Consider the following 57,671-nt stretch of genomic DNA (forward strand, 5'->3'; position numbering starts at 1 on the left):
CATCGACCGGTTCTCGCCTGATGTCGACGTGTTCGAGTACTTCGACTTCAAGAAGGAGATCCTCGCCCTGGAGAAGGCGGAGTTGCTGCGCGAGGTCGTCACGTCCTTCAAGGCCGTCGACCTGCATCCGGACGTCGTCTCCAACGCCGATATGGGCGATGCGTTTGAGTACATCATCCGCAGGTTCAACGAGGCCGCGAACGAGACCTCCGGCGACCATTACACCCCGCGGGACGCGATCCGGCTGCTGGTCGACCTGCTCTTCGCCGAGAAGGACGCCGACCTGACCGAGGCCGACATTGTCCGCACGCTGTATGACCCCACGGCGGGCACCGGCGGCATGCTCGCCCTGGCCGAGGAGCATCTGCTCGCACAGAACCCCGACGCGAAGCTGAGCCTGTACGGCCAGGAGTACAACCCGCAGTCGTACGCGATCTGCAAGTCCGACCTGCTGGCCAAGGGCCACGACGCGACCAACATCGCCTTCGGCAACACGCTCACCGATGACGGGTTCAAGGGCCGCCAGTTCGACTTCTGCATGTCCAACCCGCCGTACGGCGTCGACTGGAAGCAGTACGCCAAGGCGGTCACGAAAGAGCGCGACGAAGCGGGCCCCTACGGCCGGTTCGCCCCCGGCCTCCCGGCGACTTCGGATGGGCAGATGCTCTTCCTGCTCCACCTGGTTCACAAGATGCGGGCGCCGGAGGACGGCGGCGGCCGGGTCGGGATCGTGATGAACGGCTCGCCGCTCTTCAACGGCGCCGCCGAGTCCGGCCCCTCCAATATTCGCAGGTGGCTGCTGGAGAAAGACCTGGTCGAGGCCATCGTCGCGCTGCCAACCAATATGTTCTTCAACACCGGCATCCCGACCTACATCTGGATCCTCGACAACACCAAACACCCCGACCGCAAGGGCCTGGTCCAGCTCATCGACGGCACCTCGTTCTGGACCAAGATGCGCAAGAGCCTCGGCGCCAAAAACCGTGAGCTCAGAAGGGATGACCGCGCCAAGGTGGTGCGTCTGTACGCCGACTTCACCAACTCCGACCCGGACTACTCCAAGGTGCTGCGCAACGACGAGTTCGGCTACTGGACCATCACCGTCGAGCGCCCCCTCCTCAACGAGTCCGGCAACCCCGTCGTCGACCGCAAGGGCAAGCCCAGACCGGACCCGAAGAAGCGCGACACCGAGAACGTCCCGTTCACCTACGGCGGCTCGACCGCCGGTGTGGCTGGCAAGGTCGAGGTCATCCAGGCGTACTTCGACGCCGAGGTGAAGCCGCACGTTCCCGAGGCCTGGATTGACTGGGCCAAGGTCAAAACCGGCTACGAGATCCCCTTTACCCGCCACTTCTACAAGTACGTCCCTCCGCGTTCCCTCGCCGAGATCGACGCCGACCTGGAGAAGCAGGTCGCCAAGATCCTCGACCTGTTGCGGGAGGTCGAGCAGTGAAGTCAGACCGTTGGCAGAGTCTTCCCCTCAAACGGATCGTCGAATCCGTTCAGAGCGGGACTAGCGTCAACGGCGCACCCTGGCCTGCCAACGGCAATCAGCCAGGGGTGCTCAAGACAAGCTCCGTGTACGGCGGGGTTTTCAACCCGACGGAGAACAAGGAGATCGACAGCTACGACTTGGACCGCGTCTCATGTCCGGTGCTCGCAGGCTCGCTGATCGTGAGCAGGATGAATACGAAGCAGCATTTGGGCGTCGCTGCCGCGGTTCGCCAGGACTTCGCCAACCTCTATCTCCCAGACCGCCTTTGGGCTGTGACGTTCCGCGGCGCCGAGCCGCGGTTCATAGATTGGTGGACGAAGACCCCCGCGTACCGGTCCCAGGTGGAGGCAGTAAGCGTCGGGACCAGTTCATCGATGCAGAACATTAGTCAGGGTGACTTCCTGGACCTCCGTATCGAGCTCCCGGATCTCGAAGCCCAACGTGCCATCGCAGATTACCTCGACCGCGAGACCGATCGCATCGACGCGCTCATCGAGGAGCAGCAGCGCCTGATCGAGATGCTCCGCGAGCGGCGTGAGGCAACGATCCGCTCGGCGCTGCTGTCCGGACTCGATGATGCAGAGACCGCGCCGTCTGGGGTGGAGTTGCTGGGCGCCGTGCCGAAGCACTGGCGGATGGTTCCTACCCGGTATCTGTGCACAATCACAACAGGGTCCGAAGACTCCGGGAACGCCACTGATGGCGGTGAATATCCGTTCTACGTTCGCGGTCGTGAGGTTCTGCGGATCGACCACTACTCGTTTGAGGGAGAAGCGGTCATGACGCCTGGTGACGGTCAGGGCGGCACCGGCAAAGTCTTCCACTACTTCGATGGGAAGTTCGAAGCGCACCAGCGGGTCTACGTGTTCACAGACTTTACAGACGTCACGGGTTGGTACTTCTACTACTTCCTGTCGACGTTCCTCCGTCCGGTCGCACTCGCAGGTAGCAACACGGTCACCATGGAGTCTCTACGGCGTCCGCTGCTCGCTGACTTCAAGGTCGCCGTGCCGCCTATCTATGAACAGCAGCGGATCACGGCGTACCTCGATGATCAGACAGCGAAGATCGACACGCTCATAGCCGAAGCTGAGCACTTCATCGACCTTGCGCGGGAGCGGCGGTCCGCGCTGATCACGGCAGCGGTGACGGGCCAGATCGACGTACGTGCGATGGCGTGATGGCCGATCACAACGAGGTCGTCTTCGAGTCCGAGATCTGTGAGTACCTGGCCGACCACGGGTGGCTGTACTCGACGGACGACAACGGCTATGACCGGGAGCGGGCGTTGTTCCCGGAGGACCTGTTCGCCTGGCTGGAGGAGACCCAGCAGGCGGCGTACGAGAAATCGTTGAAGGCGGCGGGGTCGAAGGCGAAGTTCCTCGACGTGCTGGTCGCGGCGCTCGACAAGCCTCTCGAACACGGCGGTGGGATGCTGAACATCCTGCGCAACGGGGTGCAGTACATCGGCGGTGGTCGGTTGAAGATGGCGCAGTTCCGCCCCGAGACCAGTCTGAACGTGACCACCAACGAGCAGTACGCGGCGATGCGGGTGCGGGTGATGCGGCAGGTGCACTTCTCCACCGCCGACCAGCGCAGCATCGACCTGGTCTTCTTCGTCAACGGGCTCCCGGTCGCGACCGTCGAGTTGAAGACCGACTTCACCCAGTCTCTCGATGAGGCGATCAACCAGTACCGCAAGAAACGGCATCCGCTGACCAACGGGCGGCCGGAGCCGCTGCTGTCGTTCGGGCACCGGGCGCTGGTTCACTTCGCGGTCTCCAACGACCTGGCCGCGATGACCACCCGGCTCGAAGGCGAGAAGACGCATTTCCTGCCGTTCAACATGGGTCACGACGGTGGCGCGGGCAACCCGCCTGGTGCTGAGGGAAAGTCGGCGACGGCGTACCTGTGGGAGCGGATCTGGGCGAAGCATGCCTGGCTCAACATCATCGGCCGACTGATGATCGTGGAGACCAAGGAGGAGTGGGATGTCACGACCGGAACGTCGGTGCGGCGTATCAGCATGCTCTTCCCTCGGTTCCACCAGTGGGAGGCCGTGACGAACATCGTGGCCGCGGTGAGCGAGGAGGGGGTGGGACAGCGCTACCTGATCGAGCACTCGGCAGGGTCGGGGAAGACGAACACCATCGCCTGGACCGCGCACCGGCTGGCGCGGCTGCACGTGAACGACGAGAAGGTGTTCGACTCGGTGATCGTGGTCGTGGACCGCACTGTGCTCGACGGGCAGCTCCAGGAGGCGATCCGGCAGATCGACGGGTCGGGGAAGATCGTGGCCACGATCAGCCCGCAGGACGTCCGCAAGGCGGGAGCGAAGTCGAAATCCGGGCTGCTGGCGACCGCTTTGAAGAACGGGGAACTGATCATCGCGGTGACGGTGCAGACCTTCCCGTTCGCCCTCGACGAGATCCGGGCAGACTCGTCGCTGAAGGGGCGGCGGTTCGCGGTGATCGCCGACGAGGCGCACTCCTCGCAGTCCGGCCAGATCTCCTCCAAGCTCAAGGCCGTGCTGACCGCGGAGGAGGTCAAGGAGATCGAGGAGGGCGGTCAGGTTGACGTCGAGTCGATCCTGGCCCTGGAGATGACCGAGCGGGCCGAGTCAGAGAACATCTCCTACTTGGCGTTCACCGCGACGCCGAAGAACAAAACCCTGGAGCTGTTCGGCCGCAAGGGGCCTGACGGGAAGCCGGTCGAGTTCCACCTCTACTCGATGCGGCAGGCGATCGAGGAGGGTTACATCCTCGACGTGCTCAAGGGCTACCAGACCTACGACACCGCACTGAAGATCGCTGGCAAGGCCGAGAGCGGCGACGGTGGCGAGGTGGAGGAGGCCGCGGCGCGTAAGGGGCTGATGCGGTGGGTGAAACTGCACCCGACCAACATCAGCCAGAAGGTGCAGATCATCGTCGAGCACTTCCACGCCAACGTCGCCCACCTGCTGGAGGGCAAGGCGAAGGCGATGGTCGTCACCGACTCGCGCAAGGCCGCGGTGAAGTACAAGAAGGCGATCGACGCCTACATCGCCAAGCGGGCTGCCCTGGACGCCTCCTACAACTACCGCACCCTGGTCGCCTTCTCCGGCTCGGTGACCATCGCCGAGGACGAGGAGTGGGCTTCGGACTGGGGGCCGCAGCCGAGCAAGGACGACGAGTTCACCGAGGCCAACCTGAACCCCGGCGCCGGCTCGGATCTGGCCGCCGCCTTCAAGGGCGCGACGTACAAGATCATGCTGGTCGCCAATAAGTTCCAGACAGGGTTCGACCAGCCACTGCTCTCGGCGATGTACGTCGACAAGAAGCTCTCCGGGGTCACTGCCGTGCAGACGCTGTCGCGGCTCAACCGCACCCATCGTACTGTGGGCGGGGAGCAGAAGCGCAAGACGTTCGTCATCGACTTCGTGAACAAGCCCGAGGACATCCGGACTGCGTTCGAGCCGTACTTCACCAACGCCACCCTGGAGACCGAGACCGACCCGTACGTCGTCGTCCACCTCGCCACCAAGCTCGCCCAGGCCGGGATCTACACCCCAGAGCAGGTGCGCGAGGTCGCCGAACTCTGGGTCACCCGCAAGGGCAACAACGCGCTCTCGGCCGCGATCAGCCCGGCCAAAGATAGTTTCGCCCGCCGCTACGCGGCGGCGATCGAGGCCGACGACGAAGTTACCCTCAACACTCTCGACCTGTTCCGCAAAGACGTCTCCACCTACGTCCGGCTCTACGACTTCATGAGCCAAATCGTCGACTACGGCGACCCGTACATGGAGATGTTGTCGATCTTCCTGCGCCTGTTGGAGAAGCTCATCGCGGACTCCTCCTGGGCTGCGGAGGTCGACCTCTCCGACGTGGTCCTGGTCGGGGTCAAGCACACCAAGGGCACTGCGGTCGACATCTCGCTGACCGGTGACGGCGAGCTCAAGGGCATCGGTGCCGCAGGCACTGGCACCCGGAAGGAGCCCAAGTACGTCGCACTACAGGTCGTCATCGATAAGATGAACGACCTCTTCGGCGCCGAGTCGTTCTCCGCGTCTCAGGTCCGCGAGTTCGTGCAGGGACTCGTGCAGCAGCTGCTCACCTACCCGGACCTGATCAACCAGACCAAGGTGAACTCGAAGAAGCAGTTCATGGAATCGCAAGACTTCCAAGCCGCGGTCACCGAGGCGGTGATCGACAACCAAGAGGCCCACAACACCATGGCCGACTACTTCTTCAGCGACGGCCCTGGCATCAGCGCTGTCATCATGGCGCTCGCGGACGCCTTCTACGAAGCAGCGATCGATCAGCAGACGGACGTGTGAGCAAGCCTGGCCCCGGAAGGGGACCGTGCGGTACAGGTTGAGCAGCTACAACGACCGCAACACCACCGTCCTCGGCGAATGAGGTTCGACGGCTCTTCGCCACGGAGAAGGCGTTGATCTAAAACCGTCCGGCATCGAACCCTGCAATTCGGCGTCGACGAGTCCGCGCGTCCACTCGGTCAGGAGATCACGACGAGATAGTGCGCGGACACGCAGGGCCGAACACATTCCGACCGACACAACCACAGTGGCGGCAGTAGCCGACCGTATAGCCGACACAGTCGGGCTGACTCTGGTACCCAACACTGACGGTCGACTCGTGCAGGCTACGCCGCATGGCCGTCAAAGTCCGCCATATTCGGCTAATGAGCGCTGGTCCCGGTTGATCCAAACGACCCATGCGCGCGGGCCAGGCCCGAGAGGGGTGTCTCCCTGCTTTGTGCTCCTAACGTGGCTGTGTGTCGGCTGCGAATCCCCAAGCAGCCCGGATTCATTGGCTCAACAGCAATTCGTAGACGGCCCGGCTGCGTCCAGGCCCTTTGTAGTCGGTGATGACTGAGACACCGTCGATCTGGTGGTCGCCGGGAACGTTGACGAATCCGAGGGTGGTCCATGTGGCGTGTGCCGCGTGGTTTTCCGGCTCGGAGGTCAGGTACAGCCGTTTGCAGTCCCATTTTTCGGCTTGGGTGCGGATGCTTGCGAGGAGTGCTCGGGCGATTCCGCGTTGCCGGTGGTCGGGATGGATCATGACGTCTTGAATGTAGACGTCTGCCGGGTTGTCTTGGCTGCGGAACGCGATCACGGCGCCGGTGATGTTGTTGTCCGGGTCGGTCATGACGGGGCAGGTGGAGGAGAACAGCTCGGCGTAGAGCCAGTAGTCGGACAGGCCGCGGGCGCGGATGTAGGGTTCGCCGAGTTCCATGAGGTGGTGGATGTCGGTGATGTGCTGGACCTGCAGAGGGGTGATGATCATGGGCGCTCCTGTGCATGGATTTTTCGGACGATGCTGGTCAACTGATATGTAAGGTCGGCGGGGGCGACGGCGTCGGCGATGGTGCGGCCGATGATGGCGATGTCCCAGTGGGTGCTGTCGGTGAGTTCGTCGTCGGCTGTGCTGAATCCGCCGGACACTGCGACGGGGAGCTGGCTGCAGTTGCGGATCGTTCTGGCTGTCGCGAGCGGGTGGTCACTGCCGATGCCGAGGTCGATGTTGGTGGTGACGACGAAGCCGTCGATTCCGGTGCGTTCCATGTCGCGCAGCCACGCGGCGTTGACGTGGGCGCGCGGTGTGTCGAGGACGAGTGCGACGCCGAGACGGCGTGCGGCCGTCACTGCGGCGGAGACGCTGGCGGTGGATGCTGGGCCGATGAGGAGCACGACGTCCGCGCCGGCTTCGGCGGCGAGTTCGACTTGGTCGCGGCCCCAGTCGGCGGACATCATTTCGGCCACGACCGTCGTATCGGGTGCGGCGCGTTTAATCGCGGCGATCGCTGCGACGCCAGATCGTTTGATCAGAGGATCGCCGACCTCGATGAAATCGGTTCCGGCGTCGACAGCGGCTCGGGCGATCGTGATAGCACGGTCGAGCGAATGCACGTCGAGAGCGACCTGGAGGGACCTGCGGCCGCGCCGCCGCCGGTACTGTTCGCGGACGCTTTCTATGTCCGACTGTGCGGCGTACCGTCGTCGAGTTGCGCGGGCCTCACCAGTGGTGAGCCAGTGCGTGGATGATTCGCCTCGAGCGATGAGGGATTGTTCGAGGTCAGGCGGAAGCGTGATCCAGCCGGTCCGCATTTCTCTGAGCAACCCGAAGAGTGCGTCGTCCACCGCTGCCGACGGCTCGAGGCTGCTGTCGGTGCCCAGTAGACGAATTCGTGTCAGGAGTTTCATTGCCGACGCTGGCGGCGTAGCCCAGTCCGTCCTGCTGGCAGCAGTGGCGATAACGGTGCTGGTGAGCGTGGGATCCGGTAGCGGCGTTCGTGTTCCGGACAGGACTCCCTGCAGGGCACGTTCGCGGACGTGCCAGTTGCGGTCGGTGAGAAGAGTTCGAAGGCAAGTCAGCGCTGAGGTGGTGTCGAACGTTCCGACTACACGGGCGACGGCTGCTCGGACTTTGTAGTCGTCGTCCCGAACGAGACGGTCGACGATTCGGCCGATGTGCACTCGGGCGATTGTGCGGTGTCCAAGTAGCGCTTCGGCGAGCGCGGCGCGTACCCGCCAATCCAGATGCATCAGAAGCTGTTCGAGAAGGTCTCCGCCGTCGTGGCCGGCAGTGGTGAACAGATCGAAGTGGCGGGCGACAAACGCGGCTTCCCCTACATGGTCGAGATCGATGCCGTTGAGTATGCGGCTGCTGATCCGAATATCGAGGACATGTTCGATATGGCGGGCGATGTCTTCCCACATCTGCGAGCCATGGATCTGCAATTGCTTGATCACCCAAGGCGCGTGCTGATCGGCAAGCCCTGCAGGAAGATTCGGTGTGGCAAGAAGTGCAAGGGCGAGCTGGCGTGCCGGGGCCTGGGTGCAGCGGTGCGCACAGGCGCGCAGAACATCATCGGAGACGGATATGCCCTGTGCCGCTGCTGATTCGATCAACATAGGCAGCGCGGCATCCAAAGCGGTCGATGGTGCTAGAGCGATCATGTCAACGAGGTTCGGCGCAGATGTGCTCAGGGCGCAGACGACGAAATCGAATACGCCTTGCACCACTGCGGACCGGGTGGCGTGAACGGCGAGTTCGTTGAAGGCGGTGACTGTCGCCGCGGATCTGCCGCGCGCGGTCATCTCCTCGACGATCCGGGTCGCCAGGAAATACTCGCGGAATACGTCATGGCTGAACCGAATTCCTCCGCCGGGCGCCTGCTCGACGACCGGCACTGCCGCTCGTCGGAGATCTATGCGAGAGGGGTCGCTCGGGACCAGTACCGCATCGGTCAGCGACTCGGGGATGACCTCGGGCATGAGTTCGCACGCGATCTGCGTCAGATGGTTGATGACAACCTCGACAGGGTGTCCGCCGCGGGCGAGAAGTGTTCGTAGGCAATGATCGACCAGCTGAAACGCCCCGTTGACTTCGGGGCGTACCTCGACGGAATCTCCTGCACTACACAGCATTTGCATGTACAGGGGGATTCTCGCGAGCGATTGCACCGACTCCGGCAGAGCCGTGAACGGCACGTGATCATCGTGGCGCTGCCGTTCCCACACCTGCCGGGCCTCGGCCGGGGTCCACGCAGTCAGTGCGTACGAGGTCGCGCCTGCGGCAGCCGGGGGGCCAAAGGTAGCTGCTGCCAGCACCGGGTAGGGCGAAAGATCGAGTTCCGGCGGGGTGCGGGCGACGATGACGAAGCGCAGATTCTTCGAATTCGCCTGTCGCAGAATGCTGTCAACCTGGCGGCCGACCATGACGAGCTGATTGTGGTCATCGACTCCGTCGATGACCACAACACATGGATGGTCGAGCGAGCCAGACGCCCGTTCCAGACTCAGCAGGGCGTCGTCTCCGCTGCGTAAAGAGGCGTATCGGAGTATCTCGGTGGCGAGGTCGGTGCTGGCCGGAGTCCACGTTGAGCAGGTGTGGAATTGGAAATCGGCCTGGGCCGACATTGTGTGTGCCACGTGCTGGGTGAATCGGGTCTTCCCGCTCCCGGCGCGTCCGGCTAGTACGAAGGCCCTAGCCGGGGAATCAAGGAACTGTGCGAAACGCTCGACGCCGACTCCATCCGGCAGATAGCTCGCTTGTGCGAGGTCCGGCCCGACAGCATCAAGAAGGACTGCTGTCCGCTGCCCGGAGCGATCACCGAGATACGCTCGCGCTGGTGGCCCCTCAGCCTGTCCCGCAACAGGCGTCGACGGCTCGTCGGCCGTCTCGGTTCGCAGGATGAGTTCGAACCGATCGCCCACTTCGGGTCCGGACCGGGTGAGGTCCATGTCGAGGATCTGCTGGGTCTCATACCGCAGCCTTGCATCGGCGCCCCGGCGCTCCCAGTTCGACACAGCGGCGTCGTTGACTCCGAGGTGGGCTGCGAATTCCCGGACGCTCATCCGTTTGGCCTCGCGCAGGGCACGTGCCTCCCGCCCCGTCCACCGCGCCACCACCGAACCCATACGCCGAATCATCCCCCATCCGTATCCGTCGTCCTCGCGCACCTACGGTAGCCGTTCGACCACAGAACTAGGGCAGAACTAGGACGACGGCTCATGGTCGCGGCGCTTCGCCCATGACACCGTGAATGTGTTCGCTCCGAACAGCTGTCACGTCCAGTCCGTGAAGAGCGCAGACCCCTGGATGGTGTGAATAGCGCAGGGGCGCAACCTGGATCGAAAGGAGTTCCGCCCGTGGTGTACGCGATGGCTCGTCCGCCAGAGGCGGCAGTGATCGTCTCTGGCCCGATCTTTCGAGCGGATGGCCGGGCGGTTCGACCCCGGATCCCCGCAGCAGCAAGAGGTTGCCTGCGCTGCACTCCTCATACCGCTCGAATGCCCGAAAGGTGCCCGAACGCAATGCCTATGCTGCCGATGCATCACAACCCGCTTGTCGTTGCGGCGCTGCGAATGGCGCGCACCAGGTATGCAGGCCACTACAACCAGGTGACCGGGACCACCGCCCTGGCGCACGCGGTCGCTGTGGCCAATACGATCGGTGATCACGCCCCTGGGGCGGAGCCGGAGTGGATCGCCGCTGCCCTGCTGCACCGAGCCGGTGAGATCGATCCGCCTGCTGATGGCGGCGACCTCGACGAGTTGGCAATCGGATGCTCTGCCCACGATCTCGCATGCCTGATGACCATGCTGGGCACGGCCGGGTCGATGACCAACGTGATTACGGCCGCCGAGAAGTCGGTGACACTGACTGCGGTTCTCGATCGAGCGGCCACCAGCGGTGATGAGGCAGCGTACTGGGCCAACCGTCCGGAGTTGTCCGCGCTGATCAGCGAGTGTCGTCGCTTCCATTCCAGTGCCGCACCCACAGTGCCCGACAGCCTCGCGGATCTGCTGGACGCTCTGATCACTCGCGCCGAGGCAGGCAGTAGACCGCAAGACACCGATCCATTAGTTGCGCAATCGCGAAAACGTTTGGAACACAGTCTATTTGACGACGGAACCGGCAGCGTGGCGCCACGGTGAATACATGGGATCCGCTACTAGACTGCTTGGCTGGAGACGGCCGCACGTGTCGTCGCAGGGCTGGGCTCGGTCTGGCAGCTCGTTCATTCCGCACCACCTTGATTCCATGATTCGCAGGAAGGATTGCGCCTGATGCCCGAGAAGGTCGTCAAGGAGAAGGTAATGGTCTACGTCGTTCGCGACGGCAAGCTGCTGGTGTTCCGCCACACCGACTACTCGTGGGAGGAAGTCGGGATCCAGGTGCCCGCCGGCAGCATTCGCGCCGGGGAAACGCCCGAGGATGCGGCGCTGCGCGAAGCGCGGGAGGAGACCGGGCTGTCGGAGTTCAAGATCGTACGCAAGCTCGGAGAAGCCGAGTACGACATCAGCCCCTACCGGTTCGAGATCCAGCACCGGCACTTCTTCGAACTGGAGTTGTGCCAGGACGCGACGGACCGGTGGGCAAGCCAGGAAGACCACGACGGCGAGGCAGAGCCGACACGGTTCGAATGCTTCTGGATTCCGCTGCAAGCCGCCCACGTCCTGCAATCAGGACAGGGCGCTCTGCTCGGCCGCCTCGTCGACTGAGCCAGACCAAGCCACCGATTCCGGTTGGGAGTGAGCCCTATGAACGGGGACAACGACAGCCCGTACTTGACGATGACGCAAACCGGAACCGAGACAGCGGTGTCGGTCATCTGCAAGCTGCGCGGAGAGACTTGCGACATCGACTGTCTCTACTGCTATGAGAAACGCAAGGAATCCCCGGGCGGCGCCCGCATCGGTGTGCAGGACATAGCGCGGTTGCCGCAGCTGTTCGGCGGTCGTCGGTTGGTGGTGGAGTTGCACGGCGGGGAACCCCTGACCGCCGGGCAGCCCTACCTGCGTGAGGTGCTCGCCGCCTTGGCCGAACAGCCGCTGGTGCAACGCGTGACGTTGCAAACCAACGGAATCCGCCTCGACGATTCGTGGTTGGACCTGTTCGACGAGGTGTATCCCGACCTGCGGATCGGGATCTCCCTCGACGGCGACCGCCGCGGAAACATCTGGCGCGTCGGCTACGACGGCGAGGAAATCTACCCCGCCATCGTCGCCGCACTGGACCGATGCGGTGCGCGCGGCCGAAAGGTCGGCATCATCACCGCGGTGACCCCCGCCGTACTCGGTCGGGCGGCGGCCGTTCTGGATCATCTGACGAGCTTCCCCGCAGTGGACGCGATCAGTTTCGTCCCCTGTTTCGACTCATCGATCACGAAACAGACCGCCACCACTGGTTACCGGGAATCACCCAGTCGGATTTCGCAGCGCGCCAACATATCCGATGCAGGACCGGCATGGGCGATCACCCCCGACGAGTACGCCGATTTCGTCCTCGCCGCCGCGGTTCGGTGGGTGCACGGCGGCGCGCATCGCAGAGTGAAACTGGAGCCGATCGTCTCGGCGATTCGGCGGCTGCGAGGCGCTGACACCGGGTTCTGCCACTTCTCCAACCTCAAGTGCGACCATGTGTTCACCCTCTATCCCGACGGCAGGTTCGGCAGCTGCGACGAATTGCCTTGGCCCGAAGCGCAATTAGGCCAGCTGCCCGATTTCTCCGCAGCACACGAGATCGCCGCAGCGCAGCGGCAACTACCGCTGTTGGTGAAGGGCCGGTCCCTGACCAGCAAATGCACCACCTGCCGCTACCGAAACAGCTGTGGCGGCGGCTGTTTGGCCACGCGACTGCGCGCAGTCGCCTCCGCCGGCAGTGACGAAGACTACTGCCGATACCGGATGCGGCTGATCGACGGCGTCGCGGCCCTGATCGCCACCCCCGCAACTCCTTCGGCCATATTCTGCCGACGGGTGCATGCGCGTCCTCGACAGATCAACGCAATGGCAGATGTCGCAGGGTTCCTCAGCCGCTGGCGTGACCCACAGGTGCCTCACCAGCCAGTGCGGTTGGAGGTCAGCGACTACGGCAACGTCAACACCGTCGGCGCCCCGGGCACGCACGAAGCCGATGATCTGGATCCGCTGCATCCGCTGTGGCGTGAGGCTATCGAACCCGGCGTCTGGTCGCTGGTCGACGCGATCACCACCGGGTGGGGGTTGGTGACCTACGACAGCTGCCAGGGCCATCCCTACACCGGACTGTCGCTCACCCCGGCCGAACGTCGCTTCGGGATCCTTCCCCGTAGCGCCGACGAATACGCCACCGTCGCCACCGCGCTGTGCCGCGCCCTCGCCTCGATCGAATCCCGTGTACCCGAATCGATTCAGGTCGTCATCGGCCGCGCGGACCTGTCGTGCACCACGACTAGTGCCCGGTTTCCGGTGCTGGATGTGCGGTTCGAACGCACCGAGGGCTATGACTGGTCTACCTACTTCGCCGACCTCGATTCCGCGACCTCCGTGATGGTGGATGCGCTTACCACCACTTTCCTGGATGCCGTCATCGAATGTGGTTGCAGCACAGCGTCTCACGCCGACAGCGGCGCGGCATGAACGTCGATGAGATGATCACCGTGCACCAACTCCTCGGCCGGATCGCCTATTTCCACATCGCATTCATCGAACCCGCCCTAGCCAACAAACCGCGGGCAGCGCCCCTAACGCCGGTCCAGCTCTGCTGTCGCCACCGGCTCGACAAGGGGGAACACACCGCGCCCTTGTCGCTAGACCTGGCCGAAACGGCGTGGGCGATTCCGATTGATATCGCCACCACGCTCGGGGTACGCATGTGTCGGCCCGAACTGATCTCCTGCTGCGCGCACTGCCTGATTCAGCACAGCGCCGCGGCGATCGCCGATGCCTGGCTCGAGGTCGAGACCACCACTTACGCCGGTCTCGTACCGCCCCCGCAGCAACGTGCCCGATGGTGCGCGAGGATCGGCGCCCAGCTCGCTGTGGTCTTCGACGAGGAGTCCGGCGGCGCCTGCGCCCTCGAACATCCGGATGTCCGCCGCGGCGATGATCCACCGAGAGACCGGTTTCCCCTGGTCTGCGAACTAATGACGCTCTGGCATCGGCCGATCGGGCATGAGCCGGTGACCAGCTGGCTCAACCATTGCGCCGACCTCGGCGACATCACCGCAGTACTACACACCCGGAGGGGACATGAACGAGCCATCGTTGATCGGACTCGGTGAAACTCTGGCTATCGGCAGCATCGAAAAATTCCTGACCGCCGCCGACGACCGCCAGCTCATCGCCATCATGGACGACTACTTGGCGAGCGCCGACCGGGCCGAACTCGAACACAACCGGACCGTGTCGATCCACGAAATCCCCGGCCACAGCACCCAGGAGGCGATGTCGGTCTACGAGCCCGCCGGGCGGCTCGAGATTCCCGAAATCCCCGCGGCAGCCGAGAAGACCCTGCAGGACGCCTTTGAACGAGCCCAACCAACCCTGGCACGAATCCTGCCGTCGGTGACCTCGTGCCGACCGTGGACATACGTGGAATACAGTGCCGGACAACACATCACACCGCACCTGGACGGAATCGCCCCCGACCCGCGGTGCTGGCCCCGCCAGATCGCGGGCATCGGCGTCAGCATCGGTGCACGATGCGAGGGCGGGCACTTCTACGCCGAGACCACCTCCGATCCCCGGTTGTGGAACCGCGCTCTGCTCTCGGCCTGCCCCGGATACGCGCCGGGGATGATGTTCGCCCACGACGGCGCGGACAACTCTTCGCCCTGGTTCCGTGACATGGCACGCACCCGCTGGAGCGTCGATCCCGATCCCGGCACCGCCCTGCTGTACGGATCACAGCTCACCCACGGCACAACCCCGGTAATCACCGGCCGCGCCCGCAAATTCATCAGCTGGCTATTCGCCGATACCAGCTGAGGTACCGCTTTGGAGAAACCATCATGCTGATCGCCCTCGAAGGTGCCGCCGGCACAGGCAAATCCACGCTGCGTGATCGAATACTCACCCGCGCGTCCGACCGCAGCATCGCAATCACCCACCTCGGCCAGTTCTCCTGGCTGTCACTGCCAGCCACACGAACCTTGGTCGCACTGCGCGCCGGTCGCGCCCTCGTCGATGAAAACACCGCCACCACAGCAGTTCTCGACGATCTGATCCTGCACGCCCGGCACAATATCGGCCCCGCCACCCGAGCACAGCATGTCATCACAGACCGGCTCATCCTCTCCTCGGCATGCCTGCTCGCCGCCACCCACACACGCCCCGTCGAGCACTACCTCAGCACCCTAGCGGCAGCATCCCGAATCCAACCGGATCTCACCGTCGTATTGACCACCCCACCCGAGATCTGCCGCCGCAGACTCGCCACCAGACCCACCGCTGCCCGCCCCGGCGATGCCCCCGACGTTGCCCTCGAACAGCACCGCCTCTATAAGCAGGCCGCAAATGCATGGCAGCACACGGTCAACCGCCCGCTCTGGCGCCGACGACTCCTCACTCCCCGCGACACCGACCGCGTCTGCGACGAAATCCTCGACCACCTGCACCCGCCTATCCCAGGAGAAACGTTGTGATGGAGCTGCACCCTCTACATCCGGCGCGATGGGTCCTGGACCAACTTCGGCGGCATGGCTGGCACATACAAGACCTCCTCGCATTCACCCGCTCGAGCACCCTGGCCCTCGCGCACCGCGACGGAGAGGAATCGGTCGTGGTGAAGGCCGGATTCGGCAGCAACCACGTGCTCGCCGCGATGCCCGAAGGCGACCGGCCCGCCGCGTACGGCTTCTACTGGTACCAGCAGATGAGCCCCGCCGAACGAACCATGGCTCGCAGCGACTTCCGCCACGAACGCGACCTCGTCCGCGAATGCACCGGAGTAGCCCACGTCGTCCCGCTGCTCGCCGAAGGGCACTGTGAGGACTTCGACTGGTACACCATGCCGCACTATCCCGACGGCAACTTCGCCACCCTGATGGCCACTACCGGAACCGAACCATCGGCACTCGCCGGGCAACTATCCATCCTGGCCGACATCGCCGAAGGACTTGCTGAACTCCACCGCCGCGGAGTCGTACACCGCGACGTCTACCAAGAGAACATCCTGATCGACCACGGACGCGGCCTCATCACCGATCTCGGCGCCGCCCGCCGCCTCCACGCCCCACACGGTCCCCGTCACCGCGGCCCCGAAGTCCACTGGCCACCCGAATACCTCACCGAGTACGAGAGGGCCGGACCGCCCGCCGACGTATTCAGCCTGGCGGTACTCACCCATCGAGTGCTACTCGGCGACATCCCCCGCCTCGCAATACCCCCATCCTTCGCGAGCATTCCCAACCCCTTGAGCACTGCGCTCCGATCCTCACTCGCACACACCCCGGCAGACCGACCAAGCATGACGGAATTCCGAAATGCGCTGCAGCGGGCCGCCATCCGCGCCACCACGGCGAAAACGCCGTGACCGAACCAGGACAGGAGGACGCCAGTCTCACAACACCAGAGACAACGCTGAAACCGTATTAGATTGCAACAGAATGGATTTCGTAACCATGGCCAACATGACCGATGAAATGACCGACTTCCTGCAGGCGGTCGAGGAATTGCGTGCGGACGACTCCCGGATCCGCACCACCGCTCACACCTCCAGCATCATCTCCGACGGCTGGACCGCCGCCGAGCGGTAAACGACGGCGCAGAGAACAGGGCGGTGACTGCGGCGGCGCACGGCCACCGCAGTCACCGCGCTGACCACATTCAGAACGGAAAGGGGTGCCCGAGTGAACGAGTTGGATGCGATCTTCGAACTTCCCCGCATCACCATGTTTCATCGTTCCCGAACCGAGACCATTCAAAGGCTCATCGGAGCTTCCGGCGCCGGTGTCAGCCCAGATCCTCATCTCGAGATGAACTACGCCCTCGCCCACCACTGCCTCGAAGGCACAGAACAGGCCGCACGCACCGGGGACCGAGACCGTTTCGCGTGGTACCGCGCCGCGGTCATCGACCCACCGGCAGCGTGGTTCGAATCCACTTCTCGCGGACCGAAAATCATCCAGGCTCCAAGCCGCACCGGTATGCACGTCTCGCCAATCGCCGAGACGCCCTACTACCTGCTTGGCCCCGAAACCCAGGCGGCACCCCCAGGGCTGGTCGAACTCAGCGACCAGGCACTCGGCATAGCGGCAGAGCATGGCTTCGGCCAACTCGTTGACAACCATGCGCCCATCGTGTGCTTGCTGGAAACCAAAAGCCCCGACGCCACTCTCAACAGCTGGACCATCAGCCGGCTACCGGGCACCGTGTTTCTCGATCACACCGCGGACCCGTCCATCCTGGCCAGAGACATCATCCACGAAGCCGGCCACAACTGGCTCAACGACGCACTCGCGGCCACCGGCACCACGATCAGCGACGAGGTCAGTTTCTACTCACCATGGAAGAAGGCTCAACGTCCCGCGTTCGGCCTGCTCCACGCCTGCTGGGCGTTTCCGCTCACCATGCTCTTCGCGACGCGCGCGGCAGCCACCGCTGCGCAGCCGAGCAGGCGGATTCTCGCCGCTTACCTGGCGCAGCAGTGCGACACATTGGCCACGGTCAACGAAATCCACGAACAAGCGCTGCGTCTGGTCACCGACGCCGAACTGCGAGAACGGCTCGCTGCCATCTATGCCGCCGCAGCGACGATCGGAATGGCCAGAAAGACAGCCTGAACCGCCGTTATGGCCAAACCGCCTGCATCATCGGCGTTGCGCGCCACGGGCGTTGGTCATGAACACCCGAAAGACAACGACTCCGGCTGCTGTAGCGAGCGGCAGGTGTCGTGCGAGGCCATCGAAGGCGGAACGGTACACAGGTCGGCGGCGATGTAAACACCACGACCTCCCCTCGGATAGATACTGGAAATTACTGGATAAGAGTGGAAGTAGTGTTATAGCATGTCGGTCATGACCACCCCCTTGGAGGAGCTCGAACGACGGATCGAGAACCTGCGCATCGACCTACGTCGAGCCACGATCGCAGGCGATTCGGCGCGAGCTCGCGAACTGAGGGCGGAGCTACGTCGAACGGACAAGGCCTGGGAAGACGCTCTGGCGGCCCTGGCGCCGTCCGTGGATGAACCCGAGCTGGCCGATCACCCCGGATCGTTGCTGTCGATTCGGGATCAGGTTCATCAGGCATTGACGCTCGTGGGCGGGGCATCCGCGCCGAAGTTGATTGCGGCGGTGCAGGATGCGTTCTTCGGTGGCGGACTGAGTGGATCCAAGCTGACTCACCTGCGCCGAGATGAGGAACGTTCGTTCCGGTCATCCCCTCACGCTCGCCCCTACTACCTGTGCAGCGCACTGACTGCGGACCGCCTGACTGCGGCCCGCGGTCTGCTGGCCGTGTCGACCTGGCCGCTGAGCCGCCGAATGATCGGCCCACTCAGCCCACGCGTGGACTTCCTCACTGCTGCCATCCACGTGGCGGAACAGGTGGGACGGATGGGGGAGCCGACCTTGCCTGCGATGCGTCTGCTGTGGCGGTTCGCCACCACCATCCCCGGTGCGGGCGAGAACTTCGACGTGCTGGAGTGGAAGACCGTCGCTGAGGCCGCACGTGCGGAACTGGCAATACATTCCGACGCCGACCAAGCCGATCGTGAAGCGGCAGCAACCCGGGCCGGGGCTCAACTCGATGAGGTCCAGCTGTTGTTCGGTGCCGTGCTCGAGGTTGTTTCGCGCTCTACAACTGAACACTGATCGCGCATCATCGAATTACTCTTCTCATCCACGCTTGCTTCCCTTGTGAAGGAAGATCATTGAACGACAACGACTTTCGTCTGGGTTTCATCCGCGGGTCGGTCGCCCCGAAGAAACACAACGCCAGGACGATCGCCGCTCTGACCAGCAACCCCGGTTGCGCGCGACGTAGTGTTCTGGATGCCGCCGCGGTCGACAAACAGGAACTGGCAGAGCATCTGGGATACCGCCCCCAGTTCGGGCAGTCGCCCTTCGACCTGACACGCGGCAAGGCCTTCGAGACCTTTGTCAAGGACCACGGCTGCACCGAGCTGCTCAAGCTGCTGCGAGAACATCTGGAGCTGCCGCTACCACAGGTTGCCTACGCTGATCTCAACAACGTGGCCGGTCACGACACCCTCGAAACGCGCTACACGAACTCGCGCCAGCAGCTGACACGAGCCGGTCGGTCCGGGCCCGGCGCGGGCACGCTGTTCGATCATCCTCTGCTGCGGATGAACATCGCTGGCCACAACGCCTATCTCGAACCGGACCTGATCGCGTTCAAACTGTCCGAACAGTTCCACGTCGTCGAGGTCAAGTCGTTCCCGATCATCGACGGCAGCGCCGACCCGGCGAAAGTCGCTCTCGCGGCGACACAATCGGCGGTGTACGTGCTGGCCCTGCGGCAACTGCTTCAGGAGCTCAGGCTGGATCCGTCACTGGTGTCGGACGAGGTGTTCCTCGTCTGCCCAGAGAACTTCTCCAATCGGCCGACCGCGGTACGAGTGGATGTCCGCAAACAACTGACCGTCCTGCGCCGCCAACTCGCCCGGATCGCTGACATCGGCACCCTGCTGGGCGCGCTGCCGTCGACCCTGACACTGGACCTGTACCGCGACCCGGAGGGCAAGGCCACCCGCTCGGTGGCCGACCTGTGCGCTGCTCTGGACGCTATTGAAGCGCGATACGCACCCGAATGCCTGACTACCTGCGAGATGGCACTGTTTTGCCGAAACGAGGCGCACGATCGCACCTCGCGATTGGGTCGATCGGTCCAGGAAGACCTGGGCGGTATCGAATCGATCACCAGGACCCTTCACCTGGCGGAAGGAACCCGCACCCCCGGCGAGCACGAGTACGAGGCGACACAAGTGCTGAGGATGGCCGCACAGCTGCGAATGGACTGCCTGGGCGGTGTCGCATGAGCACGCTCACCGCTCTGGCTCGCGCATACGCCGTGAAAGCCCTTCGTGCACAGCCGATCACGACTGTGCGGCACATCCATATCGAGGACCATCCGATGGTCTGCGTTCCCTTGAGCTTGGCCGGTGAAGTGATCGCGCCCTTGGCTACGCTGGTCGGCACTGATCGTGACCACCCGGAACTGCTCATCGTGCCGCAACCACGCGACCGGGTCCTGCGGCTCGAGTTCGCCCACGAACTGGCAATGCGGGTCCTGCACTACATCGCGACGTGCCGACACGCCACCACCGGGCCGGCCATAGGGACAGCAGCACAACTCTGGGTGCCCAATCGCGGTGGCGTCGAATTCCTCCGACTGCTCGGTCGCTCGACGCGATTCCGCTCCACCACCGGCGAATACCCGGCTCCGATTCCGGTACCGGATCTGGGTCGATGGTTGACCTTCTATGCCGAGCGAGCCGACCACCCTGGATCCTCGCTGCTCGTCGCCGCCACCGACGCCTTGGCCCGGCATTGGGCGAGCGGGCAGAGCGACCTCGAAGACGCCAACCTCGCCGCTTTGCTCGGCTGGATAGAACCACCACCGGATTCCGATGGCGCACGAGCCGCACTCGATGCCGCCGATCCGTTGATCTGGCCCCCGGCCGGACCGGCCACCGACCCGACATTCGACCGGGAAGTGCTGGTACCGAGTATCGCCGAGTATGATCGCGCCACCACACGACGGGAACGTCTTGTCGCCACCACGCGTCTCGAGTCAGCACTGCGCGAGCAGCTGTTGCCGACTTGGCAGCTGGTGTGGCGCGGGATCGACTGCTTGCGAACCCTGGCCCCGGGAGCGCACGTCCCCGCGCGCTGGGGCCGGGATGTCAAGGAGTTCAACAAGTTCGGCGATCGAGTCGCCAAACGCGAGCGTCCACAACCCAAACGAGACAGCGCGGTGGCCGCCGCCCGGAGATTGAACGAGCTCGAGCGGGCGCAGGCAGAGTACGACGCGCAACGGGCCTTCGACGACCTGCTTGTGATGGCCGAGTACCGCCTGTCCGGCGAGGCATTCGCCGGAACCGTCAGCACCGTCGACCTTCAGAAGCCTGCCGGGACAGGACGCCGATCCCCGAAGCCTGTGATCACCATCCACACCACCGATCCGGTCAGGTTGACCGCCGACGAGGCCACGGAGCTGGTGGACCAGCAGCGACCACAGCAGAAGGCCTCCATCACCGCCATCCGCAGCCGGGCCGACGGTAGTGAGATATCCCTCGAACTATCGCGGGGTATGGGTCGCGGCAAGACCCCGCTACCCGGCAGCGTCCCTGCCATCGGCGAGCTGGTCTGCTATAGCCGACTCTCGGACCGATACACACCGACGGGCAAGTTCCCCGATCGCAGCGACACCCCGTGGCCCCACGGCGGGCCCCCGGATGAACTGCTGCCAGCAGCGCAGGACGCGAACGAGGAATGGTCATGAACAGCGTTGTCGCACACCAGGTCGACCATGTGATCGCGAGCGTGCTGGCGGAATTCCAGCACGGCAGCCACCGCGGGGTGGTCGTGGATTCGCCACCTGGTGCCGGGAAATCCACACTGGTGGTGCGCGTGGCGGTCGAGATAGCGCAGTCCGGCGAGCCGGTGATGGTCATCGCTCAGACCAACGAGCAGGTCGATGATCTTGTCAATCGGCTGGCAACGGACGCGCCGACTGTGCGGATCGGGCGCCTGTGTTCGCACGACTATGTGCCCACCGCCCAGGTGGCACACCCGAATGTTGTTGTCGGCCAGCAGCTGTCGAACCTCGGCGACGTTCAGATCACCATCGCTACCGCCGCCAAATGGGTATATGTCACTGAAGGCCCCTGGCCGTGGGCCATTGTCGACGAGGCGTACCAGATGCGATCGGACATGCTGTTGCGCGTGGCACTGCGGTTCGATCGCGCGCTGTTCGTCGGCGACCCTGGCCAGTTGGATCCTTTCTCCACCATCGACATCGATCGCTGGACCGGCCTGAAGTGGGATCCGATGCAAAGCGCCGTCGCGGCGATGCTGCGGAGCAACCCAGACCTGCCGGTTTACCAACTCCCGGTGTCATGGCGGCTACCGCCGTCGGCAGCCGAGCCGGTGTCCTCCGCGTTCTACCCATTCACCGGATTCCGTGCCGCAACCGACCCTCATCAGCGTCATTTCTCCTATAAGACAAGCGGATTCGGGACCGCATCCGATAACACGCTCGACCTGGCGGCGCAAACGGGATGGGCTCTGCACGAACTACCAGCACGCCACACCGTGCGCACCGATACACAAGCCATCGAGACGGTCGCCGACCTGGCGCACCGCGTCCTGCTTCGAGGCCCTGTTGCCCGATCCGAACGCGGCACCGGCGAGACCGAGGTCGGCGCAGACCGGATCGCGATCGGCGCCGCCCACCGCGATCAGGTGGCGGCGATCCGGCAGGCCCTAACCGCCCGCGGCATCGCCGATATCTGTGTGAACACAGCAAATCGGTTGCAGGGCAGCGAGTACGACCTGGTCCTGGTGTTGCACCCGCTGTCCGGACGCCGTGATGCCACCGCATTCCACCTCGAATCGGGGCGGCTGTGCGTGCTGACCTCCCGTCACCGGCACGCCTGCATCGTCGTCGCCCGCGCCGGCATTCAACGACTGCTCGATGCCCATCCGCCCACCGAACCGATGCACTTGGGGGTCCCCGCGAAATTCCCGGACGGCTGGGAAGCGAACCAATCCATGCTCACCCATCTACAGAACCATCGAATATCGGCCACATAACACCGAATTCATCTACATATCAATATTTCGATCAGGCGTACCGAAAGGCACGCTTCCTCTCCTGCGCCCGGAAGAAGATCATGAGAATCCTCCACACCTCCGATTGGCATCTCGGCAAGATGCTGTATCAGCGATCCCGCGCCGAAGACCACATTGCTGTCCTCCACGAAATAATCGATATCGCCCGAACACACAAGCCTCACCTGATAATTCATTCCGGCGACCTGTTCGATCATCGCCGGCCGTCCTACCACGACGAAGGCATCGCGATAGACGTCCTGCAGGAACTCGCTGCGATCGCCCCCATCGTAGTGCTTCGTGGCAACCACGACTCGCCTCACTGGTTCCGCCATTTCGCCCGAGCGTTCGGGCCTCGCAGCGGAATTCACCTTATCGACAGTCGGCGTGACCCGAACGACGGTGGAATACTCCGCTTCGACGGCCCCGGCGACACGACCCTGCGACTTGGAGTGCTCCCGTTCGTCGATATCGCTACCCAGACCAACGTATACGACAATCCCGACCAGTGGTATTCGTCCTACGCCCGGGCTGTGGGCGAATTCGAACGAGAACTCGCCGCGGAACTGGTGCGCGATCTGGACACCAGCCGGGAGATCGCCGTGTTCACCGCACACGAATACGTGCGAGGCGCTGAACTCAGCGGGACCGAACGAGCAATGCACGTCGATGACAAGTACGCCACCGATCCCGCGGACCTGCCCGCGGTCTCCTACGCCGCGCTCGGACACATCCACAAACCCCAACAGCTCCGCATCAGCGGCGTCACCGCCTGTTACGCCGGATCCCCACTGCAGCTGGACTTCGGCGAAGCGGGCGAGCAGAAGAGCGTCGTCATCGCCGATCTGCACCCAGGCCAACCCGCCGAGATCACCACCGTGGCGCTCCGAAGCGCGCGGCAGCTGCGGATCTTCGAAGGCACCCTCGACAAACTACGGGCAAACGCATCGACCTTCGGGCGGGACCTGTGCCTGTTCAAAATCCACACCCCGACAAACGATCCCACGCTCGCCGAGCAGGTCAGCGCGATCGTCCCCGACGCGGAGATCGTAGGAGTACGACCGATATTCGGGGATGAACCGGAAATCATCACCGCTGACATCGTTGGTGCTGAGGCCGACTCGGATCTGCGGACACTGTTCGCCGAATTCCTGTCCACCCAGACCGGGCCCAAGGCGGACCCACAGATTCTGCACAAACAGTTCGACCGCATCCTCACCTGCTTCGAAGACGAGGTCGCCTTCACCTTGCCGGACATCGAAGCGCTACTGGCCGAACCCGACGACACCACTGACCTCGAGGAGAACCAGCGATGAGACCGCTGCATCTGAAATTCAAAGGCTTGCGCTCATATCAGCGCGATCAGGAAATCGACTTCACCAATATCAACCTGGCCGCCATCATCGGCAATACCGGCGCGGGGAAATCATCGATCCTGGAAGCGATGTGTTTCGCTCTCTACGGCTACCCCACATGGGCCAAACAAAACAGCAGCTGGCTGGCAGCCCACGGAGGCGACGGCGCCGTGCGCGCCGAGCTGACCTTCCGGGCAGGCGACAAAACCTGGTGTGTGCGGCGAGCGACAACCATCGACAACTACAAACGGACCGATGCCCTCACCTGCCGGGACACCGGCACCACCATCACCGGGTTCAACGAGGTCACCGCCGAGATCACCCGAATCATCGGCTTCGACCACGACGGCTTCCTCAAAGCGATCGTCCTTCCCCAAGGCCGATTCCAGGAACTCCTGCATGCCAAGACGAAACAACGCGCCGACATCCTGGAGACAGCACTCGGACTCGACAAGATCACCGACATGCGCGAATGCGCACGGGCCAAACGCGACCAACTGCTCCCAGCCCGGGACAAACTGCGAAACAGGCTCCGCGACTTCCGCGATGATGACCCCGAGAAAGTCATCACCGAAACCACCCAGCGCCTAGCGGAGCTGACCGCGGAGCAGACCACGCTTTCCGCAGAAGCGAACACCTGCAGCCAGGCCAGTGCTGAGCTCTCTCGCGCGACCCACTGCGCCGACGAACTCCGCACCGCTGCCGACCGTCTGCACCAGCGAACCCGGAACCTGAAGCCCGCCGAAACCGAGGATCGCTACCGCACGCTGACCGAGTTGAACGCGCACCTCAAACAGCGGCTCACCGAGACAGACCACGAACTCACCGCCGCAACCGACGAAGATGAGCGACTGCAAGCCCAGCTCGATGCTGCCGAGCACGCAGGAACCGGAGTATCAGGCACCGCCGCAGCGGCGAACACCCTGCAATCACTGCAGAAGGATCTGCCCGAGATCCAAGACGAACTGGCCCGGCTCGCCGAACGCAATACCCTCATCCAGCGCGACCGAGAGCAGCTCGAGCAACGCAAGAACGAACTGCCGACGCTCACCGAGGCTATTACACGGCGCGAATCCGACGTCGCAACAACCGCATCCGCACTCTCCGTAGCCCAGAACACTCTCGAGCTGCACCGCTCTATGTTGCGCACAGCGCGGCAAGCCCACGAGAAATCGGCCGAGGCCACCGCCGCGGTCCAGACGGCGGAAACGGCCGTCGGATCGACGACCGAGGCTCTCGTCGCGGCGCAGCGCGTGTCCGATGACGCCGACAAGCACGTCGAAGACACCGAGACATTGCTGGAAGAGACCCGCCGCCACAACTCCGCAGCCCACGCTGCTGAACACCACGGGCCCGGGGATCCGTGTCCGCTGTGTGTGCGCCCCCTGCCAGCGGACTTCCAGCCGCCGACGCGCACAGACCTCGGCGAAGCGACCACTGCATGGAAGAAGGCCACACAAGACGCCAAACGCGCGGGAGCCGAGCTGTCGCACGCGCGCGCAGCGCGCAACCAAGCCGAACTGACCTGGAAGAGCGCCACCACTGCCGCAGAGCAGGCCGCCTCCGAGGCCGCCACGGCCCTGGACTCACTCGCCGCCGCACTCGGTGACGGTGATCTGGCGCGAACCGACGACTCGCTGCTGGCCGACACGATCGCTGCGGTCCAGCACGCCGATACCATGAACAAACAGGCCCAGGCCGGCCTACAGGAGGCGCAGAACACGCACCGTGACCACTCGGCCGAATTACGGAGGGATGAAAAGGATCTCGCGCGCCGACAGAAGGACACCTCCACCGCGCTTGAGTCCTGCACCAACCGTCGAAACCGCGCAATTCACGACTATCGCTGCATACCAACCGAATTTCGCGACAATGACGCACCGGACCCCGACGCGATCGCCCGCGCCCTCGAACACATCGAGCAACGACGGCACGAACTTACAGCCGTCAGCGACAAAGCAGCGACGATACGCAAGAGGGTGAAAGATCTCACCAAGGAACAGGCCGCCCTGCGTGAGCAGAAATACGCGGACGTCGAGCGACCTGTCCAGCAGCTTGCCGAAGACCTGCGCGTACTCGCGGAGAATGCGACGGCGGTGCCGCTGGGGATCCCCGTCGAGATACCGACCCGCCCGCAACCGTGCTCGATCTCAACAGATGCGGCGTGGTCGCGCGCGCTGCTCGAGGCCACCCAGCGCATCATCGAGACCTGCCGACGAGAAGTCGACGGCTACGACCAGGCGTCGCATCGGGCCCGAGGCACCATCACCTCCGTCCTGACCGAGTTCGGCATGACCACGCCAGAGGCGTTACGAACCAGGATCGGGGCCGTCCAGGAACTCATCGATCAGAGCGAATCCAGGCTCGCGCAGGCCAGGATCGACAAACCGCTTCGGGAGGAGGTGGTACGACGGCTCGCGCTCGTCGAACCCGAACTCGACGCATTGCGTGAACTCGGCAGCCTGCTCTCGGCAGGTACGTTCATCGGATTCGTCCTCAAACGACGGCAACAAGACCTGCTGGGAATCGCGACCAGCGTACTGATGGACATGACACGGGGGCGCTTGGCGTTCCTGCCCGACTTCATGATCATGGACCGGCAGACCTGCCAGCCCCGTGATGTCAAGACGCTGTCGGGGGGAGAGACTTTCATGGCGAGCTTGGCGCTCGCGCTTGCGCTGGTGCAGCTGACCTCCCGCGGCGGCGCAAACATCGACGCGTTGTTCCTCGACGAGGGATTCGGGTCCCTGGACAGCAACACCCTCAGCGAAGCGATGGACACGCTGACCCGCCAAGCCGCCACCGGTCGACTGGTCGCAGTGATTACCCATATGCGCAACGTGGCCGAGAACTTCGACAACATCCTGATGGTCACCAAGGACCGGAACGGCAATAGCGAAGCCCATTGGGCCACACCGGAAGAACGCGATCGAATGATCACCGATGACCTCGGCGGCGGCCTGCTCGAATAGGCATCGCGCGTCTGCGAGAGAAGCGACCGCCATCGTGATATCGACATCCACCCCTCACGGAACAAACCGGAGGTTTCGTCGGGACGTCGGCCGGCCACGGCTCGGCTCGGCGTATCCGGCCGGCGGTCGGAGACGACAGGGTGAGAGCGCCCCCGCCCCGAACCGGCGTATCCATCGGTGTTCGTCCAGGCCGTTGCCCGCGGACTGTCAGCGGTTCGTGTCGGACTATCGAGCTACTGTCTCGAGGTGTGATGGGGGACAATGAGATTGGTGTTATCGGCCCTGACGGGAACCCTGTGGCCGACGTGAGCCCGTCAGCATTGAGCGCGACGCTGGCCGGATTCATGGATAGCTGGCAGCCCCGGCAACGCCGGACCGCCGGGTACCAGTCGCTGCTGTTCAGCAGGCTCGACACCCTGGCGCGCGCACACCCAGAATGGGCGAACTATGACCTGCTGACCCACACGCTGGCGGCATTGCATCTGATCATCGAAGGCGACCGGCTCACCGGAGGGCAATCCCGCCAGCAGATCGTCGACGAGCTGATGCTGCTCGTGCGGCTGGAAAATCCCTCCGACCCTGTGGACCGGCATCGCGACCTGGCGGACTCGATCATCGATCTTCTGCTGAATACCCGTGAGCGGCAGGCGCGGTTCCGCCATCGGTATATGCGGCTCAGATCCGACGGTGTCGTCGAACATCCTGTTCTGTCACTCGCTTTCGTCCGGGCCACCGGAGACGACGACACCTCCTCGCCGGTCCTTCGCCCCACACCCGAGGCGATCAACATCTTCCAGAACTTCTTCCAGTTCGATCCGTCCGATCGCGCGAGCGCCGAACGCTACCGTTCCGAACGGATGCTCCACCGTCGCGACTACGAGGAAGTGAGCTCCTCGATCGGCCGGCGATCGACCACTGTGTACGAGCTACGCACCGGACTCGAGCAGTTGCTCAAACGGATCCACTACAACATTCGCGACGTCGATTACTCCGCGGACGTCGTACCGCATCTCGACACGACGGTGCAGCTGATCGAGGAACAAGTCGCCGCCGAGGAACGGTTCGCGGCGGTGGTCGCCGAGCACCAACACCAGCACGCACCGGATTTCCTTCGACTGCAACGGATCACCGAGCAATTACAGGAACTGATCGGGTCACTGGCCGAGCTGTTCACCGTAGCCACCGCGACGCGACAGGCATATGAGGAAGAACAGGACCGTCAGCTGTTCACCCACCGCCGCACGACGATCAACCCCAAACCGCAACTGCTGGAACCACTGTTCGACCTGCCGTCCAGACAAGTGATCGAACTGCTGGAACATCAGCTACGAGTATGGCTGGGACCGGTCGCACCCCGGGTGACCAACCTGCAGGCCCTCATCGACAAAGGCAGCCCCGCCAAACGGTCCCCGAGATCCGGACCGGTTCCCGATCCCTTCGACGTCGGCGAACTCGGCGACCACACGAGCGAACTGGACCCAGCACTGGTGGCCGCCGTCAATGAACTTTTGGCCACAGTGACACAACCGACCAGCCTCGCAGAACTACTCGCCTCCGCATCAACGCACGCCAGCCGATCTCCGGACTTGTCACCGGCGCAACGGATCCTGCTGCCCTGGGCGGTCGCGGTGACTGTCGGCACCGCCTACACAGGCGGAGCCGAGGCACCCGCAGACGGCGAAGCGGACGTCGACCGTACGCGCGTCGTGGTCGTGCGCACCGGCGCCACGATCGACGCCGGCGCGGTAACCGGGGACGACCTGCTCATACTGCCTGCCGAACCCGAACCCGAACCACACCAGACAAGCCACCGATCGTCAGGAGAACCATGATGGACGGAATCGACACGGGCCGGTTGATCTCCTTCGCCACCAAAATGTCGGTAACCCCGGGACGATCCGGTGAGGCAGCCGAATACGAACGCCTGATCAGGCGATATCAGAGTGACGCGGAATTCCAGCAACTCGTCGACGACTTCCTCGAGGGCGCCCAGTGCGCTGTCAGTAGTGTGCGCACAGAGAGCGGATTGATCCTGCGATCTGACCCCGACGGGCCGTGGTGCTGGCCGGAAGCAGCCAGTGAACTGCCCTGGAACAAGAATTCACCGCGACCGGCAGAGCGGGCCTGCAGAATGCTCGTCATCCCCGCTCTGCTCGCCTTCATTGCCCCATCAGCTGCCGACCTCGAAGACTTGCTGGCGGACCCTACGCTGCGGCCCCCGGCAGTTCCGGTCCGTGAACTCGAAGAATTCATCAGAACCTACGCAGAATATTGTGACCAACAGAACCCGGACCCGGACTCCGACGACCCACCCGTATGGTGGCAGTGGCTGCAACTGACCGCCGTGGGCGACACCCCGACACAGCAACGCGCCAGCCGCGTCGACACCACTCATCTCGTGTACGACGTCCTGCTGTTCTTGAGTAAGAGGGGACTGCTGAGCAAGTCCGGCGACACGCCTGCGCGCGATACCGTCTTCCGTCCGAAACGACGAATCCTGGCCCACTACGAGGATATGTTCTGCGATGAAGTATTCGTGGGGCTACAGAAATTCAGTGCGGTGAACCGGCCTGACGGCGCAACAGGATCGGAAATCCGGGGGGATGCATAATGGGCCCGATCACAGGATTCCGTATCGTCAACCTGCGCGTCAGAGACAACCAGTCCGGCCCGGAAAGCCGCGACAAGGTGGCGTATCCGGATCTCACCCTCGACCTGGACACCGGCGGCCACGTCGTCATCGGCCTGGAGAACGGTGGCGGCAAAGGCACCCTGCTGGGTTTCCTGTTCCACGTCTTCGCGCCCGCGGACCGGCAGTTCCTTCCACGTCTTGCCCAGCGCCGACAACGAAAACAAGGAGATGAGCGGCGGATCGAGCAATACGTCCCTGGGGGATCCCCCACCCATGTCGTGGTCGAGGTCGCCATCCCCGCACGCGGTCCCGCAGGAGCGCGTGGCCCGTCCAAGGTGCTGCTTGGCGCCTGCCTGTCTAAACCTGCCGGTGCCGGCCCGGCCGAATCGGCCGAGGAATTCTTCTGGTCCGCACGGTGCGTCGCCGACAGCCTGGACCTGCGAAGCCTGGCGATACGATCCGGCGACCGGCTGCTGGACCACAAAGAATGGGAATTGTGGCTCAACCGCATGAAAACCGCCCATCCGGACGCCGAAATCTTCACCGAAACAAGGCACCGGAACTGGGAACGCCACCTCAGTGACACCCTGATGATCGACATTGAGTTCGTCACGTCCTGGCTACTGCTCATGAACCAGGATGAAGGGGCCGCCGACCGGGTATTCACTTACGGCTCGTCACGCGAATTCCTCAACACCCTGGTGACGGCCCTCGCGAATCCGGAAAGAATCAACGAGTTCCACACAGCTCTCACCAAACTGTCCGAGGACGCCGATCAAGTAGAGGTGAAACGCGGACGGAAACGCCTGCTGGACAACCTGCTCATCAGCAGTGGAAAGACAGCGCAGCACGTTCAGGAGCTACACCGCCTCGACGCCGGTCGCCGAGGACTCTTCGATGCCCTTCTCGCCACGAGAATCACCATGGAAACACTCACGAGGAGCCTGGCTCTGCGATACGAGTCGGCACGCGAGGACGTCCTCGCAGCTTCGGAGGCGCTGACCGCGGCGCAGGAGTCCTGCACCGTTGTCCAGCTGCACGAGACGCAGGCACGAAGCCAGCTCGCTGGTCTGCAACTAGCCGACTGCACCCGAATTCTCGACAGCCGCAAGGGCGATCGCGAAGCCATCAAGCGCCGCGTCCGGATCGCCGAAGCCGCTGAACGTCTCGCGGACCTGCGCACCGACCAGGCCGAAGCGCAAAGCATCAAGGACGTGTTCGCCGCCAAACTCGAAAAAATGGAACCGGTTCGGCTCGTCGCGTCATCCGCCGCGCAGATGTGGAAACAGCGGGTCCAGGACGAACTCCGAGACCTCGACACCGAACGACAGCAGCAGCAACACCGCGCCGTGTCCGCCCGGGACCTGGAAGACGCAGCCCACGCTCGCAAGGGAACAGCCGAAAGCACGCTGGGCGGATGCAACACACGGATGCGGCGCATCCGGCAGGATCTGGATCTGATCACGCAACGGATCGCCGAGGCAACCACGTGCGGTGATCTGGCCGAAGGACAGGACATCACAGAAGCGCTCGCCGCCACGAGCGCGGTCGCTGAGGAACTGCACCGTCGCTGGCAACAGGCATCCGAACGCAGTCGAGAGCACCAGCAGGCCCTGGACGCACTCAGCGAGGAACAACACGAACTCGATACCCGCGCGACGCGATACCGATCCCGTCTCGACTCAGCAACCGGACACTACCAATCGCTGGTACAACGCGGCGAGGCACTCGCAGAGACGCTACGCGCCAGCAACCTCCTGGAACTCGACGACATCGATCTCCTCAAGCACGCGACGATCATCGCCGAACTACTCGGTCACATCAAACACTCGGCCCGCACCCGACACCTCAAAGCCGAGCTCGACATGGCATCGGTCGCTCGAACCGTAGCGGCCCTGGAGACCGGGCAAGGGCTGCTCCCGCCCCGCCCCGACGTCGAAACGCTGTGCGAGCAAGCCACATCGGCCAAATTCGGCGCTCGCAGCGGATGGTCCTACCTGGCACGCCTGCCCGGCGATATCGCTGAACGCTACGCTCACCAGCATCCCGACCTCGCCGCCGGAATTGTCGTCAATATCCCCGAAGACCTTGAGGGAGTCACCGAGCTGGTCGAGTCCAGCCGGACACATCTGACCGGACCGGTGGTGATCGGTCCGCCCGAAGCGTTCGACAATCCCATCGAATTATCCGCTATCCGGGTAGTTCTCCCCGACAGCGGCTTCTGGTCCGTCTCCGCCGCGCAGAGCCAGCTTCCGCGCAAACAGCGTGAATATGAGCAGCATCGTCAATTGTCCCAGGCCGAAAGCGACCGCTACGACCTCGCGGTCAGCTTGCAGGCGAACCTCACCCAATGGTCCCAGGAAGCGGGGCCGGCCACGTTGGGCGAGGCAGAACGTGCCCTGACCGAGCTGACCGCCACCGTCAACGACCTCGCCCAGGAAGAAGCCGAATTCACCGCACGCCGCGAGCAGTTGCTGACCGACCGCGACCACGCCGAGACGCACGCACGAGAACTGCACGATCAACACTCAGTGGTGAAAGAAAAAGAACGGCGCCTGGCGGCTCTTTGGCAAATCTGCTCCACAGAACCTGACCTGGTCGCGCAAACCACCTCCATCGACCAGGAGATCCGGGAGGCCCAAGAGGCGAGCCAGGACGCCGACACCGATATCGACATTGCTCGCAGACAGCAGCGCGACGCCGACGAGAGACTGGCAGCAGTGAAAGCCAGAACCGCCGAGTTGAACCGCGACCTCATCGACGTGTCGGACATTCACGACAGCTTCGTCAAACCAGGAGACGAGATCACGCCGTCGGACGAGAATGCAGACCTTGCCTCCTTGGAAAAGCGCGCGAAGACCGCCGCCGCGACATGGAACGGATCCGTTTCCGACGAGCAATTGAAAATCAAACTCGACCTCATCCAGGAAAAGGTGCGCCACGGTCGCGAGTCACTGGCGCCCGCCTTCTCCGATGTCCTGCCCGATAGCGAGCAATTCATCGCCGACAATCCAGCCCTCACAGCGCGTGACATCGCCGCCCGCCGGACCGAACTGAATTCTGAACTGGAACAAGCCAACCAAGACGTGGGCAAAATGGAGCAGGCCAGACTCGAGAAGAAGCACACAGTCGACGCGACCGCGGACGAACTGAAAATGATCGGAGACAGTCACGATACCCCCAGTGAATATGTAGCCCACGACACCGCGCGAGCGTTCGAAATTGCGTACGAACTCAAAGAGCTGCGTGGCGACGCGGTCGAAGAGAGAGAACGCGCACAGATTCGCCGGAATTCCGCCGAGGCGCAACAACGGCAGATCGAGGCGAGAAAAGGACTGATAGACAAGTACGACAGCCATTTCAGCTCGATGCTGATGCAGCTATCGGCGGCCGTCCCGCCTCTGGAGGCGATCGATGTGGACGATCGGCAATTCGACCTCGACGCCGACACTGCACTGGGCGAGGGACCGGACGAGTTGCGCGAGATCCTGTCCATTCTCGACGATTCGACAGAACATGCCATTCCTGAAGATCGGGTCGACCACATCCTGGATTCGATTTCGCAAGAACTGAACAACCAGAGAAGGCTCCTTACCCGCGCCGCCAAAAACACGTCCAATGCCGTGAACGTCACGGACGCCGAACTGCGAAACGCCGACGAATCCGTCGTCGTCGGCGACATCCTGCTTCATACACTGCGGGCACTCCCACGCGATGAATTGATCGCGCACGCTGGACACCATCACCACAATATCGAGGCCAAGCTGACAGTCGTGGCCGATGAGGTCGCTCGTTTCGACAAGAACTTGAACGCGCTGTCGAAGATAGCCTTCGCGACGGTGCAGAACCTGTTGCGATCGGTTCACCAAGCGATCAAGGACTCCGAACTACCGACTACCCCCGCGATGGGACGGTGGAGTGGGTTGCCACTGCTGCGAATCGCAGGCCTGGACAGCCTCACCAAGGATCAGAAGGAAGCGGCGATCCTGTCGAAGCTGCAGGACTGGTTCGCGCCCGACCACCGCGGTCGACGACCCGCATTCGACGCCACGGCGACGGTGAACGCTCTCATCGAAGCAGTGACGCCCCGCGTGAAAGCCGCGGTGCTGATCCCCTCGGATCCTCTCGATGCCCAGCACAAGCCGGTCGAACAACTGTCCATGACCTCCGGTGGCGAAGGCGTGACCGTCGCACTGATTCTGGCCTCCCTGCTCGCCTCACGCCGCTCCCTCAATCACGGGCACAGATACACCACGATGTTCCTGGATAATCCGTTCTCCAAAGTCACCAAACCGATGTTCCTTCGCTTGGCCCGCGACGTCGCCAGCTCACTGGGCGTGCGACTTGTTCTGCTGACCGGAATCCGGGATCTCGCAGCACTGACAGTCTTTCCCGCCCTGATCCAACTGCGTGTTTCCCATCGCGCCAACGCCAACGTTGTCCTGCCGGCCGACATCGCCGACGATCGACTCCGCGACCTGCTGCACGAGGGCACACTGTACGTGTCGGCCATCGAAAAACACGCCGCCACAGCAAACAGCGATGCGCAGTGGCCCACCATGTCGAGCGCCGAGGTCCACTGGCACGACCAACTTGAGATAGATCTGACTACCGCCGCCGACCTCGACGGTGCACGTGAGGCCGAGCATGAGTGACGGGCGAAGCCGAACGGACTCCCCGGCGCCGGACGACGTCCTGGAGCGGTTCGTGGAGGAATTGTTCGGTGTCGGAAATCCGCGGATCGGTCGCAGGCAATTGCTGGCGCTGTGGTCCAGCTCCGACGCCGCATGGTCGAACACCAGCCATGCCAGGTTGCGCCTAGCGGATGCACTGAATCGTCTTCAGGCCCAGGGAGTCATTGAGCTACCAGCGCGGGGTGGTCAGTTGTGGGACAGCTCACTCACCCCGTTGCCGTACAGAATCACAGTTCCTGCCAACAGATCCGAGATCGTACGTGCACTGGATCCGGCATCGGAACCATGGGTTCCGGAACTCAAGTGGGCCGCAGGATGGATACGCGCTGCACGGCCACCTCAACGCCTTCGATGGGCGGCTGCACGAATCAACCAGTGGCTCTTGACAACGCATGGAAAACTCCGGCATCGGGTAGCGCGTGAGGAACGGTCACTGCACATCTTCGACGACGAGAAGCAACTGGCGATCCTGGCCGCCACCGCCCTGTTCGCGGACGACCGGCTGTCGCTCGACGACCTGGCCTGCGATCGACCGATCGGAGGGCTGCGAATAGCCCGGTTCGCAGACTTCGGAAGAGTTCTGGTTGTAGAAAACAAATCAACCTTCGACTCGGTCTGGCGTGCGCTATCGGCCAGCTCCATCGAACACAACTACGCCGCAGTTGTATTCGGTGCAGGAGACGCAGTGGCCGCGCTGGCTCCGGAACTCGCCCAATTGCCCCAATTGTGTTCTGTAACACCGACAATTCTGGAGTATGCAGGAGACGTCGACACCGCGGGAGTTCAAGCGGCATATGCTTTCGCCGACAGCGTCTCCAAGGTCGGCTTGACCTCCACGATGGCGTTACCACTGTGGAACGCAGTTGCTTGTGCCCGACCGACCGGCGAGGACCTGACATCTATCGCGACGGATCCAGCAGAGGCAATCGGGTTCGCCCGTATTTTGGGGCTGCCTCAGACGGTCATCGACCGGCTGCGGGAGGGCACACGGGTGCCCCAAGAACGCATCGACCGGACGGCCCTTGCAGACATCAGATGGTGGGCGATCCGATAACCGCCTTTCCGCGCGATAGCAACGCGGCCGACGACCACTCGCGTCATTCGACACAAACAGTCATGAGCGTGTTGGGACAAGAGCTTCAGTGCGGATGTTCTCCAGGAAGACTCTGGAGGGGAATTGCTCGGTCAGGGCAGCACGAAGGTCGCGTTCGATCACCTATCCGCGTGGTTGTCGAGGGACCTCCAGATCGTATGGGCCAGAACAACTCGGCGAAGGAGACGGATGAGGAGGAGCGTCAACACGCAGCAACAAGCTCGGAGAGGTGGCGGTATGGATTGGGTGCGGTTGGGTGCCGAATTGGATGCGGTGTCACGGCGATACGCGCAGCGGCACGGGTTTTCTCGGACCGGCGAATGGCTGATGCTGAAGGTCGCCGAGGAAGCGGGCGAGTTGGTGCAGTGGTTTCTGGCCGCGTCCGGGCAAGGCCGCCCCCGCGGCAAATCACCTGCCGAGCTTGAGGACGCGGTAGATGACGAGATCGCGGACGTAATCTGTCATGCCCTGCTGTTGGCGCACCACCGCGGCACCGATGTCCAGGCGGTCATCGACCGAAAATGGCTGCATCGCACGGACAATCATCCACAAGCACCGGCAGTGACGATGCTGGGCGAGGATCCCGACCTCCCACGCGCCGAGGTGGGGGAGTCAGTGCGGATCGTTGAACGCGTGCCGACGGTGGTCGAGTACCGAGCACTGCGGGCCTCGGTCGGCTGGAAGGCCCCGGCAGCCTCCGACTGCGAGTCCGCGTTGACCGCTTCGCTGTATAGCGTGGTAGCTGAGATCGGCGGGACGGCGGTCGGGATGGCCCGGGTAATCGGCGATGGCGTGTATGCGGTCGTGGTGGATGTCGTCGTTAGCGATGGCTACCAGCGGTGCGGCATCGGCGGATCGATGATGGATTCGATTGTCGGCTGGGCGACTCGGAGCAGGATCGCGCACATTGGTCTGGTCGTAGACGGTGCGGTGGCCGGGTTCTACGGTCGATGGCCGATGCGTGTCACCGGGCAGTTCTTGCGGCTCGATGACGTTAAGGGGAACTGAACGCGCCTGGCCTCGATCAGCAGCCGAACACGAGTGTTCTCGCGCCAGCGGCGAGAACCGCTCGACAGCAGCGCGCGGCACCTCGACGGACACGGGGTGGTGTTGCTATCTGGATTCCCAGCGTCGGAGAAGAGCACGACAGTCAGTGACAGCCCAGCGCAGGATGTCGGTTGTACTTCGCCTCACCGATTGTCGGCTGGCCGACCTCGCTGCTGAGGGCTGCTACGACCGAGACCGGATGCACCACGCTGTGGTCGAGCATCCGGCGATGGCTCGCCCGACGATCAACCCACCAAGGAAGGACACCATGGATAGTGACGCCACCAACCAGTTCCAGATCCAGGTCACCGCCCGCGCTCTGGTCACCAGGGGTGAGGATCTGTTGTTGGTCTCCAACGACGGCCGGGTCTGGTACACCCCCGGCGGTCGCCTGCAACCCGGTGAATCGTTGCACGACTGCATCCGCCGCGAAGTCCACGAGGAAACCGGACTCCATGTCACCGCTGGTGAGTTGGTGCACGTCTTCGAGTACTGGGAGGCCGAACACCACCGCCACAAAGTGGAGTGTTATTTTCTCGCGCGCCTGGAATCCGGTGAGCTGGACCAGGATTGGGCCGACCTCGACGGCCCGGTCGAACACATGCGGTTCTTCACCCCGGCCGAAGTGCGGGCCGCCGAACACATCTACCCGCAATTCCTGAAGAAGGGCCAGTGGCGTACCGGCAAGGACATCTACATGGGCTTCGAGAAGTGAATACCGCGGGAGGAACGAGGGCGCGATCGCGGCACCGAATGGGCACGTGGATGAGTACCAGAACTGAAGTTAGGAGTCGAACGGGTGAGGCGTCATACGGCTGAGTCGCGGCGGATACGCGCTGGCATCGCTGCACTCACCGAAGAAGTTGCGGCACTGGTAGATCCGGGCTAGCCAGCTGTCTCGGCACTGGTGCAGGCGGCTGATGAGCTGGCAGCGACGGCACTTGCCGGTGCGCCACGTAGCTACGCGACCGACAACCAGCGCGGAGGTGAGGAATGATGTGCGCATTGTGCGATGACGAGCATTGCCTGACGCGGTTCTATGCGACACCACGTCCGAAAGAGTCGAGAATCCTCGGGACGTGGGATGAGGACGAATGTGACGCGCCGACGTTGTCGGATCATCTCGAGGACTCCAAACCGGCCGGTGTCGAGGCACGCGAACTCGACGATGCGGCATGGTTCGTCGGATTCGACAGATTGAAAATCGATCCGCCACCACCGATCCGATGGCGTATCGCCGGACCACTGGAATTCCCCGAATACTGCTTCGGCGATAGCCCCGGTGTCGTGGTGGGACCGATCCAAACGGCATGGGAGCTGGCGGCGTTCGCGGAACGATTGATGACCGGCCACGAACACGACGACGGCGGCACCATCGCCGAATGCCTGACGGGTGCGGTGCCGCTGCGGCAGGAACAACACTGCTGGTTCCTGCCGAACCTACGAGTGATGGGACCATGGCAGGAACGAGTCACAGATGACGGCACGGTGTACCGGGTTTGTGAATACCTCCCAGCACCACCACCTCCCCGGCTGTAACCGCCCACGCCTGGCCGAGGCGACCACATGGGAATTGCCCCGTCTGGACCGAATTCGTCAACGCACTGGGACCACTATCTGCGACGCAACGGAGTTACCGTCGCCGAAGGTGTCGATATCGCTGGTCTCAACGGCATGGACGGGCGATCCACTGGTGTGCAGATCCGTCCCGGTCCGGCCGTGTCGACAGCAGGGAGCTTGAGCCCCGTGTCGACACCCCTATTGCGCTAGTTCGGCTGCCCCGCAATTGTGTCCGGATACCGCTTTGTGGTGGCACGGTACAGCCTGCGGCTGGGGAGACGTATGTGCCCGCCAGTGACACCGGCGTGCTGAAATCCGAAGAGCTGCAGTCTTTCTTCAGCCTATCGATGACCGAAGCTGATTGTCTTTCACCGATGTGCTTCTATCGACGACTGGATCGATACCTCCCAGAGCATTCGAATTACTGGCTTGAGCCGGTGCCGAGTGGATCCATCAGTTGCAGCGCGATCGTTTGCCGAGGCCGCAACCGGTAGATCATGACGTCACAGACTCGATCACGGGAAGCCATCGCACTGCATGGTGTTTGAAGCTCTGATGTACAGGTACGAGGCTGCTGTGATCGTCGAGACTCTTCATCGTCACACCGACCAACTCCGCGCTACCATCGTCCTGTGCCGCGATCGAGCTCCCGCAGACACCGCAGAAGCCTCGTTGAGAATCGGGAAAGGTGTTGTACCAGAACGGTTCCCCGCCAGGCCCGGTCCATTCGAAGCCTTCGCGGGGGAAGTCAACCCACGACATCACCGGGCCGCCCGACAATTTCTGGCAATGTGCACAGCTACAAATGTGAGGGAACGAAAGGTCACCCGATGCCTGATACAGGATGTTTCCACAGACAACCACCTTCATACATCAGACTCTTTCCTTTCGCTCAAACGTCTTTGACACCACAGAAATTCAACGTCTTATGCAGCGAGACACGACCTGGCCGTTCAGTCACGCTACATCCCGCAATCGTCCAACAGGATCGACCACGGGACCGACAACTATGGCGGATCAGCTAGTGTCGCAACCTTTCTGACGTCCAAATTTCTGACTCGGCGGGACGGTGAGGGGGCCGACGCAGCCGGAAAGCGGTGACTTCGCTGCCGGGACAGCCGGGCAGCTCCGCAAGGAACAGCCGATAGCGCTGGACTGCCCCAGCAACTGGCCACGGTCCAGGCTTCTACAACAGCCGACTCATGATGATCGCGTCCCAGAGTTCACCGTTGCGCCGCCGGTAGTGGGCGCGCAGTGTGCCTTCGGTTTCGAAGCCGGCGCGGTGGTAGAGCTTGATCGCGGGTAGGTTGTGCGGCCAGACTTTCAGGGTCGCTTTGTGGGCGTGGTGGTGTTTGCACCAGTCGAGGAGATGGTCGAGCAAGGTGCCGCCGACGCCGCCGCCTCGGTGGTCGGCCGCGATCATCATGGTGATCTCGGGGACGCCCGGTGTCGTGAAGTCGGCGGTTGCGATCGCTATGACACCGGCGGTGCGGTGGTCGCCGACGATGACACCAGCGGTGTCCGCGGCGATCTGCTCGGACAGTCGGGCGGCGGCCTTGTCTTCGTCTATCGGAGGTTGCGCGCCGATCCACTTCCGTTCCGCCGCTACTGCGACGCGCAACCGGACCAATGACGGCACGTCCTCGACGCGTGCGGGCCGGATCGCCACCTCCGCACTGGGTTTCTTGGTCTTCGTGCGCGTCGGTAACAAGCCGGTGATGACGTTCTTGCCGATGAGGGTGGCTTCGAGGCTGCGCAGGATCAGTTCATCGCCGATGTCGTCGAGATGGATTCCGTCGGCAAGCCACGGGCTGGGGGCATCGTCGCGTTCGCACAGTAGGGCGGTGGTGGTGACGAACGCGCCCCAGTAGTCCACGAACATCGCGCCGGCCTCGTGGGCTGCCTTCTGTGCGGCGAGGTTGTAGGCGAACAGGTCCTGGTTGATCGATACCGCGTCCAGACCGCATTCAACGCCGACTGGAGGTGCGGCAAGGCAGATCACCCGCCGTGCTCGTGACTGCAGGTGCTCGAGGATCGCTCGATAGTTTCGGGTGAACTCCTCGATATCGACAGCTTCATGATCGCGGCCTTGCGCGCGGCGGAGCACGTCGTTGGTTCCGCACTCCAGCAGCGCCAAGTCCTGGTCGAGGTCTACCCCGACGACGTCGGCCAGCAGGTCCCGGCTGGTGGCACCACCGCGGCCGTGATTGTGGATCGTGAACGCCACGTCGGGAAGTTTCAGTGCCAGAACGGTTTCCAGGCGAGCCACGAACCCGGCGTTGTGTCGACCATCGACGCTCACCGTGTCGCCGGTTTCCGGCAGATCTGCGAGGTCGGTCAACCGGGACGAGGTCGCGACCAGGTGCTCGGTGTGGCTTGTGCCCCAGCAGCGGAGCACCACAGGTTGGCCGGGTGGTGCGGCCTGCGGCGGCCGCCGATCGGCGCCGGAATCGAAGACCATTGCGGTCGGCGGTGAACTGTTCGCCACGGGCTCGTTTGGGGAGTCCAGGGTGATGTCGGCGTAGATCGTGTCGACGATGTCTTCAAGACTGTGGGCCGCGTCGATGCGTACCTCGTCCACGAACCCGAGGGGGTCCCACCCGTGGTACCAATGGCGCATATCGTCGCGGTCGAACTCGGCTGTCTTGGCGCGCCGTGCGGAGTGACGCTGCACGGTGTCGGCGAAGGTGAGGTCGAAGGCGTAGAAGCATGCCCGCTCCGCCGTAGCGGCGAGCTGTGCCAGCATGGTGCCGTAGCGGCGTGCGGTGAGGATGCCCTCCACGACCACGGTGAGTCCGCGTTCGAGGCCGAGCGTGGCGATGTCGCGCAAGAGGTCGATGTTGTAGCCGCCGGTGACATCGGACTCGCGCAGGAACTCCCGTCGCACGACATCCTGACCGATCACCAGGCACCGCCCGCGGTCGAACCGGCGCTGCAACTGGCGGGCCACGGTTGTCTTTCCGGAGCCGGAGTTCCCGCGAATGACCACGAGCCGACCGGTTTTTGCGGAATTGCCGCTGATGCACGATTGCGGTGGGGTGCCCGCTGGACCGGTTGGTGTCTGCGCCGCGAGGGCGATCCGGATGCGGCCGGCCAGTGCTGCGAGCTCCGGCGGTGAGTACGCCAGAATGCCGTTCTCTGCCGCCACAGCGTGGAACTGCTGTTCCCGGTAGGGCACGCCGGGCGGTAACGGCGCGATGTGCCAGTGAATGTGCGCGTTGCCGTCGTTGGACCCCATCGAGAACAGGTACAGGCGTTCAGGATTCATCGCTTCGGCGACACCGGTGGCCACTGTGTGGACAGCTGATTGCAGCCGAAGATATTCCTGTGGCGTCAGGTCGCGCACGACATCTTCGACGTGTCGGCGGGGTACCACCAACACAGAGCCCGGTAGCGTCGGGTACTTGTTCAGGAAACCCACGTGTTCGCCATCGTCATAGACGGTCTCATGCTCGAAACCAGGTGTCCTGGCAAGGAACTCGCAGATGAAACATTCTCCGGTGCGCACCCGTGCCTCGTAGCCCACGATGTTCATCGGGACGCGTCGCCGCCGCATCTCGGCTGCGGTGTCGGTTGACGCCTCGGGTTTGGTGGCGATCAGATGGAAGAACCGGGCGCAGTCCAGGTACGGGCGGCGGTCGGCCACAGCGTTCTCCAACCGCAGCAGCTTGTCGAAGAACATGGGGTCGTGCTTGGCTTCGTCGTCGGCGATCAGGTCGCACACCGCACGGACCCCGTAACGCAGCGGCGGGTTCATCCCCGCGCCAAGGACGTATCCGACGACTTCATCTGCTGTGCGGGAGATGTATTCCAGACCGTAGGTGGCCGACTCGCGCTGCGTGGTGTTCAACAGGCGCAGCGCCTCGTCGAGATCGCTTCGGCGGACGGCGGCGGCCAGTGGGTCGCATGAAGGATTGGGCGCCAGAATCGATATCAGCCCACCGGTGCGCAGCAGCCCCACCAGGTCCCCGATCACCGACGCAGGTTCTTGGAGGTACTGAACCACGTTGTGCAGCAGGACGATGTCGTATTGCCGGTCACGCAGATCCCATGCCGCCTGGTGTATATCGCAGGCATGGCATTCGATTCGGTCTTCGACCCCAGCTTGCGCAGCGCGTCCGCGCGTGGCGTGCAACGACCGGCTCGAGGTGTCCACGACCGTTACGTGGTGACCCGCTCGGGCCAGCCGCACCGCGTCGATGCCGTTGCCGCCGCCCGCGTCCAGGACCCGGACCCGACGATCCGGCAAGTGCCGGGCCAGGTTAGCGAACACCTGCTCATACCGCAGCCGACCCCACGGCGTCTCCTGATACGACGTGAAGTCATCCACATGACGGTCGAACTCCGACAATGCCCCTGCCTCCCGCCTACAGTTACCGCCCGTGGACGCGCCCCGGAAGCGACACGTCCTGCATCGACTCCCCATTGCCCCGAATCAGATCCAGTAGCGTCGGATCAGCGTCCCGTCACTCCACGGCTCAACCGATTCCAGTGTGCCGCCGCAGGATTCGATGATCCGGCGGCTTGCATCATTGCCGTCGTCGCACGTGATGAACACACGCTCGATACCCATCCGGTGCGCGAGGTCCAGACTCTGCTGCAGGATAGCGCGGCCGTGGCCCCGGCGTCGGTGTTCGGGGAGGACGGCGTAGCCGACGTGTCCGCCTCTGAGCGCCAGGTAGTCGTTGAGCGTGTGCCGGATGTCGGCGCGGCCGACGATTTCGTCGTTGACGGTGGCGATCAGAAACGTGGCGGGAACGATGCCGTCGGGCAAGTTGCGGCCCCGACGGTAGTCCTCTAGCACGTCGAGGTACTGCTTCCAGTCCATCGCAGGTTCCAGACCGAGAGCGAAGTCGAAGCCGTCCTCGGCAGCCATCACCTGGTGGGCTGCGCGTACGACCTGCTCGTCGCCCATGCGAGGGGAGCGCAGAATCACGTTACCGATGCTGAAACCGTTGACGGACATGGCAGAACAGTAAAGTCCACGCGATTGCGGAGTCGATCGCTTTTCGGCCGACACCTCGAGGTTCACTACCATGACGGGCGGCCGGTCTGCGACGCCCACAGGGCGAGGCCCGCGCCGTCCACGAGACCGATGCTCTACGCAACCCCCGCCGAGGCGCGAGAACACGTGAAAGAATTGACCGGACAGCTACTTCAGCTCGACGAACTCGCCGAAGCTGTGCAATACCACCAACGCACCACCGTTGCCCGAAACGCGAGCCCGACACAAACGGGCTGCTCCATCACTACAGCCCGCCCGGCCGCCTGGACTGCGCATGGCAACTGTGGAAGGTTGGCGGGGTCGGGAATTCGAGTTGGATGCGATCGACAGCGTTGAACCTGTTTCCAGCGGTTCGCATTTCACGCTTCCAGCGATACCAGTCAGATGTTCATCATCCGACCGGCCGCGACATCGGCGGCGGTAAGCTGACCGGAAATCGTCGATCTACCGTACGAGAGCCGTCCGACATCGGGAGCTCCCCAGATGAGTGCCGCAACAACCGAACTCATCGCGCGAGCTGTCATCGGTTGCGCCGGCGGGCTGCTAGTCGCCCGAGAACGCGGTAAGTCGTATGCCTTCTTGCCGGGCGACCACGTCAAACCCGGGGAACCGATCGAAGACGCCCTCGTGCGGGAACTGAAAGAAGAAATCGGTGCCAGTGCCAGCATCGGTCAACTGATCGGAGTCGTCGAACAAGGCTATACCGACGACACCGACACCATCCGCCACGAACTCAACCTGATCTTCACCGCCCAGATCACTGGTGAACCCGTCAGTCAGGAAGACCACCTCGAGTTCCTGTGGCTGCCCCTCGACCAACTTCCCGTCGCCGACCTGCGACCCTGTGCGCTCAAAGACGCACTTGTCGCCAACCACGCCAACACATTCTGCCGACGGTGGAACCGCTGAATTCTTCGGAAAGCGTCCTTCGATTTGACGTCTGCGGTACGCGAATTGCGTTGTCACATCTGTGATTTCGGATCGATCGTCTCCGTTGAAGATAAAACGACAACAGCGGACGTCGAGCGGCTGACCTCGACGTTGGGAGATCGATTCAGTTCAGGGCACGTTCGAACCATCCGCCAGGTGCGAAATCCGGAACTACGCGCGGCAGCTCGCGCGGCTTGGTGTCGCTGTCGGCGGGCCATAGCACTTCCGTGCGCTCGGCGGCTTGCCGGAACGCCTCGGTGTCGAGCTCGACTCGTTGTTCGGCGATGCCGGCCGCGGGCCAGGCGACGATCACCGTGAGCGATCCGGGCGGTGGCAGTGGTGTCAGGTAGTAGGTGGTGGCGCTGAATCCATCGCTCGAACCACCGCCGCCGCTCATCAGGATCGCGTTGTCCGCGTCGTCGTCGAGGCGCCAGAGATCGATATTGGTCGCTGTCCGGCCGTCGGAGAATTCGACACCGACCAGGAACTGGTCCTTGGCGCCACTCGGATAGCCATGGAAGCCGCTGAGCGCCGAATGATCGCTTCCCGGCCGGACATACAGGTGCAACGACAACTCGATTCCCTCGCGGTAGGCGCGAGCGCCAACCAACGCCGCGACGACATCCTCGGTGCGCGCCAATACCCGCTCAACCGGTATCGCTACTGGCATCTCATTCGATGGTCTCGTGCGTACGCGGGTCACAGTGACGGAGTTCTCTGCGCTGGGTTGTGTCGAAGCCGGTCCGCTCAATGTCTCTCTCCTCGTCGTGGGTGTCGTTTGGTTGAACAGCATTGCCCGTGCACCGCGTGGCGGTGGGCTGGTTCTGGCAGCTTTAGTCCGTGACCGTGCGGCTGACATTCCGAGTGGCCCTGGAACACGGGGCTGAAGGTTTTGGGGGCGGAGTTCGATCGGATCACCGTGCTCGGCGTCGACTGGCGTGGAAGTGATGGTCACGCTCAACCAACGCGACAATGTCCTCGCACGTAATCTGGCTCAGTGGTGTCGCGAGACCACTGAGACTGGTGTCGGTGAGTTGCCAGGGATCGGATCCGACGAAATTCACGGCAGGGGTGACGCATTTGACGAGTTGAGTGTGCTCGTGCATGAGCATCACCGCTGTCCGCACCTCGACGTGATGTCCTTGCCGTTGCAACCATATGGCCAGATCGTGCGCGATGTTGCCGACCTGGCGCGGCCGGCTGCGGCCAGCGCCGTCGACCGCCCACTCCGACTCGCACACGCGGCCCTGTGCGCTGATCTTCTGGAACCACCACTGGTCACCGACGGCGTGCAGCAGAACCCGGCGGCGTTTGACCTCGACCGCCCACACTCCGGCCCGGCCGACGAGTACGTGGTCGGTCTCGCCGCGCCTATTGCGGTAGCCGCGGAGCATGACCCATTCATCCGGTAGCAGGCCAGCAAGGGCCCAGTGAGCGAGTCCTCACCGTACACCCCAGCGCCTTGCTGCTGGACCCGGTTTATATGCCCGATGTACCTCGTACTCGGCCGATTCCACCTGTCGGGAAGCGTCACCGACCCGTGCTTGGGCGGCTTGTTCGTCGGCGGTGGGCACGGACAGCAACCGCTTCCACAGCGGCTTTGTCCGGTGAGCAGCCTCCAACTCGCCGTATGCGTGAGCGTAATAGCCTTGCGGCGCGGCATGATCCGCTGCGGCACCCTGTAACCGTTGCTCGGGCTGGTGAAGCTGCTCACCTCCGTGATCCGACAAAACCTTGACCTGCATCGTGCCCCGCCTTCTCCACGCGCCCCAACACCCAGCATGCCCGAACAGTCGAAGACACGGATCAGAATGAGCCCCAGGGCATTTCGCATGCGTAGCGCCCCGCGCACCCAGGAAGCAAACGGCGACACCATCATTGCCTCCCAGTGGGCGTTGACGCCACATGCTGGCGTTTGGAGTCATCCTCCGCATGCGCGGGGCGACGATGCGGCGACAATACCCGAACAATCGAACATATGTTCGCTCCGTGGGTCATTATGCAGCATGGTTGCGCGGTGGACTATTGACGGCGAGGAGGTCCGGTTCGATTCAGGGCGTGGATCTGACGACGCATCTGTCGGCGGCGTCGTTCCCGGCGGTGCATTGGAGGGATGAGTGGCAGGCAGGCAGTCGGACCAGGTCGATCGCTGCGGTTGTGGGTTGATCAGTCGCCGTGCCTGAATAGCCTTTCCGTTCGGTGAAAAGGTATCCGGGGCTTGAACACGATGTTGGGGTGGAAGCTAATTGAATCGCTCCGGTGAGTCCGGAGACCTACTTGTGTGACAGCCCGGCCGGTTGCCAGGCTGGGTTCTGAGCGTAATAGGCGGCCTCCATTTCGGCGGGCGGGATGTCCCCGCAGTACTGATAGAGGCGCCGGTGATTGAACCAATCGACCCATTCGGCGGTGGCGAACTCGACGTGGTCGACGCTGCGCCAGGGGCCTCGCGGCTTGATCAGCTCGGTCTTGTACAAGCAATGCCGCGTAGTTAAGCGGTGGGGTCGGTTGTCGAGTCGCCGTCTGGCTGTGGTGGTTCCGGTGCCAGCCATTGCCGGTTGAGGCGGTAGCGTCCACGACCGATCCGGTCGAGGAATCCTTGGTCGGTCCATCGGCCTATTTGGCTGCAAAGGCTGCGGTAGCGAACGTGTTTCAGCTCTTGGGCGATTTCATTGGGGGTCCAGTCGCGGTCGGGGTCGGTCCGCAGTAGCTGCAACACTTGCTGGCGGTGGCCCGGGTCGGCAGCGCTTGCGGGGTGTTCGGCCGCTTCGGTCTGTGGTGGGTCGGTGAGCGCGCAGAGTTCCAGCCGGATGACGGCTTGGCTCTTGGTAGGGCGGTTGCCGGTGAGCGCGCTCCCGTAGCGGGACATGGGGCATTTGACCTTGCGAGCGGCGATGCGCGGACGGCGGGCGGGCAGGAGGTTCTCCAAAACCGCTCGGGCGATTGCGTTTTCGGGTGAGTCGTTGCTGGTGATGTTGGTTGCGGTGACGATCTGGTTGATGGCCGCGGTCATGGCCACGGTGAAGCTTGCCCGGTCGGGGTCGGTTCCCGGAGCGGTCTCCACGGCGTCACACATGGCGCGGCGCAACGTCTGATAGATCGTCAGGGCTGCCCACATCTCCTGCTTGAGGCCGACCGGGTCGGTGGAACGCAGAACGCGTCCGCGGAACATGGTGTGGCGCAACGCGAAGAATGCTGATTCGATCTCCCAGCGCTCGTGGTAGAGGCGGGCGATCTGGATCGATGGATCGGTGCGGTGGTCGAGCAAGGTGGTGATGACCCGATAGCGGTCACCCACGCGGGATCCGTCGGCGCAGGTGGCGGTGATCTGGATATCGACGATGCGGAAGCGGTAACCATTGATCCTGGTCAGAACCGATCCATCGGGCAGCATGGCCCACACGGCCGGACGACGGCGAGAGCTGAGCCGGACCAGATTCGCGTTCCGCTGACAGAGGTTTCGATTCCGTTGTTGACCTGTGCTTAGCTGGCCGCCTTGTCATGTAGCGGGCACAGTCCAACACCTGTTGGGACGATCTCGGCCTGGGGGGACTAGAGAACATCTCACAACAGCGGCTTGACGAACCGCCGGATGCGGGCCGGATGTCCGGTGGCGTTAGTAGGGGAGCCGCGAGACCCGGCACTCTTACTCGATTCAGTAGGCGCGGGAGAAGATCACCCGCTTGCCGTAGATGGCCGGTGAGCCACAACGCACGCATCGTCCCGTCTCCGGCGGCCCGTCCAGTGGCACGCATCGCGGCGTCGCCGAGGTCACCGCTTTGATGTCGTCCTCACAAGCCGGTTGCCCGCAATGCAGCGCTCGCACCCATCCCGTTGCGACACCGGTTTCGAACGCGGCCCAGTCGTCGACATCGACGGTGTGGGTGTCGCGGAAATCGGCGGCCCGAGCCAGCAGGAACGCCTGGAACTGTTCGAGGATGCTTGGCATGAGTTGCGGCAACGTGTCCAACTGCACCGATTGTTTACCCTGATCGCCCAGACGGCGCACCAGCACCGCGGTCCCGGCCGCGAGATCACGCGGCCCCAACTCGACCCGGACCGGGACTCCCTTGAGTTCCCAATCGTTGAATTTGAATCCCGGACTGAGCTGATCGCGGTCATCGACATGCACCCGCACACCCGCACCGCGCAAGCCCTCGGCCAGCGCTTGGGCAGCCGCCACCACATCCGCGCCATCCCCGCGAGTGATCGGCACGATCACCACCTGATACGGCGCCAGCCGAGGCGGCAGCACCAGACCCCGATCATCGCCGTGACTCAACACGATACCGCCGAGCATTCGGGTACTCATGCCCCATGACGTGGTGTGGCACAACTCTTCTCGCCCATCAGCGCTGGCATAGCGGATACCGAACGCAGTCGCGAAATTCGTGCCCATGTAATGCGATGTACCGGCCTGCAGGGCCTTGCCGTCACGCATCATCGACTCGATCGTCACCGTCGACACCGCGCCCGCGAACCGCTCACCAGCGGTCTTCTCACCCGCTACGACCGGCATCGCCGCGTACTCGCGCGCCACTTCTTGGTAGATGCCCAGCGCGAGCATCATTTCCTCACGCGCCTGCTGCTCATCGGCGTGTGCGGTATGGCCTTCCTGCCACAGAAATTCGGTGGTGCGCAAGAACATTCGCGGCCTCATCTCCCACCGAACCACGTTCGCCCACTGGTTCAGCAGCATCGGCAGATCCCGATGCGAGGAAATCCACTTCGCCATCATCTCCCCGATGATGGTTTCCGAAGTCGGCCGCACCACCAGCGGTTCTTCCAGCTCCTTACCGCCCGCGTGAGTCACCACCGCCAGCTCAGGGGCGAAACCATCGACATGATCGGCCTCGCGCTCGAGGTAGCTCTGCGGAATCAACAACGGAAAATACGCGTTCTCATGCCCAGTCGCCTTGATCCGCGCATCCAGCTCGGCTTGCAGCAACTCCCACACGCGATAGCCATACGGTCGGATAACCATCGTGCCCTTGGCCGGACCCCGATCGACAAGGCCAGCCTTCACAACCAGCTCGTTGTACCAAGAAGCGAAATCCTCACTCTGGGCGGTCACCCCGCGCTCATCGCGTGCCATACCACCACGCTAATGCCCCAGCAATCGGCACAGTGACCTGCCTCACTTGTATCAAGCGGGAACCGTTCCGCGCGCTGCAAATTCACCGACAGGCTGCGCGGGAGAAGTAGTGCGTCCGCCCCCTGACCGCGGCCGAGTCCGCCCCGGCTACGTACTGCTCGACCGGCAGGCAGTGTCCGGTCACGGCGGGAGTGTTGTGCGAGGTCGTCACGTGCGACACTGTGCCGCTACGTTCACCGTCCGGCTGCTGGTGAGCTTGCCGGTTGCCCACTGCCGCATTCGCGGCTCGACTTCGTCGAAGAACAACGACTTGGAGCGGGTGTAGTCGTCGTAGTCGGGATCTGCCGCATGTTGAACGGCAAGCTCATACTTGAGCTCGGCGTAGCGCCGTGCCTCATCCGGATGTGCGCGCAGCCAATCCCGGACGAGAACAACGAAAGCGGCGAAGGGAGAATCCAGCCGACGAATGTGCAGGATGGCCGACTGCTCGGGTGAATGGAATAGCCGTTTTCCGTGCGCTTCAGCGTGATCTTCGTCGCCTGGGCGCGGGATGTCGCGGTACACGCCTGGTGAGTCGGACCGCGCGCCGGGCGCGGGTACGAAACCCGTGTGCGCCAGCAGTACTGCGAGCGCATCCAGCGGTAGCAGGGCGGGCATACACACCTGTAGATCCACGATAGGTTTGGCCGCCAAGCCGGGCACTGCGGTAGAACCGATATGCTCATAAACGAACATATCGGAGTTGTCCGAGTCTCGAAGGGCCGAGCGCACGATCTGCAGCAACCGTTCTGCACGGACCGGCCAGGCGGGGTCGTAGTCGAGGATCATCACGGTGGCACCCTTGGAGTGGTCTGGCATTCGGCCCCGCCCAATTCGTTGGGGTAACCGGATTGGAGCAATTACCTCACCGGCGGCCCGGAATGCTCGTTCGGCCCGGTTCGCTTGGCTACCAACGCATTCAACACACCAGCATCCCGGGCGGTCCAGTCGATAACTCGAGAGTGACACAGACCCTCCCCCCGCGGCGACGCCCCCTTCGCGTCGGGATCGGTCAACTGCTCATACTCGGCCACGATCGCGGCCTTGCACTCGCGGTGAACTGGCGCCGCTTCGACCGGCCACCAGCCGAACCCCTCGTCTTCCTCGCTGCCACCACGCCATCCTCGGCGGGCAGATCCGCCGAACTCGACGTCACCTGCTCTATATCCCTGATCACGCCTACTCGACCCCACGAACCCGCTGTTTGGTCTCATTCGAGTCTGGCAGAGAGGGACCTACTGAGTAATTGCGGCGATCGACGCTTCGATGGCGTCGAAGATGTGTGAATCAACCTTGCGCTGCCAGTCCGGCATGTCTTCCCAGTCGGCGATGTAGGACGGTTTTGGTTCGGGAAAGTGCTTATGGACCTGCCCGATCCAACACAGGGCGACCCAGCGCCCCTTCTGCTCGGTCGTAAGTCTATTGGCATTACCGTCGGTGACGGTGATGAACTCAGCGACCTGGTCGTGCACTGCGATCGCGGCTGCTTGCTCCCATGCGGGCATCTCTTCCCAGGGCGCGATGTAGCCGGGCTTCGGCTCGCCTGGGTAGTGCTTGGCGACACCAGCGATCCAGGCCGCACGGAAGACGCGCCCGCGGTCGATGTCTTGCAACGTTTCTCCTAAGCGGTTTCAGTGGGGTTGTAGTCCTGCGATTTGTTTGCTGAGGTGACGTACGTGGCGGCGTGCCCTGTTCAGCGTCTACCGCAGGAGGCTCATTTCGTGAGAGTTGGAGCTGATTCCAAAGGATCCAGCGCCAACTCCCACGGAAAATCTGCTCCGTCACTGCCACCAAGACCATGCGGTGTGTAGCCCTCCCCTGCAAGGAGGATCTGTACGCCAGCGCTACGAAGGGTCTCAACACTTCGTGAAAACGCTGGGTGTTTGGCTTGTGCCTCGTTCAGAAAAGGCAACGCCACCAGCGGCAAGCCTTTGCCGATTGCCTCGGTGATCAGCCCGAGCGGCAACGTGTCACTAATGCCAGCCGCCCACTTGTTGATCGTGTTGGACGTAGCCGGTGCCACCAGCATGGCGTCTGCTGGAGGCAGTACGTCCGGTTGGCCAGGCAGCTTGTAGTTGGTTCGGATCGGGTGCCCTGTGAGTTCGGTCAGTGCGTCCGTTGAGTCAGCCAGCCAACGATCTGCGGTCGCTGTCAGGATCAGGCAGGTATCCCAGCCCCGGTCAATCGCACTGGTGATCAGGGTCTGGATCTTCAGGACTGGCGGGGCGGCGCATCCAACGACATACAGAACTGGCATACCACTCATCGAACCACGCCGGACCGTTTCGCCAACCCTTGAAGTGCCCAAGACCCGCTGCCTTTTGCCTGATGCAGCATGTCACTGATCAGCAGCCGTGTCGCAGGGCGGCAATGAACTTCTTGCGGCGCGTGACGTTCAGCGTCCAGCAAGTAACTCAGCGCCTGGTCGTCTTGATGAAGCCCGTGGTGGGCCACAGCGGTGTCAATGAAGTGATGCGTTCGACGTTCACGGGACAGAGCAGCCAATGCATTAGGGGCGATGCGGTTTGCGGTCTCGATGGCGGCGCTGTACTCGCCGAATTGCCCCAGTACTGATGCTTCGTGCAGCAGACAGTTCGTGATACCGAAGCAGGTGTGGAAGTCGTTCCGGTTGTCGCCGGTGTGTCCCGCCGCTTCTTTGGCTTCAGCGATCAAATCTCTGGTGGTACGGATATTTTCGGTTGCCGCAACGGCAACGGCAGCCTTCAGGAACATGCTGCCGTAGACCGCCCACCCAGGGGGGCCGAGGGCTTGCAGCTCGGCGGCGAATGTTTCGGCGGTGTTGATCGACAGGTCCGCGCCCGCTTTCGCTTGTCCGTGGCCGAACATGGCGTAGGTGAACATCTGAGCTGCCAGCCCGATCGATGCCGCATCGCTGCTTCGATGGGCGGTGGTCAGGGCTCGATCGGCAGCATGCCAGGCCAGTGTCGCATCCGAGAATTTCATCAGCACCAGCGCCGTCACGTGGTAGATGCTTGACAACGCGGCCAAAGCCGCCTGGTCGTTGGATTGGGCTGCTCTCTGCCCGTCGAGGATCAGATCCGGGAGCACCCGGCCCAGCGTTGAGTAGTGCGCTGCCTGATATGCCTCGAAGCAGTAGTCGGCGCGACGCTCGAGCGAGCGCAGGTCAACCGGCTCAGCGTCGGTGTGGATGCCAGTGATGACGTCGGGCCGCAGCAATGTATCGCGGATTATTGCAATTTCGGCGGCGTCAACGCACTCCCGGCGTGGCATCTCTGCACCAAGCAGTACTTCAAGCGGGATCGACAGCGCCGCTGCCACCCGCTCCAGCACGCTGATGCGCGGATCTGCTTGTCTGTCGCCGGATTCGAGCTTCTGAACCCACGATTTTGAGCCGCCGAGCCGAAAAGCCAGGTCGGCTTGTGTTAGACCGCGCCGATCGCGCCAATACGCAATCCGGCGGGGGATGCCGTCGATATCCATAACAATTCCATCCTCCCCACCAGATCACGCCGCTAGGCACACACTTTGTGTGCCCTGGTAGCCATCGGATTTCCATAGCGTTGACACATGGACCTCTTGCTGTTCACGGCCAAACGGTCCGATACCAGGCTATATCCGGCACGGGCATCGGACACGGTCATTTGCTCCCCAGCAGCGGGCCTCACACGCCTAGCAGGGGTCCAGGCCGAGCAGGTGGCGTCGCTGACGCTGAATTCGTCGTTGAGCGAGGAATGCGCGACGGAGTCAACCGAATTCGCCACCTCTCACGAGGCATACGCGGCCTTGCGGCTGCATGACGGGCACGGGCCCGAGTGCAGGCGGTACTTGGCCGCTCACGCCTACGTCTCAGCCGAGTTGGACGACTGAGCGCGGGGCGGCGGATGGGAAGGGCCACATAGACATGCAGCTACACGTGACCGTCGAGTTTCCTGCCCTGCCGCCGCTGCACTTCCGCGCCGAAGAATCCGCCGCCCAAGCCTTCCGCGCAGACATGGCGCGATGGCATGACCGCGCCGTGGTCCGGCTGGACCGGGCGGTATCGGCGAGTATGCGCCTGCTGCCGTGTCATCGACTTTTCGAGGAATCGTGATCACCAGCGACGCACCGCCCCTGCCCCAGTACACGCCCGGAACGAAGTTCGTAGAGGACGTCCCCGCGAGACTGACTCCCGATCTCATCGGTCGTGTGCTGGCTGGCCTCATGGCCGGTTGGGGCCTCTGGATGCTCAAACCCATTGCCTTGATTACCAACTAGAAGAGGAGCGACGACAACCCGTGCCCGCTGACGAAGAAGTGATTCGAATTCTCGCCCCGCCGACCACGACAACCACGACGCCGATGCATGGCACGTTGTGACGTTGACCCAGCCGGGCGGCAGCACCGAGCCGTTTCGGCCGTTCGCCGCGTACCGGCCGATGACGTGGGACACGGCAAATCAATTCCTCGCCGAGCTCGGAGTTGAGGCCGTCAGCGTCGCGCAACGTTCCGACTTTGCGATTCTCGACAACCTTCCATGCCAGTAGCGCCGCGATGCCGCGCTACCTGAACTCCGATACCGAACCAGAAAGACGGCCATGACCGCTCACTACCCGGCCGGGGGCACCCTCGGCACCGAGGAGGGGATTCCGCTGCCTGGAACCGCCGCGCTGATCGAGCAGTTGACCAGCGAGTACGGCTCCGAATACACCCTGTTGCTCAGCCGCGCCGTCCAGGACGCCAACCACGTTGATCAAGCGAGCTACCTGGTGTGCCTGAACGCGGCGATTGACGTGCTGGCCGAGCCAGGTGATCGGCCGACGCGGAAAGCGTTGGCCCTCAGCCATGTCGGGCTATTCCTCACCGAGATCCGCGCCGACATCCGCAGGGCATCACACCGGAGTGCGATGCCGCCATTCCGCTGTCGGCGGGTAGCCGTTGCGGGGAGGTTCGATAGGTCGTGATGGCGGTGCAGGTAGTCGATCAGTCGCTGATGAGCAGTGATAGGACCGATCATCAGGCGAAGAGCGTTGGCGATGGCCGCTGGGCGGTGTCGTTCCTGCCTGCGTGAGACGGGCCGACGACTCCTGCTGGTTGGCGGTTCGCCGCGGCGCGAAACACCCACGTTCGCAACATCTTTGAAGATCTAGTCGATTGAGGAAAGTCATGGGCACAATCATCGCGGCGCGGGATGTATGGACACGCTGCCACACCTATGAGTATTGGTTCGGCCTGGCCAGCCGCGTTGACCCTGATGACGGGAGGATCATGCTCCCGGTCGGCTACGGCGCGGATGTGGATGTGGTGTGCACGTCCCCCGATCTGGGGGCGCGACTGCGCGCCACGCTCTCAGATCGTTTGAGCGCCCCCATCATTGCCAGCACGATCACCGACCCGATCACCAGAATCGACACGAGACGATGGCTGTTCCTGGTGGACAGCAAGACCGCGCCGAACGATGCAGCCGCCGCGTTGGCGGCTGATCCGGTGGCCGCGGAACTCGGTATCACATGCTGTCGTGGGCAGATCACGTTGCCGACGCCAGGACAGCGCACATCGGTGTGGATGGCGCTGCCCTCACCGACCGGGCTGCCGCCGTTCACACGCCTAGTGGCTTATGCACGCAACGTCGCGCGACACATGTAAAGGGGAAGCACCAGATGCTGCCTTTTGGGTTCAACTCGTCAACACGGCTGTCGTGGTCGGACTGCGGATGAGTTGCGTCCTGTTCGGGTGTCATTGGATGGAACGAGCAGCTGACTAGCTCTACCCACCTCGCAACGCGCCGCCGACCAGTATCGGCGGATCGATGCCAGCACGGCTTGTGCAATGCCGCCGTTGGCGGCTTCGACCGGTGTTCCTTCTCGCTGGCCGTGTTCGTGGGCCGAGTTATCCAAGCGCGGATAGAAGCCAGTCGTGGTCACCTCGACCGAACCACGGAAGCTGCCGGAACACGATGCCGATGATCGTTTCGTGCGGCGACGGACGAACGTGGCTGTTTCACACCGGGCCGCGGCACGGCCCGTGGGTTAGATGGACCGCCGGGAGTGAGGGCATCCACCTCACCAGCATCGGTAACCCAGCGACAATTCGCTGGGTTATCACCGCAAAGGCTGCGGACGAATACGCGCTTGTCGCACAGCAATTGAAGCGGTCGCAGTCACGAATCCATAGATAGAACAGGGGTAGAGAAATGGAATCTACGATATTCGAGGGAACCGTGAAGTGGTTCAACGTCGAGAAGGGGTTCGGGCTCATCGCTCGCGATCAAGCCTCGGACGTGTTCGTCCACTTCACAGCGATTCCGGCGAGCCGCAAGACTCCCGATGGGAGGCGATATCTGCGCCGCGAGGAAAGCGTCAAATTCACAATCGGCAAGGGACGCAACGGTCGGGACGAAGCCAGAGACGTGCGACTGCTCACGTGAACACAAAGACCATCGGGTCGGTACTCCAACGGCGCGGCTCGCAGCCTCATCTACGGATAAAAGGTTGAAACTCAATGTCCTACAAACGCTTTACCGGTAAATACACGAACTCTCAAGTCGACACACTCAAGGCTCTGGCTGCCTCAGATCACAGCCGAACTACACGACAGATTGCCGCGGCGACGGGCAAGAACTCCATCGGTGGCGTGACCCGAACCCTGAACTGGCTGCGGGACAACGCGTTGGTGCGCGGGGACCTCTCGCCATGCGACGACGCTTCCCCGCGCGGTTGGACCTGGACGCTCACCGACAAAGGACGAGGTGTGCACCAGGACTTGGCCGACATCGCCGCGCGCGGAAAAACATCGTGACCGACCAGTCAGCAGAACTTGGTTACCCCGCTACGGCTGTGCGATCACGCGGACGTCGAGCCGGCGCACACCTTATGCCCGCAGCACGACGACTGCCGTATCGATCAGTGCGCATGGAAACCGGCTGTTCCCCATACACTCGTCCTGGCCCCGCAGACCATAAGCCCGCATAAGAGCGCTGTCGTCAGAGGCATCGACTACCCGCCCGAACCAGGGGCTGGCAAATCCGCCACGCTGTCCCGCACCAGCGGCGTTACGTGAGGCTCGAAACCCAGAGCTCACGACACAGTTGCTCCCACTAATGCAAGGAATGGGCCGGACGGACGAGCATCCGCACCGCGATTGGCCTGGCTGGTCGAGTTCCACGGCCCCGCCGCGCCCGTCACGAACGGCGTTGTGACAACCCAATTGCCGCGTCAACCAGGACTCCCCGACAAAGATGCGGTGCTGGCCGCTTGCCGAGGTTTCCCGACCACGATCGCGAGACACTCGACATCGACGAGGGCCGCACACGGCTGGCGCTGTCGAGTGGTGTCAATGTAGGGGCTCAGGACATCCTTCACTGTTTGTTCTCAAGTGACGCTTGACGTTTCGTATTGGTCCGTGATCTTGTTCCGCTCGTTGTTGTTGGGTGAAGGGCGGACGATTCTTGGATCAGCAGGCGGTGGCGGAGTACCGGTATCGGGCGGTCTGCGAGGTGTTGGGTGGCTCACCGATTGGAGAGGTCGCGGCCCGATACGGGACGACACGGCAGTCGGTCGACTCATGGCGTAAGCGCTTCAAGCAGGAGGGCATGGCGGGACTGGCTGATCGGTCCCGCCGTCCGCATACGAGCCCGACCAAGCTGGACGCGGAGGTCGAGGCGATAATCTGCCAGCTGCGTCGAGACCATCCGCGGTGGGGTGCGCGGCGGATCAGCCACGAGCTCGGTCGTCGCGGAGTCGATCGGGCACCTTCCCGGGCCACGGTCCATCGGGTGCTGACTCGCAATGGTCTGATCGATCCGCAGGCTCAGAATCACCGACGAAAGTACAAGCGGTGGCAGCGGCAGGAGCCGATGCATTTGTGGCAGATCGACATCGTGGGTGGTGTGCCGTTGGCCGACGGTCGTCAATGCAAACTGCTGACCGGCATCGATGACCACTCACGGTTCGTAGTCATCGCCGCAGTGCTGTCCACTCCCTCGGCCCGGGAGGTCGTTGCGGCGTTCACCGCCGCCATGCGCTGCTATGGAGTCCCGTCAGAGGTGCTGACCGACAACGGCGGCCAGTTCACCGGCCGGTATCTCAAGCCGGCACCGGTGGAGGTGCTGTTCGAAAGGATCTGCCGTGACAACGGCATCAAGCAACGGCTGACGAAGCCCCGCTCACCCACCACCACAGGAAAGATCGAGCGCTTCCACAAGACCCTTCGAACGGAATTCCTTGATCTCGCAACACCATTCGAGTCTCATGCCGCCGCTCAGGAAGCGGTCGACGGCTGGATCACCAGCTACAACACAAACCGTCCCCATCAAGCCCTCGACATGGCCGCGCCAGCCGAGCTGTTTCGACCGAACGGGCCGACACGCCTGGACACCCGTGGAACCGAGGACGCACGAACCGGCGAACCTGGGGTGGGATCACCAGTCATCATCGACGTTATCCGTGCACCCGAGGACCGCCGAACCGATGGCGCGGCAGTCGAATTCGAGGTCCGTGTCCCGCCCAGCGGTGAGGTGACCATCCTGTCAGGGCGCCAACTGGTATCGATGCAAAAGAGCATGGCCGGCCGCACTCTCACCATCTGGGCCGACCTGCGCAGCATCCACCTGACCCTCGACGGGCACCCCGTGCGAACCGTTGCCTCGCGCCTGCACCCAGAAGACCTGCGACACCTCACAATGCGCGGCGCACGTCCAGCCGGGCCGGAACCTGCCAAACCAGCACTA

General features: G+C 63.3%; 48 protein-coding genes and 1 pseudogene (2 of these 49 cut by a window edge). 32 read left to right on the forward strand and 17 right to left on the reverse strand.

All coding sequences use genetic code 11. The annotated features are described in order from the left end of the window. The 3 genes from OIE68_RS45525 to OIE68_RS45535 all read left to right on the forward strand — a co-directional run. A protein-coding gene (locus tag OIE68_RS45525) for a class I SAM-dependent DNA methyltransferase (RefSeq protein WP_327097063.1) crosses the window boundary here: on the forward strand, positions 1-1,453 show its 3' portion. 293 nt of this gene lie to the left of the window's left edge; the window shows 1,453 of its 1,746 coding nt (coding positions 294-1,746); its start codon lies beyond the left edge, outside the window; the stop codon is at positions 1,451-1,453. Between the two features lie 107 nt (positions 1,454-1,560). Continuing rightward, positions 1,561-2,676 carry a restriction endonuclease subunit S gene (locus OIE68_RS45530; RefSeq protein WP_327097064.1) on the forward strand — a complete coding sequence of 372 codons (1,116 nt, stop codon included), beginning with the start codon at positions 1,561-1,563 and terminating at the stop codon, positions 2,674-2,676. Further along, the gene (locus tag OIE68_RS45535; protein WP_327097065.1) at positions 2,676-5,810 is read left to right on the forward strand and encodes a type I restriction endonuclease subunit R; all 3,135 of its coding nucleotides are present in this window, start codon (positions 2,676-2,678) and stop codon (positions 5,808-5,810) included. Before OIE68_RS45530 ends, OIE68_RS45535 begins: the two co-directional genes overlap by 1 nt. 490 nt (positions 5,811-6,300) lie before the next feature. Here OIE68_RS45535 and OIE68_RS45540 read toward each other — a convergent pair whose 3' ends face one another. Both OIE68_RS45540 and OIE68_RS45545 read right to left on the reverse strand, forming a co-directional pair. Further along, the gene (locus tag OIE68_RS45540; RefSeq protein WP_327097066.1) at positions 6,301-6,783 is read right to left on the reverse strand and encodes a GNAT family N-acetyltransferase; all 483 of its coding nucleotides are present in this window, start codon (positions 6,781-6,783) and stop codon (positions 6,301-6,303) included. Continuing rightward, a complete protein-coding gene (locus OIE68_RS45545) occupies positions 6,780-9,932 on the reverse strand; it encodes an orotidine 5'-phosphate decarboxylase / HUMPS family protein (RefSeq protein WP_327097067.1) in 3,153 nt (1,050 codons plus the stop codon). The genes OIE68_RS45540 and OIE68_RS45545 overlap by 4 nt, the downstream gene beginning before the upstream one ends. 384 nt (positions 9,933-10,316) lie before the next feature. Between OIE68_RS45545 and OIE68_RS45550 the strand changes: the two genes are divergently transcribed. The 17 genes from OIE68_RS45550 to OIE68_RS45630 all read left to right on the forward strand — a co-directional run bounded on the left by OIE68_RS45550 (position 10,317) and on the right by OIE68_RS45630 (position 29,505). Next, entirely contained in the window at positions 10,317-10,940 is a 624-nt protein-coding gene (locus OIE68_RS45550) for a hypothetical protein (protein WP_327097068.1), read from the forward strand. Positions 10,941-11,072: 132 nt separating this feature from the next. After that, on the forward strand, positions 11,073-11,507 hold the full coding sequence (locus OIE68_RS45555) for an NUDIX hydrolase (protein WP_327097069.1): 435 nt from the start codon (positions 11,073-11,075) through the stop codon (positions 11,505-11,507). Between the two features lie 39 nt (positions 11,508-11,546). Then, positions 11,547-13,406, forward strand: coding sequence for a radical SAM/SPASM domain-containing protein (locus OIE68_RS45560; RefSeq protein ID WP_327097070.1), 1,860 nt, complete (start codon positions 11,547-11,549; stop codon positions 13,404-13,406). Then, a complete protein-coding gene (locus OIE68_RS45565; RefSeq protein ID WP_327097071.1) occupies positions 13,403-14,050 on the forward strand; it encodes a hypothetical protein in 648 nt (215 codons plus the stop codon). The genes OIE68_RS45560 and OIE68_RS45565 overlap by 4 nt, the downstream gene beginning before the upstream one ends. Further along, complete coding sequence (locus OIE68_RS45570; protein WP_327097072.1) at positions 14,019-14,756, forward strand: hypothetical protein; 738 nt, start codon at positions 14,019-14,021, stop codon at positions 14,754-14,756. The genes OIE68_RS45565 and OIE68_RS45570 overlap by 32 nt, the downstream gene beginning before the upstream one ends. 23 nt (positions 14,757-14,779) lie before the next feature. Next, entirely contained in the window at positions 14,780-15,412 is a 633-nt protein-coding gene (locus OIE68_RS45575) for an AAA family ATPase (protein WP_327097073.1), read from the forward strand. Beyond that, entirely contained in the window at positions 15,412-16,302 is an 891-nt protein-coding gene (locus OIE68_RS45580) for a protein kinase domain-containing protein (RefSeq protein WP_327097074.1), read from the forward strand. The genes OIE68_RS45575 and OIE68_RS45580 overlap by 1 nt, the downstream gene beginning before the upstream one ends. 97 nt (positions 16,303-16,399) lie before the next feature. Continuing rightward, on the forward strand, positions 16,400-16,525 hold the full coding sequence (locus OIE68_RS45585; protein WP_327097075.1) for a hypothetical protein: 126 nt from the start codon (positions 16,400-16,402) through the stop codon (positions 16,523-16,525). A gap of 93 nt (positions 16,526-16,618) precedes the next feature. Continuing rightward, positions 16,619-17,551, forward strand: coding sequence for an aKG-HExxH-type peptide beta-hydroxylase (locus OIE68_RS45590; protein WP_327097076.1), 933 nt, complete (start codon positions 16,619-16,621; stop codon positions 17,549-17,551). A 234-nt stretch (positions 17,552-17,785) separates the two neighbouring features. Further along, on the forward strand, positions 17,786-18,583 hold the full coding sequence (locus OIE68_RS45595) for a hypothetical protein (protein WP_327097077.1): 798 nt from the start codon (positions 17,786-17,788) through the stop codon (positions 18,581-18,583). Positions 18,584-18,642: 59 nt separating this feature from the next. Continuing rightward, on the forward strand, positions 18,643-19,770 hold the full coding sequence (locus tag OIE68_RS45600) for a hypothetical protein (RefSeq protein ID WP_327097078.1): 1,128 nt from the start codon (positions 18,643-18,645) through the stop codon (positions 19,768-19,770). Further along, positions 19,767-21,236, forward strand: a complete 1,470-nt coding sequence (locus OIE68_RS45605; RefSeq protein ID WP_327097079.1) for a hypothetical protein — start codon at positions 19,767-19,769, stop codon at positions 21,234-21,236. The genes OIE68_RS45600 and OIE68_RS45605 overlap by 4 nt, the downstream gene beginning before the upstream one ends. Next, entirely contained in the window at positions 21,233-22,549 is a 1,317-nt protein-coding gene (locus OIE68_RS45610; RefSeq protein ID WP_327097080.1) for an AAA domain-containing protein, read from the forward strand. Before OIE68_RS45605 ends, OIE68_RS45610 begins: the two co-directional genes overlap by 4 nt. Positions 22,550-22,668: 119 nt before the next feature. Further along, positions 22,669-23,883 (forward strand): exonuclease subunit SbcD, encoded by a 1,215-nt coding sequence (locus OIE68_RS45615; protein WP_327102038.1) that lies wholly within the window; start codon positions 22,669-22,671, stop codon positions 23,881-23,883. Further along, positions 23,880-26,894, forward strand: coding sequence for an SMC family ATPase (locus tag OIE68_RS45620; RefSeq protein ID WP_327097081.1), 3,015 nt, complete (start codon positions 23,880-23,882; stop codon positions 26,892-26,894). The genes OIE68_RS45615 and OIE68_RS45620 overlap by 4 nt, the downstream gene beginning before the upstream one ends. A gap of 296 nt (positions 26,895-27,190) precedes the next feature. After that, entirely contained in the window at positions 27,191-28,726 is a 1,536-nt protein-coding gene (locus OIE68_RS45625; protein WP_327097082.1) for a hypothetical protein, read from the forward strand. Beyond that, entirely contained in the window at positions 28,726-29,505 is a 780-nt protein-coding gene (locus OIE68_RS45630; protein WP_327097083.1) for a hypothetical protein, read from the forward strand. The genes OIE68_RS45625 and OIE68_RS45630 overlap by 1 nt, the downstream gene beginning before the upstream one ends. Before the next feature lie 1,097 nt (positions 29,506-30,602). On the opposite strand, the gene OIE68_RS45635 is transcribed toward OIE68_RS45630, so the two are convergent. Further along, positions 30,603-30,728: a hypothetical protein gene (locus OIE68_RS45635; protein ID WP_327097084.1), complete on the reverse strand. Its 126-nt coding sequence runs from the start codon at positions 30,726-30,728 to the stop codon at positions 30,603-30,605. A gap of 60 nt (positions 30,729-30,788) precedes the next feature. Next, the gene (locus OIE68_RS45640) at positions 30,789-31,163 is read right to left on the reverse strand and encodes a hypothetical protein (RefSeq protein WP_327097085.1); all 375 of its coding nucleotides are present in this window, start codon (positions 31,161-31,163) and stop codon (positions 30,789-30,791) included. Positions 31,164-31,391: 228 nt separating this feature from the next. On the opposite strand from OIE68_RS45640, the gene OIE68_RS45645 reads away from it, so the two are divergent. The 5 genes from OIE68_RS45645 (at position 31,392) to OIE68_RS45665 (ending at position 37,899) form a co-directional block, all read left to right on the forward strand. Next, complete coding sequence (locus tag OIE68_RS45645) at positions 31,392-34,181, forward strand: hypothetical protein (RefSeq protein WP_327097086.1); 2,790 nt, start codon at positions 31,392-31,394, stop codon at positions 34,179-34,181. Positions 34,182-34,233: 52 nt separating this feature from the next. Beyond that, a complete protein-coding gene (locus tag OIE68_RS45650; protein ID WP_327097087.1) occupies positions 34,234-35,274 on the forward strand; it encodes a hypothetical protein in 1,041 nt (346 codons plus the stop codon). A gap of 276 nt (positions 35,275-35,550) precedes the next feature. After that, positions 35,551-36,321 (forward strand): GNAT family N-acetyltransferase, encoded by a 771-nt coding sequence (locus OIE68_RS45655; protein WP_327097088.1) that lies wholly within the window; start codon positions 35,551-35,553, stop codon positions 36,319-36,321. 307 nt (positions 36,322-36,628) lie between these two features. Further along, positions 36,629-37,075 (forward strand): NUDIX hydrolase, encoded by a 447-nt coding sequence (locus OIE68_RS45660; protein WP_327097089.1) that lies wholly within the window; start codon positions 36,629-36,631, stop codon positions 37,073-37,075. Between the two features lie 278 nt (positions 37,076-37,353). Further along, entirely contained in the window at positions 37,354-37,899 is a 546-nt protein-coding gene (locus tag OIE68_RS45665; RefSeq protein ID WP_327097090.1) for a hypothetical protein, read from the forward strand. Positions 37,900-38,415: 516 nt separating this feature from the next. Here the strand turns inward: OIE68_RS45665 and OIE68_RS47370 are convergent. The 3 genes from OIE68_RS47370 to OIE68_RS45675 form a co-directional block, all read right to left on the reverse strand. Continuing rightward, positions 38,416-38,790, reverse strand: coding sequence for a GFA family protein (locus OIE68_RS47370; protein WP_419150655.1), 375 nt, complete (start codon positions 38,788-38,790; stop codon positions 38,416-38,418). Positions 38,791-39,106: 316 nt separating this feature from the next. Continuing rightward, positions 39,107-42,271, reverse strand: a complete 3,165-nt coding sequence (locus tag OIE68_RS45670) for a GNAT family N-acetyltransferase (protein ID WP_327097091.1) — start codon at positions 42,269-42,271, stop codon at positions 39,107-39,109. 84 nt (positions 42,272-42,355) lie between these two features. Next, positions 42,356-42,952: a GNAT family N-acetyltransferase gene (locus tag OIE68_RS45675; RefSeq protein WP_327097092.1), complete on the reverse strand. Its 597-nt coding sequence runs from the start codon at positions 42,950-42,952 to the stop codon at positions 42,356-42,358. A gap of 456 nt (positions 42,953-43,408) precedes the next feature. On the opposite strand from OIE68_RS45675, the gene OIE68_RS45680 reads away from it, so the two are divergent. Then, the gene (locus OIE68_RS45680; protein WP_327097093.1) at positions 43,409-43,834 is read left to right on the forward strand and encodes an NUDIX domain-containing protein; all 426 of its coding nucleotides are present in this window, start codon (positions 43,409-43,411) and stop codon (positions 43,832-43,834) included. 145 nt (positions 43,835-43,979) lie between these two features. Here OIE68_RS45680 and OIE68_RS45685 read toward each other — a convergent pair whose 3' ends face one another. From OIE68_RS45685 to OIE68_RS45730, 10 genes and pseudogenes are all read right to left on the reverse strand, one after another. Beyond that, a complete protein-coding gene (locus OIE68_RS45685; RefSeq protein ID WP_327097094.1) occupies positions 43,980-44,525 on the reverse strand; it encodes a hypothetical protein in 546 nt (181 codons plus the stop codon). A 244-nt stretch (positions 44,526-44,769) separates the two neighbouring features. Beyond that, positions 44,770-45,270 carry a nuclease-related domain-containing protein gene (locus OIE68_RS45690; RefSeq protein ID WP_327102039.1) on the reverse strand — a complete coding sequence of 167 codons (501 nt, stop codon included), beginning with the start codon at positions 45,268-45,270 and terminating at the stop codon, positions 44,770-44,772. Between the two features lie 858 nt (positions 45,271-46,128). Then, positions 46,129-46,329, reverse strand: a pseudogene (locus OIE68_RS45695) (IS3 family transposase); the annotation flags it as partial. A gap of 14 nt (positions 46,330-46,343) precedes the next feature. Then, positions 46,344-47,246: a transposase gene (locus OIE68_RS45700; protein ID WP_327097095.1), complete on the reverse strand. Its 903-nt coding sequence runs from the start codon at positions 47,244-47,246 to the stop codon at positions 46,344-46,346. Positions 47,247-47,507: 261 nt separating this feature from the next. Further along, positions 47,508-48,947 (reverse strand): proline--tRNA ligase, encoded by a 1,440-nt coding sequence (gene proS, locus OIE68_RS45705; protein ID WP_327097096.1) that lies wholly within the window; start codon positions 48,945-48,947, stop codon positions 47,508-47,510. Positions 48,948-49,029: 82 nt separating this feature from the next. After that, a complete protein-coding gene (locus OIE68_RS45710; protein WP_327097097.1) occupies positions 49,030-49,158 on the reverse strand; it encodes a hypothetical protein in 129 nt (42 codons plus the stop codon). After that, positions 49,155-49,805 carry a GrpB family protein gene (locus OIE68_RS45715; protein WP_327097098.1) on the reverse strand — a complete coding sequence of 217 codons (651 nt, stop codon included), beginning with the start codon at positions 49,803-49,805 and terminating at the stop codon, positions 49,155-49,157. Before OIE68_RS45715 ends, OIE68_RS45710 begins: the two co-directional genes overlap by 4 nt. 416 nt (positions 49,806-50,221) lie before the next feature. Further along, on the reverse strand, positions 50,222-50,599 hold the full coding sequence (locus OIE68_RS45720) for a hypothetical protein (protein ID WP_327097099.1): 378 nt from the start codon (positions 50,597-50,599) through the stop codon (positions 50,222-50,224). 101 nt (positions 50,600-50,700) lie between these two features. After that, the gene (locus tag OIE68_RS45725; protein ID WP_327097100.1) at positions 50,701-51,243 is read right to left on the reverse strand and encodes a flavoprotein; all 543 of its coding nucleotides are present in this window, start codon (positions 51,241-51,243) and stop codon (positions 50,701-50,703) included. Between the two features lie 5 nt (positions 51,244-51,248). Next, entirely contained in the window at positions 51,249-52,448 is a 1,200-nt protein-coding gene (locus OIE68_RS45730; RefSeq protein ID WP_327097101.1) for a helix-turn-helix transcriptional regulator, read from the reverse strand. A 433-nt stretch (positions 52,449-52,881) separates the two neighbouring features. On the opposite strand from OIE68_RS45730, the gene OIE68_RS45735 reads away from it, so the two are divergent. The 6 genes from OIE68_RS45735 to OIE68_RS45760 form a co-directional block, all read left to right on the forward strand. Continuing rightward, positions 52,882-53,058, forward strand: coding sequence for a hypothetical protein (locus tag OIE68_RS45735; protein ID WP_327097102.1), 177 nt, complete (start codon positions 52,882-52,884; stop codon positions 53,056-53,058). Between the two features lie 483 nt (positions 53,059-53,541). Continuing rightward, positions 53,542-53,907 carry a hypothetical protein gene (locus OIE68_RS45740; RefSeq protein WP_327097103.1) on the forward strand — a complete coding sequence of 122 codons (366 nt, stop codon included), beginning with the start codon at positions 53,542-53,544 and terminating at the stop codon, positions 53,905-53,907. Between the two features lie 202 nt (positions 53,908-54,109). Beyond that, positions 54,110-54,589 carry a hypothetical protein gene (locus tag OIE68_RS45745; protein ID WP_327097104.1) on the forward strand — a complete coding sequence of 160 codons (480 nt, stop codon included), beginning with the start codon at positions 54,110-54,112 and terminating at the stop codon, positions 54,587-54,589. A gap of 559 nt (positions 54,590-55,148) precedes the next feature. Further along, complete coding sequence (locus OIE68_RS45750) at positions 55,149-55,370, forward strand: cold-shock protein (protein WP_419150858.1); 222 nt, start codon at positions 55,149-55,151, stop codon at positions 55,368-55,370. 74 nt (positions 55,371-55,444) lie between these two features. Further along, positions 55,445-55,741 carry a hypothetical protein gene (locus tag OIE68_RS45755; protein WP_327097106.1) on the forward strand — a complete coding sequence of 99 codons (297 nt, stop codon included), beginning with the start codon at positions 55,445-55,447 and terminating at the stop codon, positions 55,739-55,741. Positions 55,742-56,390: 649 nt separating this feature from the next. Then, positions 56,391-57,671, forward strand: partial view of an IS481 family transposase gene (locus OIE68_RS45760; RefSeq protein ID WP_327094692.1) — the 5' portion only. The gene runs 546 nt beyond the window's last position; 1,281 of the gene's 1,827 nt are visible here — the first part of the coding sequence; the start codon lies at positions 56,391-56,393; its stop codon lies beyond the right edge, outside the window.

The sequence above is a fragment of the Nocardia vinacea genome (genome assembly GCF_035920345.1).
GTDB lineage: Bacteria > Actinomycetota > Actinomycetes > Mycobacteriales > Mycobacteriaceae > Nocardia > Nocardia vinacea_A.

Bases quoted from the DNA above. Each gene is read 5' to 3' on its own strand.
- OIE68_RS45550 (WP_327097068.1), top strand. From the start codon at position 10,317: ATGCCTATGCTGCCGATGCATCACAACCCGCTTGTCGTTGCGGCGCTG.
- OIE68_RS45585 (WP_327097075.1), top strand. From the start codon at position 16,400: ATGACCGATGAAATGACCGACTTCCTGCAGGCGGTCGAGGAATTGCGT.
- OIE68_RS45540 (WP_327097066.1), bottom strand. From the start codon at position 6,783: ATGATCATCACCCCTCTGCAGGTCCAGCACATCACCGACATCCACCAC.
- OIE68_RS45755 (WP_327097106.1), top strand. From the start codon at position 55,445: ATGTCCTACAAACGCTTTACCGGTAAATACACGAACTCTCAAGTCGAC.
- OIE68_RS45630 (WP_327097083.1), top strand. From the start codon at position 28,726: ATGGACGGAATCGACACGGGCCGGTTGATCTCCTTCGCCACCAAAATG.
- OIE68_RS45730 (WP_327097101.1), bottom strand. From the start codon at position 52,448: ATGGATATCGACGGCATCCCCCGCCGGATTGCGTATTGGCGCGATCGG.
- OIE68_RS45560 (WP_327097070.1), top strand. From the start codon at position 11,547: ATGAACGGGGACAACGACAGCCCGTACTTGACGATGACGCAAACCGGA.
- OIE68_RS45700 (WP_327097095.1), bottom strand. From the start codon at position 47,246: ATGCTGCCCGATGGATCGGTTCTGACCAGGATCAATGGTTACCGCTTC.
- OIE68_RS45725 (WP_327097100.1), bottom strand. From the start codon at position 51,243: ATGCCAGTTCTGTATGTCGTTGGATGCGCCGCCCCGCCAGTCCTGAAG.
- proS (WP_327097096.1), bottom strand. From the start codon at position 48,947: ATGGCACGCGATGAGCGCGGGGTGACCGCCCAGAGTGAGGATTTCGCT.
- OIE68_RS47370 (WP_419150655.1), bottom strand. From the start codon at position 38,790: ATGAAGGTGGTTGTCTGTGGAAACATCCTGTATCAGGCATCGGGTGAC.
- OIE68_RS45565 (WP_327097071.1), top strand. From the start codon at position 13,403: ATGAACGTCGATGAGATGATCACCGTGCACCAACTCCTCGGCCGGATC.
- OIE68_RS45605 (WP_327097079.1), top strand. From the start codon at position 19,767: ATGAGCACGCTCACCGCTCTGGCTCGCGCATACGCCGTGAAAGCCCTT.
- OIE68_RS45620 (WP_327097081.1), top strand. From the start codon at position 23,880: ATGAGACCGCTGCATCTGAAATTCAAAGGCTTGCGCTCATATCAGCGC.
- OIE68_RS45685 (WP_327097094.1), bottom strand. From the start codon at position 44,525: ATGCCAGTAGCGATACCGGTTGAGCGGGTATTGGCGCGCACCGAGGAT.
- OIE68_RS45575 (WP_327097073.1), top strand. From the start codon at position 14,780: ATGCTGATCGCCCTCGAAGGTGCCGCCGGCACAGGCAAATCCACGCTG.
- OIE68_RS45570 (WP_327097072.1), top strand. From the start codon at position 14,019: ATGAACGAGCCATCGTTGATCGGACTCGGTGAAACTCTGGCTATCGGC.
- OIE68_RS45745 (WP_327097104.1), top strand. From the start codon at position 54,110: ATGGGCACAATCATCGCGGCGCGGGATGTATGGACACGCTGCCACACC.
- OIE68_RS45660 (WP_327097089.1), top strand. From the start codon at position 36,629: ATGGATAGTGACGCCACCAACCAGTTCCAGATCCAGGTCACCGCCCGC.
- OIE68_RS45555 (WP_327097069.1), top strand. From the start codon at position 11,073: ATGCCCGAGAAGGTCGTCAAGGAGAAGGTAATGGTCTACGTCGTTCGC.
- OIE68_RS45535 (WP_327097065.1), top strand. From the start codon at position 2,676: ATGGCCGATCACAACGAGGTCGTCTTCGAGTCCGAGATCTGTGAGTAC.
- OIE68_RS45740 (WP_327097103.1), top strand. From the start codon at position 53,542: ATGACCGCTCACTACCCGGCCGGGGGCACCCTCGGCACCGAGGAGGGG.
- OIE68_RS45610 (WP_327097080.1), top strand. From the start codon at position 21,233: ATGAACAGCGTTGTCGCACACCAGGTCGACCATGTGATCGCGAGCGTG.
- OIE68_RS45715 (WP_327097098.1), bottom strand. From the start codon at position 49,805: ATGCCAGACCACTCCAAGGGTGCCACCGTGATGATCCTCGACTACGAC.
- OIE68_RS45665 (WP_327097090.1), top strand. From the start codon at position 37,354: ATGATGTGCGCATTGTGCGATGACGAGCATTGCCTGACGCGGTTCTAT.
- OIE68_RS45580 (WP_327097074.1), top strand. From the start codon at position 15,412: ATGGAGCTGCACCCTCTACATCCGGCGCGATGGGTCCTGGACCAACTT.
- OIE68_RS45545 (WP_327097067.1), bottom strand. From the start codon at position 9,932: ATGATTCGGCGTATGGGTTCGGTGGTGGCGCGGTGGACGGGGCGGGAG.
- OIE68_RS45655 (WP_327097088.1), top strand. From the start codon at position 35,551: ATGGATTGGGTGCGGTTGGGTGCCGAATTGGATGCGGTGTCACGGCGA.
- OIE68_RS45595 (WP_327097077.1), top strand. From the start codon at position 17,786: ATGACCACCCCCTTGGAGGAGCTCGAACGACGGATCGAGAACCTGCGC.
- OIE68_RS45615 (WP_327102038.1), top strand. From the start codon at position 22,669: ATGCTGTATCAGCGATCCCGCGCCGAAGACCACATTGCTGTCCTCCAC.
- OIE68_RS45680 (WP_327097093.1), top strand. From the start codon at position 43,409: ATGAGTGCCGCAACAACCGAACTCATCGCGCGAGCTGTCATCGGTTGC.
- OIE68_RS45645 (WP_327097086.1), top strand. From the start codon at position 31,392: ATGGCATCGGTCGCTCGAACCGTAGCGGCCCTGGAGACCGGGCAAGGG.